Genomic DNA, 55,008 nt, shown 5'->3' on the forward strand with positions numbered 1-55,008 from the left:
GGGAGGGCGGCGAGATTTCACCTGCCCGCAACGTCTTCCGCCCGGCAGCCCCGCCGTGACGGATGCGGGGGATCCTCCGCCGGCTCCGGGAACCGGCGGGGGACGAGGCGGCGTGACCCGCGGCAGGGCCCGGGCGCCGGGCCGGGCGGCAGGGCCGGGCGGCGGTGCGGGAGTGCGGCGGGATCGGGGGTGGCCTCGGGGCTGTGGGAGCGCGCCGGGAGTACGGGGCCGTGGGGCCCCGGGAGCGGGTGCGCCGGAAGAGTGCGGGGTCGGTGCGCCCGGGTGGCCGCCGGGCGGGGTTCCGGTGGGTTCCGGCCACGGCGGTCGGGCTCGGCCGCCCGGTCGCGGAGTCCCGCGTTCCGTCCGCGGCCGGAGCGGGGCCCGCCCGTCCGCGGCGATTCGTCGCCGGAGCCCCAGGACGCACCGGGTAACGTCCCCGGAGTCGCTGACGCTGAGGGGTACAACGGCGCCGTCGCGGGAGAGCGGCCGAAACGCCCCTTGCGTATCGCGGGACCGGTCCCGTCCCGCCCGACGACCTGGCCCACGCGCCGGCTCGCATATCAGCCTACTTACCGCCTTGGTACGAGCTGTGAGGCTTTTCCGCAGATCAGCGCACCCGCCCGCGTCCACACGCATCAGCGGCAACTGACGGGTACGTGCAAATTATTTGGGATGCCCCGGAATCGGAACACAGGGGCACTCCGGCTCGTTGTCCTTACGTGAGCACGACACAGACACCACCTGTTCTCGCCGCTGAGCTGGCGCAGGCGTGGGCCGACATCCAGCGGTACCACCCCGAGCTGCCCGACCTCGCCGCGCCTGAGTCCCTGATCGGAGAGTCCTCGTCCGCCTGCGGCCACGAACTCTCCTTCGAGCGCCTGCTCCATGAGGCCGTCCACGGGATCGCCGCCTCGCGCGGCATCCGCGACACCTCGCGGGCCGGCCGCTACCACAACCGCAGATTCCTCGCGATCGCCGAGGAGCTGGGCCTGGACCATCCCGAGGAGCCGCATCCCAGCAGCGGCTTCTCGCTGGTCACGCTCAGTCCCGAGGCCAAGCGGCGCTATCGCGAGACCAACGAGCGACTGCAGCGCGCGCTGCGGGCCCACACCGCGGCCACCTCCTCGGAGGCCACCCAGGCCTTCCGCGGGCCGGCGGCCCGGCACGGATCCTCCGGCGGCGGCGTCCGGGTCAAGGCGGTCTGCGACTGCGGACGCAACGTCCGGGTCGTCCCGTCGGTCCTGGCACAGGCGCCGATCGTCTGCGGCGGCTGCGGGAAGCCGTTCCGGATCCCGGAGGTCGTGGGCGCGGCGAGCTGAGGCTCACCCGGCATCTCGTGGGTGCCGGGGTGCGCTCCGACGCGGGGGTCGCCTCACCGGTCCCGAAAGGGGCCGGTGAGGCACTCCCCCGTGCCCCCGGGTCGCGCACCCGGCGCGGTCCGCCCCGGCGCCGGGTGCCCCTTCGCCGTGCCCGGATACCGAAACCCTCCGGTCACGGCACAACAGAGCGTGTGGCAGAATGGGCAGCTGTACTCGACAGCCGCACAGGACCCCTCTCTCCTCCGGCTGACGCGTCCATCGGGCACTCGGGTACCGCAACCCCACGCGGCACAACCGCCGTGCCCCACCACGTCAAATCCAGGAGAGTCCACTCCCGTGGCAGTCAAGATCAAGCTGAAGCGTCTGGGCAAGATCCGTTCGCCTCACTACCGCATCGTCGTCGCCGACTCCCGGACCCGCCGTGACGGCCGGGCCATCGAGGAGATCGGCAAGTACCACCCGACGTACAACCCGTCGGTGATGGAGGTCGACAGCGAGCGCGTGGCGTACTGGCTCTCCGTCGGCGCCCAGCCGACCGAGCCCGTGCTGGCCATCCTCAAGAAGACCGGCGACTGGCAGAAGTTCAAGGGCGAGCCCGCCCCGGCTCCGCTGCTGCAGCCGGCCGAGAAGTCGGCGCGTCCGTCCTTCGAAGCCCTCGGCGGCGACGACGAGGGCAAGGGTGAGGCGATCACCCAGAAGAAGAAGGCCGAGAAGAGGGACGAGGCCGCGGCCGAGTCCTCCTCGGCTGAGTCGACCGAGGCCTGAGCATGCTCGAGGAGGCTCTCGAGCACCTCGTGAAGGGTATCGTCGACAACCCCGACGATGTGCAGGTCGCTTCGCGCAACCTGCGTCGCGGGCGCGTGCTGGAGGTCCGGGTCCACCCCGACGACCTCGGCAAGGTGATCGGCCGCAACGGCCGCACCGCGCGCGCCCTGCGCACCGTCGTGGGTGCCATCGGCGGTCGCGGCGTCCGCGTCGACCTCGTCGACGTGGACAACGTCCGCTGACGCCGAACACAGCACCGGCTCGGGCCGGGGAAGGCCGCTGGGCCGTCCCCGGCCCGTAGTCGTTGTCCGTGCCGGTCCTCCGGTACGGGGGCCCCGACCACAGGAGATCTTCGAAAAGTGCAGCTCGTAGTCGCCCGGATCGGCCGCGCCCACGGCATCAAGGGCGAAGTCACCGTGGAGGTCCGCACCGACGAGCCGGAACTCCGGCTCGCACCCGGCGCCGTCCTGCTCACGGACCCCGCCTCGGCGGGACCGCTCACCATCGCCACCGGCCGGGTCCACAGCGGCCGCCTCCTGCTCCGCTTCGAGGGCGTCACCGACCGCGGCGGTGCCGAGGCCCTGCGCAACACCCTCCTGATCGCCGAGGTCGACCCGGACGAACTGCCGGAGGAGGAGGACGAGTACTACGACCACCAGCTGATCGACCTGGACGTGGTCACCGAGGACGGCACCGAGATCGGCCGGATCGCCGAGATCTCCCACCTGCCCTCCCAGGACCTTTTCGTCGTCGCGCGCCCGGACGGCACCGAAGTGCTGGTCCCGTTCGTCGCGGAGATCGTCACCGACATCGACCTGGCCGAGCAGCGCGCCGTCATCGCCCCACCGCCGGGCCTGATCGACGACCGGGCCGAGATCGCCTCCTCCCGGGACGACAGCGCATGAGGCTCGACGTCGTCACGATCTTCCCCGAGTACCTGGAACCCCTGAACGTCTCCCTGGTCGGCAAGGCCCGCGCACGCGGGCAGCTCGACGTGCAGGTGCACGATCTGCGCGACTGGACGCACGACCGCCACCACACCGTCGACGACACCCCCTACGGCGGCGGCCCCGGCATGGTCATGAAGACCGAGCCCTGGGGCGAGGCCCTCGACGCGGTACTCGCCGACGGCTACGAGACCGGCTCGCACGAGCCCGCGCTGATCGTTCCCACCCCGAGCGGGCGCCCCTTCACCCAGGAACTCGCCGTGGAACTCTCCGCGCGGCCCTGGCTCCTGTTCACCCCGGCCCGCTACGAGGGCATCGACCGGCGCGTCGTGGACGAGTACGCGACGCGGATGCCGGTCCACGAGGTGTCCATCGGCGACTACGTCCTGGCCGGCGGCGAAGCGGCGGTCCTCGTCGTCACCGAGGCCGTCGCCCGACTGCTGCCCGGCGTCCTCGGCAACGCCGAGTCCCACCGCGACGACTCCTTCGCCCCCGGTGCCATGGCCAACCTGCTGGAAGGCCCCGTCTACACCAAGCCGCCGCAGTGGCGCGGCCGCTCCATCCCGGACGTGCTGCTCAGCGGCCACCACGGGAGGATCGGCCGCTGGCGGCGCGACGAGGCCCTGCGGCGCACCACCGCCCACCGGCCCGACCTCATCGAGCGCTGCGAGCCGGCGTCCTTCGACCGGAAGGACCGCGAGATGCTGTCCGTCCTCGGCTGGGAACCGGATCCGCAGGGGGAGCCGTACGGCCGATTTTGGCGCCGGGCCGACGCCGTGGAAGAATAGGCCGCTGCTGTCCGCCGTCCGGCGTGCGCCCCTGCCACAGGGGGACACGACGTGCGCTCCGACCGGCAGCGCCTCACCGAAACATCTAGTGCCGCTGATGACCTGTGGCATCAGCGAAGAAAGCAGACGACATGTCGCACCTGCTCGACTCCGTCGACGCCACGTCGCTCCGCAGCGACGTCCCGGCCTTCCGCCCGGGTGACACCGTCAACGTCCACGTCCGCGTCATCGAGGGCAACCGCTCCCGTGTGCAGCAGTTCAAGGGCGTGGTGATCCGTCGCCAGGGTTCCGGCGTGCGCGAGACCTTCACGGTCCGCAAGGTCTCCTTCTCCGTCGGCGTCGAGCGCACCTTCCCGGTGCACACCCCGATCGTGGAGAAGATCGAGCTCGTCACCAAGGGTGACGTGCGGCGCGCCAAGCTGTACTACCTGCGCGACCTGCGCGGCAAGGCGGCGAAGATCAAGGAGAAGCGCGAGAACTGAGCGCCTTTCCCGGTGCACAGCGGGGCCGGATAGCATCTGGCCCCGATGGACACCGAAGCACAGCCCACGGAGCGCGACCGCTCCTCCGGCCCGCGGACAGCGGGTCCGGGGGAACGGTCGCGTTTCGCGTTGGCGGGGCGGACCGCGCGCCGGACCGTGCGGTGGCTTCCGGGCGGGCGGATCACCGTGACCCTGCTGGTCTGCCTGGTCTCCGTGCCGCTCCTCAGCCTCTTCGCGGCCCAGCCGTTCCAGATTCCCTCCGGCTCGATGCGGCCGGGTTTGAGGATCGGGGACCGCGTGCTCGTAAACAAGGTGGCGTACCGTTTCGGTGCCGGGCCGCAGCGCGGGGACGTGATCGTGTTCGACGGCGCCGGGTATTTCGGGGCCGGCGACTACGTCAAGCGAGTGGTGGGTGTGGGGGGAGACCACGTGGTCTGCTGCGACGAGAAGGGGAGGATCCGGGTGAACGGCCGTGCCGTCGACGAGTCGGCTTTCCTGTACCCCGGGGACGTCCCGTCCGAGGTGCCGTTCGACGTGGCCGTGCCCGACGGCACCCTGTTCGTCCTCGGCGACCACCGCGGCGTCTCCAGCGACTCGCGCGACCACCTCGGCTCGCCCGGCGGCGGGATGATCCCGGTCGGCCGCGTCATCGGCCGGGCCGACTGGATCGTGTGGCCCCCCGGCCATGCCGCCCGCCTGCACCGGCCCGCCGCGTACGCGCGCGTGCCCGCCGTGCAGGCGGCTCCCGGGGCGGCGGGCGGCGCCCGTGGGTAGCCGCGGAAAGCCCCGCGGCGGGTCCGCCGGCCCCGCGGAGGACCTCCTGCCCACCGGCGTCCGGCGCGTCTCCCGCCCGTCGGGCGGCCGCTCCCGGGCGGAGCGTCGCAAGCTGCAGCGCAAGGTCAAGCGCAGGCGGCGGCGCGGCGCGGTCAGGGAGATACCCCTGCTGGCCGGGGTGGCGGTGCTGATCGCGCTGGTGTTGAAGACCTTCCTCGTCCAGGCGTTCGTGATCCCGTCCGGCTCCATGGAGCAGACGATCCGCATCGGCGACCGGGTCCTGGTCGACAAGTTCACCCCCTGGTTCGGCTCCGAGCCCGAACGGGGGGACGTCGTGGTGTTCAAGGACCCCGGCGGCTGGCTCCAGGACGAGCAGACCAACACGACGAAGAACGATCCCGTCGTCATCAAGCAGGTCAAGGAAGCGCTGGCCTTCATCGGCCTGCTGCCGTCCGACAACGAGAAGGACCTCATCAAGCGGGTCGTCGGGGTCGGCGGCGACCATGTCAAGTGCTGTGACCCGCAAGGGCGAATCACCGTCAACGGCGTTCCCCTGAACGAGGACTATCTCTACCCCGCCGATGTGCCCTCGCTGCAGCCGTTCGACGTCACCGTCCCGCCGGGGCGGATCTGGGTGATGGGCGACCACCGCTCGAACTCCGCCGACTCCCGCGCCCACCAGGACATGGACTACGGGGGTACCGTCTCCGAGGACGAGGTGGTCGGGCGGGCCATGGTGATCGCCTGGCCGTTCGGCCACTGGACCGCGCTGCACGAGCCGGGCACCTATGCCGCCGTCTCCGGCGCGGCGGCCGGGTCGGCCGCGGCGGCCCCGCCGTCGCATAGGGTTGCACCCGACGAACTGAACGGATCGGTCCAGCTCCCGAGCCCTGCGGAACTCCCGCTCGTTATGGGATTGGTGGGCCTTCGTCGTGCACGGGGCAGGCGGCGGCAGTACGAAGTGAGGAGTTGGCGTGGGGGATGTGGCGGTTGGCGCACGGTCCGGACACGACGGCGAGGAGCACCGCGGGCACTCCGCGGAGCCGGCCGCGTCGCCCGAGGACGGTCCGGTGAGCCCCCAGGACCCCGGAGCCCACGGGGACGGCTCCGCCGGAGCCGACGACGGCCCGACGGCTGACCACGCCCCGGACGCCCCGGACGGCGGCCCGGACGAGCCCGCCGTACCGGCCAGGCCCCGCTCCTTCTGGAAGGAGCTGCCGATCCTGATCGGGATCGCCCTGGTCCTGGCCCTGCTGATCAAGACGTTCCTGCTGCAGGCGTTCTCGATCCCCTCGGGGTCGATGGAGAACACCCTGCAGATCGGCGACCGCGTCCTGGTCGACAAGCTCACCCCCTGGTTCGGCTCCGAGCCCGAGCGTGGCGAGGTGGTCGTCTTCCACGATCCGGACAACTGGCTGGCCGGCGAGCCGACGCCGAAGCCGAACGCCCTGCAGACGGTCCTCAGCTGGGTGGGCCTGATGCCGTCCGCGAACGAGAAGGACCTGATCAAGCGCGTCATCGGCGTCGGCGGTGACACCATCTCGTGCCAGGGGACCGGGCCGATGAAGGTCAACGGCAAGGCCCTCGACGAGCCGTACGTCTACCCGGGCAACACCCCGTGCAGCACCGACGAGGAGGGGCAGTTCACGGTCCACGTCCCCCAGGGCTACATCTGGGTCATGGGCGACCACCGGCAGAACTCGCGTGACTCGCGGTACAACCAGAACGACAAGAACCACGGCTTCGTCCCGGTGGACGCGGTCGTCGGCCGCGCGGTCGTGCGGGCCTGGCCGATCAACCGCTGGGGCACCCTGCCGGTTCCGGACACCTACGACCAGCCCGGCATCGGCGACCACTCCGCAGCGTCGTCTGCGGCCCTGACGGTGGCGCCGAACAGCCTGGCCCTCGTCGGGACGGTGCCGGTGGCGCTGTGGTGGCGCCGCCGCAGCACGGTCCAGCGGACCCGCTGAGTTCCGCGGACCAGCGGACCCGCTGAGTACCGCGGACCAGCGGACCACTGAGTTCCGCGGACCAGCGGACCGGCCGGGTTCCGCGGACCAGCGCCGGGCCCCGCGGACCACCGCACTCCTGCGGCCTCCCCGAACCCCGAAGTCGCGCCGGGTCCTGCGGACCGCCTCGGGCTGGCCGGCGCCGTCCTCCGCGGGCCGCGCACATGTCCGCCGGCGCCGCGGTCCGGCCGCCGGCGGAGGGGCTGACCGGTCCGGGTACCGGCGGGTAGGGTGCGGACCCATGGGTGGCGAGAGCACGACACGTACGGCCCCGCGCGGCGGCACGGGCAGCGTCCCGGCGGGCGGAAGACTCGGACAGCGGGTGTCCGGCCTGGCCGTCGCGCTGGGCATGGTGCTGTTCCTGGGCGGATTCGTGTGGGGAGCGGTCGTCTACCGGCCCTACACCGTGCCCACCGGCTCGATGACACCGACGATCGGCGTCGGTGACCGGGTGCTGGCGCAGCGGATCGGCAGCGGTGACATCCACCGCGGCGACGTCGTCGTGTTCACCGACAAGAGCTGGGTGAGCAACGCCCCCGTGGTCAAGCGGGTCGTCGCCGTCGGCGGCGACACCGTGTCCTGCTGCACGGACGGGAAGCTCACCGTCAACGGCAAGGAGATCGACGAACCGTACCTTCCCCGGGGAGCGGCGGCCGAGGTCTCCGGCATCCCCACCGTCAAGGTCCCGAAGGGCCGGCTGTTCCTCCTCGGCGACGAGCGGCACGGGTCGCTCGACTCCACCGCCCACCTCACCGACGCGGCCCGCGGCACCGTCGCGGTCGGCGCCGTCACCGCCCGCGTCGACGCCGTGGTCTGGCCGATGGACGGAATGCTTCCCCGCCCCACCGGCTTCCGGGCCCTCGGCCCGCTGTCCGAGCCGGGTCCGCTGCGCACCATGGTCGCGCTGATCGCCGCCGGCGCGGTGCTCGTACTCGCAGGCGGGGCGTACGGCCCGGTCGCCAAGCGGGTGGGCGCTGTGCGCCGCCGGACCCGCCCGGGGGCCGACGGGACCCGGGCGGGGGCCGACGGTGCCTGCTGAGGCCTCCGACGTCCCGGAGGAGCCGCCGGGCGGCGCCTTGCGCAAGGTGGCCAGGGTGGTCCTGCTGGACCCGCAGGACCGCATTCTGCTGCTGCACGGCCACGAGCCGGACGATCCGGCCGACGACTGGTGGTTCACGCCGGGCGGTGGTCTGGAGGGCGACGAGACCCGCGCGGAGGCGGCACTGCGGGAACTCGCCGAGGAGACCGGCATCACGGACGTCGCCCTCGGCCCGGTGCTGTGGCGGCGCAGATGCTCCTTCCCGTTCGCGGGGCGCCGCTGGGACCAGGACGAGTGGTACTACCTGGCCCGCACCACCCAGACCGAGACCCGGGCCGTGGCCCTGACCGAACTGGAGCGGCGCAGCGTCGCCGGAGCGCGCTGGTGGACGTGCCGGGAACTGACCCGGGCCCGTGAGACGGTGTATCCGACCAGACTCGCCGAGCTGCTGCGCAGGCTGCTCGACGAGGGTCCCCCGCCCAGGCCCGAGGCCCTGGACACGGAAATCGCCTGACGGCGGACGTCCGGCGGTCCGGAAAGTGTCCGGGGGCACCCGGGACTGGCGCACAATGGTGGGATCGCACGGCTGAAGGGGAACATGCCATGAGCGCCGAGGACCTCGAGAAGTACGAGACCGAGATGGAGCTGAAGCTCTACCGGGAGTACCGCGATGTCGTCGGTCTGTTCAAATACGTGATCGAGACCGAGCGGCGCTTCTACCTGACCAACGACTACGAGATGCAGGTGCACTCGGTACAGGGCGAGGTGTTCTTCGAGGTGTCCATGGCGGATGCCTGGGTCTGGGACATGTACCGGCCGGCGCGCTTCGTGAAGCAGGTACGGGTACTCACGTTCAAGGACGTGAACATCGAGGAGCTGAACAAGAACGACCTGGAGCTGCCGAGCGGGTGACTCGCGCCGCCGCCGGTTGCCCTGCGGTACGCACGGTGCCGCCTTGGGCGGCGGCAGGGCGTGCGCGCGCCGCCGCCGTGCCGCTCCCGCCCGGTGCGGCCCGCTGGGTGCGCCTGCGGGGTGGCTGCGGCGTGCGTCGCCGACCCGCGCGCTGCCGCCGCACAGAGATGGCGGGCGTCGCGTCGCGTGGCGTGCGGCGCGGGGACGGTGTCCAGCGGACGTGGTGACGGCTTTCGGGTGACGGAGTTGTCCACAACCGGCTGGTGATCCACCAAGATCCACACGTGGGGCCGTGCTGCCCGACCGTGGGTGCCGGAGGTGGTGCCGACATGGACGCGCAACACGCACGCGGGGCACTCGGAAGGTACGGGGAGTCGCTGGCCGCACGGCGGCTGGCCGAGTCCGGCATGACGGTGCTGCAGCGCAACTGGCGCTGCGGCAGGGCCGGAGAGATCGACATCGTGGCCCGTGACGGCGACGCCGTGGTGGTGTGCGAGGTCAAGACCCGCAGCGGCGGCAGGTTCCAGCATCCGCTGGCCGCGGTGACCCCGGCCAAGGCCGACCGGCTCCGGCGACTGGCCGAGCGGTGGATCCAGCAGCACGGGGGAGCGCCACCGGGAGGCGTCCGCCTCGACGTCGTCGGCGTGCTGCTGCCCGCGCGCGGGGCCCCCGTGGTCGAGCACGTGCGGGGGGTGGCCTGACATGGGGTTCGCCCGCACGTGCTCCGTGGCCCTCGTCGGGGTCGAGGGCGTCGTCGTCGAGGTCCAGGCCGACCTGGAACCGGGCGTCGCCGCCTTCACGCTGGTCGGCCTCCCGGACAAGAGTCTGACCGAGAGCCGGGACCGGGTCCGGGCCGCGGTCGTGAACTCGGGCGGCGAATGGCCGCAGCGGAAACTGACCGTCGGCCTCAGCCCGGCGTCCGTTCCGAAGGCCGGAAGCGGTTTCGACATGGCCGTGGCCTGCGCCGTGCTCGGCGCGGCCGAACGCATCGACCCGCAGGTCCTCGCCGACATCGTGATGATCGGCGAACTGGCTCTCGACGGCGGCGTGCGGCCGGTGCGCGGCATCCTGCCGGCGGTCCTCGCAGCAGCCGAGGCCGGCTACGAGCAGGTCGTCGTGCCCGAGTGCGCCGCCGCCGAGGCCTCGCTGGTCCCCGGCGTCTCCGTGCTCGGCGTCCGCAGCCTGCGGCAACTGGTCGCGCTCCTCACCGACGAGCCCGTCCCGGACGAGGAGCCGGGCGGACCGCGGCACCCCGACCCGCTGCGAGGCGGGCTGCGCGTGCCCGGAGCGGGCGCCGCCGCCGGCATGCACGGCTCCGGCGCCGCCCGGCACGAGCAGGGCCTGGACCTCGCCGACGTGGTCGGGCAGACCTCCGCGCGCACCGCCGTGGAGGTCGCCGCCGCGGGCGGCCACCACCTCTTCCTCGAAGGACCGCCCGGAGCCGGCAAGACCATGCTCGCCGAGCGGCTGCCCGCCGTCCTGCCTCCACTCGGCGCCCAGGAGTCCCTGGAGGTCACGGCCGTGCACTCGGTGGCCGGTCTGCTGCCGCCGGACAAGCCCCTGGTGGACGCCGCGCCGTACTGCGCCCCGCACCACTCGGCCACCATGCAGGCCCTCGTCGGCGGCGGCCCGGGCGTCGCCCGGCCCGGCGCCGTCTCCCTCGCCCACCGCGGCATCCTTTTTCTGGACGAAGCCCCCGAGTTCGGTGCCCGGGCCCTCGACGCGCTCCGCCAGCCCTTGGAGTCCGGCCATGTGGTCATCGCACGCAGCGCGGGCGTGGTCCGCTTCCCGGCGCGCTTCCTGATGGTTCTGGCGGCGAACCCCTGCCCCTGCGGGCGGTTCTCCCGCCTCGACACGGTCTGCGAGTGCCCGCCCGCGGCGGTCCGCCGGTACCAGGCGCGGCTCTCCGGACCGCTGCTCGACCGGGTGGACCTCCGGGTCGAGGTCGATCCGGTCGGACGGGCCGAACTGGCGAGAAGTTCCCCCGGCGGCGACCCCACGGCCACCGTCGCGGAACGGGTGCGGGCCGCCCGGGACCGTGCCGCGGCGCGGTTCGCCGAGACCCCCTGGCGGACCAACGCCGACGTGCCGGGCCGCGAGCTGCGCGGCCGGTGGCCCGCGGCGAGGGGAGCCATGGACGAGGCCGAGCGCAGCCTGGAACGCGGGCTGCTCACCGTCCGCGGGCTCGACCGCGTCCTGCGGGTCGCCTGGACCGTGGCCGATCTCTCCGGCCACGACCGGCCCGGTGCCGAGGACGTCGCCCTGGCCCTGCAACTGCGCACCGGAGTGCCGCGCGGGACCCCGCTGGCACTCGGGGCACCGGCATGACCGGCGCCCCGAGTGGCACCGGAATGACCGGCGCCCCCGAGCCGGAGCCCGGTCCCCCCGAGCACGACCGCGTCTCCCGGGCCTTCCTCACCCGGGTCCTCGAGCCAGGCGACGAGACCGGCGGACGCTGGGTGCGCCTGCTCGGTGCCGGCGAGGTGGCACACCGGCTCCGCGGGCCGGGCAGAGCGCTGCCGGGCGTCAGCGACACCCGGTGGGCGGGGCTCAGGGCACGGGCCGAGCGGGCCGACGCCCTCCGGGACCTGGACGCCGCGCGCCGGGCCGGAGTGCGGTTCCTCGTACCCGGGGACACCGAGTGGCCCGGACAGCTCGACGACCTGGGCGACGCCCGCCCGCTCGGGCTGTGGGTACGCGGACGCCCCAGCCTGCGGATGTGGGCGCTGCGGTCGGTCGCGATGGTGGGCGCCAGGGCCTGCACCGAGTACGGCGTCCACATGGCGGCCACCCTCGCCGGCGACCTCGCCGAACTCGGCTGGGTCGTGGTGTCCGGCGGCGCCTACGGCATCGACGGCGCCGCGCACCGCGGCAGCCTCGGCGCGGCGGGCGCCACCGTGGCCGTACTGGCCTGCGGTCTCGACCGGCCCTACCCTCGCGGGCACGCCCGGCTGATCGCGCGGATCGCGGAGCAGGGCCTTCTGGTCGGGGAGTTCCCGCCGGGTGAGCATCCGACCCCGAGCAGGTTCGTGCTCCGGAACCGGGTGATCGCCGCGCTCACCCGGGGCACCGTCGTCGTGGAGGCGGCCCGCCGCAGCGGCTCGCTGGCCACCGCGCGGGCCGCGCAGCGCCTCGGCAGGCTGACCATGGGGGTGCCCGGACCGGCCACCAGCGGACTGTCGGCGGGCGTCCACGAACTCCTGCGCGGCGAAGCGGTGCTGGTCACCGACGCGGCGGAAGTCGTCGAGCTGGTCGGCGGCATCGGTGAGCTCGCGCCCGAGCGGAGCGGGCCCGTCCTTCCCCGGGACCTGCTGGAGCCGGCGGCGCGGCAGGTGCTGGCGGCACTGCCCGCCGGGCGGGCGGCCGCACCGGCGGAGATCGCCCTCGGGGCGCAGACCACACTGGACGACGCCCTCGCCAGGCTGTACGAGCTGCGTGCACTGGGTTACGTCGAACGACATGGCGAGGGCTGGAAGTTGACACGCCAGGCGATGACATCGGTCCGGGCGGAAGCAGGCCCGCGCTGACCATCCGGGTTCGGCCGTCCGGGGGAGGCCGTAACCCCTGGCGAATCACGGCAGTTGACGCCTTCCGGAGATCGGGCGCGACAGCCGCACGGTCCGCCGGTGCGGCCCGTGGCGCACCTCCGGGCGCGGCCCGCACCCCGCTCTTCGCTCACCGCGACAGTCCAGTCACGCTACGCTCACGAGGATCCGGTGCAGAACGGATTCCCGCACCCGAACCGACAGCAGTCCGGCGCCCCGCCCGGGCACCCCGATTCCCCGTACTTCATCGCAGAACGGCACAAGGCGACGAATGCCCCAGCAGCACACCTCCGGCTCCGACCGGGCGGCGGCCCCTCCAGCCGCCCGCGACGGCGGCAGCGTGCGGCCGCCCGCTCCCGCCACGCTCGACGAGCTCTGGCGGTCGTACAAGGCGACGGGAGACGAGCGGCTGCGGGAACAGCTCATCCTGCACTACTCGCCGCTCGTGAAGTACGTGGCGGGACGGGTCAGTGTGGGGCTGCCTCCGAATGTGGAGCAGGCCGACTTCGTCTCCTCCGGGGTGTTCGGGCTGATCGACGCGATCGAGAAGTTCGACGTCGACCGGGAGATCAAGTTCGAGACCTACGCGATCACCCGGATCCGCGGCGCGATGATCGACGAGCTGCGGGCGCTGGACTGGATCCCCCGGTCGGTGCGGCAGAAGGCGCGCAACGTGGAGCGGGCGTACGCGACGCTGGAGGCGCGGCTGCGGCGTACCCCGTCCGAGCAGGAGGTGGCCGCGGAACTGGCCATCGGTGTCGACGAACTCCACTCGGTTTTCAGCCAATTGTCGCTGGCGAACGTGGTGGCGCTGGAGGAGTTGCTGCACGTCGGCACCGAAGGCGGGGACGGTCTCACCTTCATGGACACGCTGGAGGACACCGCCGCGGACAACCCCGTGGAGGTCGCCGAGGACCGCGAGCTGAGGCGATTCCTGGCGCGGGCGATCAACAAGCTGCCCGAGCGGGAGAAGACCGTCGTCACCCTGTACTACTACGAGGGGCTGACGCTGGCCGAGATCGGCAACGTGCTCGGGGTCACCGAGAGCCGGGTCAGCCAGATCCACACCAAGTCGGTGCTCCAGCTGCGGGCGAAGCTGGCCTCCTTCGGTCGCTGACCGGTCCCTGGCCCGGGTGTCGGGACGTCACTCCCGCCGAGGGTGCTTCCTCCGTAGAGTGGTTGACGTGCCAAGGATTCGAGCGGCCTCCGTGGCCGAGCACCGGTCGATGCAGCGAGCCGCCCTGCTGGACGCGGCCCGGTCGTTGCTGTCCGAGGGCGGGACGGAGGCGCTGACCTTCCCCGCGCTCGCCGAGCGGACGGGGCTGGCGCGCTCCTCCGTGTACGAGTACTTCCGGTCCCGGGCCGCCGTCGTCGAGGAACTGTGCGAGGTCGACTTCCCGGTGTGGGCGGCCGAGGTCGCGGTGGCGATGGAGCGGGTCGGTGCCCCCGAGGACAAGGTCGAGGTGTACGTGCGCCGGCAGTTGGAGCTGGTCGGCGACCGGCGGCACCGGGCGGTGGTCGCCATCTCCGCGAGTGAACTCGACGCCGGTGCCCGGGAGAAGATCCGCGCGGCGCACGGCGGACTCGTCGCGATGATCGTGGACGCGCTCGCCGAACTGGGCCACGACCGGCCGCGGCTCGCGGCGATGCTGGTGCAGGGCTTGGTCGATGCGGCGGTGCGGCGATTGGAGCTGGGGGCGGCGGAGGAGCCGGACGTGATCGCGGACGCGGCCGTCGCCATGGTGCTGCGAGGCGTACCGGGCTGACACCCGCCGCCACGAAGGCTCTCCCGGACAGGCGTCCTCCCGCACCGGGCCCCGCGCGCGGCGGATCCACCGTGCGCAGGGCGCGGGCACCGGACGGTCAGGCCGCAGGAGCGGAGGGGTCGGACGGCCGTGCGAAGGCGGCCGTGACCCCGGGTACCGGCACACCGGCCACCGGCAGCAGCCTCGACGGTCCCGTGGCCAGCAGCCGCGGCGGCAGCAGGCGCAGCGGGTCCAGATAGGTCCGCCCGCTGAGGAGCCCCCAGTGGAGGCAGCCCGCGGAGCAGTGCGCGCCGGTCGGCTCCACCGTCGCGATCACCTGGCCGGCCGCCACTTCCTCGCCCCGGGTCACCGCCGCCCGCACCGGCTCGTACGTGGTCCGCAGCGGGGGCTCGCCGGTGCCCGTCAGTTCCACGGACAGAACGCCCCTGCCCGCCACCCGTCCCGCGAACGACACCCGGCCCGCCGCCACCGCCCGCACCGGCGCACCCGGCGCGGCGGCCAGGTCTACGCCCCGGTGGCCCGGGCCGTAGACCGTCGCCGGCGGCCGCCAGCCGCGGACCACCGAGGGGTGCGTCCCCACGGGCCACACCCTCGCCACGGCGGGAACCGAAGGCTCCCCCGCAACCGCCGCCGGAGCCGCGGCCGGGCGGGGAACCGAACCGGTACGAGCCCCCGGTGAGGTCGCCGCCGCCACCCGGACCGGCCCCGCCGGTGCGGAAGAACCCCTCGGCGCCACCGCACCCGTCAGCGCCAGCCACCCCATCAGCGCCACCGCCGATCCCTTCAGCACCACGACCCCCTTCACCCCTGAGCATCACGACTCCCTTCACCCCTGAGCATCACGGCCCCCTCGCGCCACAACCTCTTTCGGGCCAGTGCACGGCCCCTCCCAGTACCGCCGACGCCGTGGGCGCCATCCGAGGCGCCACCGCCCCCGTCACGCGCCGTGTCGTCCGCCTGTCGGACATGACCGAACCATCCCGCATCCCGCCCGATCATGGCCGCAGCCTGTGGAGTACTCGCCGGTTGTGGACATCGGCGTCACCTGGTGCGCCGTGGGTCCCGTACACTTCTTCTGGCGATCCGGGTCACCGGGTCGACTTCGCACGCCCCGACACGGCCACCGGAGACGGTCCGTGTCAGCGCCCCTCGGTCCCTTGTGGCACGGCGCGCAGCGGGCGTCAGGCGCGGGAGCCGTCCGGCAACCGCGGCACAACCGAGAAACCCAAGGAGAGTACGGCCATGGCCGTCGTCACGATGCGGGAGCTGCTGGAGAGCGGCGTCCACTTCGGTCACCAGACCCGCCGTTGGAACCCGAAGATGAAGCGCTTCATCTTCACCGAGCGCAACGGCATCTACATCATCGACCTGCTCCAGTCGCTGTCGTACATCGACCGCGCCTACGAGTTCGTCAAGGAGACCGTCGCCCACGGCGGCACGGTCATGTTCGTCGGCACGAAGAAGCAGGCGCAGGAGGCCATCGCCGAGCAGGCCACCCGCGTCGGCATGCCCTACGTGAACCAGCGCTGGCTGGGCGGCATGCTCACCAACTTCTCCACCGTCTACAAGCGCCTGCAGCGCCTGAAGGAACTGGAGCAGATCGACTTCGAGGACGTCGCGGCCTCGGGTCTGACCAAGAAGGAGCTCCTGGTCCTCTCCCGCGAGAAGGCCAAGCTGGAGAAGACCCTCGGCGGTATCCGCGAGATGCAGAAGGTGCCCAGCGCCGTCTGGATCGTGGACACCAAGAAGGAGCACATCGCCGTCGGCGAGGCCCGGAAGCTCAACATCCCGGTCGTCGCGATCCTCGACACCAACTGCGACCCCGACGAGGTCGACTACAAGATCCCGGGCAACGACGACGCGATCCGCTCCGTCACCCTGCTCACCCGCGTGATCGCCGACGCCGTCGCCGAGGGCCTCATCGCCCGCTCCGGTTCCGCCGAGAGCAAGGGCGAGAAGGCCGCGGGCGAGCCGCTCGCCGAGTGGGAGCGCGACCTGCTCGAGGGTGAGAAGAAGGCCGACGCCGAGGCCGAGAAGCCGGCCGCCGAGGCCGAGAAGCCGGCCGAGACGGAGCAGGCCGAGAAGCCGGCCGACGCCGAGGCCGCCGCCCCGGCCGCCGAGGGCGAGAAGCCGGCCGAGGGCGAGAAGGCCGCCGAGCAGGCCTGACCCGTCAGCCCAGCGTTGACGGCGGGAGCGGTGACATGACCCCTCACCCCCTCCGGGGCGTGGGAGGTCACCCCACCGCTCCCGCCGTTCACCCGTAGGTCAGCGAGCAGTCGCAGATCTCCACCTCAATGGAGATCGCAGACCGTGCGGATCTCCGATCCTCCAGACTTCGAGAAAGACTCACAGACTCATGGCGAACTACACCGCCGCCGACGTCAAGAAGCTCCGGGAGCTCACCGGCGCCGGCATGATGGACTGCAAGAAGGCGCTGGACGAGGCCGAGGGCAACGTCGAGAAGGCCGTCGAGGCGCTGCGCATCAAGGGCCAGAAGGGCGTCGCCAAGCGCGAGGGCCGCTCCGCCGAGAACGGCGCCGTGGTCTCGATCCTCGCCGACGACAACTCCTCCGGTGTCCTCGTCGAGCTGAAGTGCGAGACGGACTTCGTCGCCAAGGGCGACAAGTTCCAGGCCGTGGCCCGGACCATCGCCGAGCACGTGGCCAAGAGCGCCCCGGCCGACCTCGAGGCCCTGCTCGCCTCCGAGATCGAGTCCGGCAAGACCGTGCAGGCGTTCGTGGACGAGGCCAACGCCAACCTCGGCGAGAAGATCGTCCTGGACCGCTTCGCGCAGTTCGCGGACGGCTTCGTGACCGCGTACATGCACCGCACCATGCCCGACCTGCCCCCGCAGATCGGTGTCCTGGTCGAGCTCGACAAGCCGAACGCCGAGGTCGCCAAGGGCGTCGCCCAGCACATCGCCGCCTTCGCGCCGCAGTACCTCTCCAAGGAGGACGTGCCGGCCGACGTCGTCGAGAACGAGCGCCGCATCGCCGAGGAGACCACCCGCGCCGAGGGCAAGCCCGAGGCCGCCCTGCCGAAGATCGTCGAGGGTCGCCTCAACGGCTTCTTCAAGGACGCCACGCTGCTCGGCCAGCCGTACGCCCTGGACAACAAGAAGTCCGTCCAGAAGGTCCTGGACGAGGCCGGTGTCACCCTGAAGCGCTTCACGCGCATCAAGGTCGGCATCTGAGTCCGTACCGCGTACCACCCGCGACCCCGATAGGGTCGGGTGCAGCCGTCCGCTCCGCTCGCGTCCGCGGCATCGCAGGCGCGCGCGGTGGACGACCGCAGATCTGACGAGGAGGCCATTGCCGCACGGGAGCGAAACGCCACCCCACCGGCAATGGCCTTCTCGTATGTGCGACACGTAAAAGAGGCGAGATTCCCATGAGCACCAAGCCCGAGAAGAGCGACGACGGCAAAGTACGCGGCCGGTTTCTGCTGAAGCTGTCCGGAGAGGCCTTCTCAGGCGGCGGAGGGCTGGGTGTCGACCCCGACGTGGTGCACAAGATCGCCCGTGAGATCGCGGCCGTCGTACGGGGCGGCGCGCAGATCGCGGTCGTCATCGGCGGCGGGAACTTCTTCCGCGGCGCCGAACTCCAGCAGCGCGGCATGGACCGCGCCCGCTCGGACTACATGGGCATGCTCGGCACGGTCATGAACTGCCTCGCCCTCCAGGACTTCCTGGAGAAGGAAGGCATCGACTCCCGCGTCCAGACCGCCATCACCATGGGCCAGGTCGCCGAGCCGTACATCCCGCTGCGTGCCGTGCGCCACCTGGAGAAGGGCCGCGTGGTCATCTTCGGCGCCGGGATGGGCATGCCGTACTTCTCCACCGACACCACCGCCGCGCAGCGCGCCCTGGAGATCGACGCCGAGGCGCTGCTGATGGGCAAGAACGGCGTGGACGGGGTCTACGACTCCGACCCGAAGACCAACCCCGACGCGGTCAGGTTCGACGCGCTCGGCTACGGCGACGTCATCACCCGCGACCTCAAGGTCGCCGACGCCACCGCGGTCACCCTGTGCCGCGACAACCGGCTGCCGATCCTCGTCTTCGAGCTTCTCGCCGAGGGCAACATCGGCCGTGCCGTGAAGGGTGAGAAGATCGGCACGCTGGTGGGCGAACAGGCCAGTCGGAGCTGATCACCCCCGCCGGGGGATGGACAATGTTCTTCCGGTCGGGAACCGTGCAGGAAGAAGACGCGACGCAGCCGGCCGCCGCCCCCGCAAGGAACCGCAGCCGGGCCTACTCAAGACACGCAGGAGCAAGTGGTGATCGAAGAGACCCTCCTCGAGGCCGAGGAGAAGATGGAGAAGGCCGTCGTGGTCGCCAAGGAGGACTTCGCCGCGATCCGCACCGGCCGTGCGCACCCGGCGATGTTCAACAAGATCGTCGCCGACTACTACGGTGCGCCGACGCCGATCAACCAGCTGGCTTCGTTCTCCGTGCCGGAGCCGCGCATGGCGGTGGTGACCCCGTTCGACAAGAGCGCGCTGCGCAACATCGAGCAGGCGATCCGCGACTCCGACCTGGGCGTCAACCCGAGCAACGACGGCAATATCATCCGGGTGGTCTTCCCGGAGCTCACCGAGGAGCGCCGCCGCGAGTACATCAAGGTGGCCAAGCACAAGGGCGAGGACGCCAAGATCTCCATCCGCTCCGTGCGCCGCAAGGCCAAGGACGCCATCGACAAGATGGTCAAGGACGGCGAGATCGGCGAGGACGAGGGCCGCCGTGCGGAGAAGGAGCTCGACGACACCACCGCGAAGTACGTCGCCCAGGTGGACGAGCTCCTCAAGCACAAGGAAGCTGAGCTGCTCGAGGTCTGATGAACGACTCTTCCTGGGGGGCTCCGCCGTACGCCGGGCAGACCGGCGGCACCGGCTACCGGGACCCCGCCGGCCAGGGGCATGTCCCGGACGCCGTCCCGGCGGGTTCCGCGTACGATGCGCATGACGCACAGCAGACTCGCCCCATGCCTCTCGTACCCGACGAATCCGCACCCGACGGAGACCAGGACGGGGATCGAGGGGTCGCTCGGCTGAGCGGCCCCTTGTTCCGCGACGAGGCGTTCCACGACGGGACGCCCCGCCATGACACCCCGTCGGCGCAGCCCCCTGCCGCGACGCCGCAGAATCCGGAGCCCATGCCCGACGCCCCACAGCCGGCGCCCCGGCCGCAGAAGAAGAGCGCGGGGCGCGACCTGAGCGCTGCCATAGGGGTCGGTGTCGGACTCGGCGTGGTGATCATCGCGTCGCTGTTCATCGTCAAGGCCGTGTTCGTGGGGGTCGTCGCGGTCGCCGTCGTCGTCGGCCTGTGGGAGCTGACCTCGCGTCTGGAGGAGCGCAAGGAGATCCATGCGCCGCTCGTGCCGCTGGCGATCGGCGGCGCCGCGATGGTGGTCGCCGGGTACGCCGGGGGTGCCGAGGCCGCCCTCGTCGCCATGGCGCTGACCACGCTGGCCGTGCTGGTCTGGCGCATGACGCAACCGCCGGACGGCTACCTCAAGGACGTCACGGCCGGGGTGTTCGCGGCGTTCTACGTCCCCTTCCTGGCGACCTTCGTGGCGATGATGCTCACCGCCAACGACGGCCCGTGGCGCGTGCTGACCTTCCTGCTCCTCACGGTGGTCAGCGACACCGGCGCGTACGCCGTCGGCTGGCGTTTCGGAAAGCACAAGCTGGCCCCGCGCATCAGCCCGGGGAAGACCCGCGAGGGCCTGTTCGGCGCGGTCGCCTTCGCCATGTTCGCCGGCGCGCTGTGCCTGCAGTTCCTCATCGACGACGGCGCCTGGTGGCAGGGGCTGCTGCTGGGCCTCGCGGTCGCCGCCAGCGCCACCCTCGGCGACCTCGGCGAGTCGATGATCAAGCGGGACCTGGGCATCAAGGACATGGGCACGCTGCTGCCCGGCCACGGCGGCATCATGGACCGGCTGGACTCGCTGCTGCCGACGGCGCCGATCGTCTGGCTGCTGCTGGTGCTGTTCGTCGGCGCCGGCTGACCGCCACCGACGCCCGCACGCCGGAAGCCCCTGCCCGAACCGGGCAGGGGCTCCGGCGTCCGTCACCCCTGGCGTGCTCGGGCTCCCGGCGCCGGCGGAGGCGGCGACGCCGTTGGCAGGCGCACGGCCGGAGGAGGTCAGATGCCCGCCCGGTCCAGGGCGCTCTGCAGGGACTGCCGGTAGCCCGTGCTGGTGTACGTGGCGCCGGACACCGTGTCGATGTTCGCGCTCTGTGCCGCGAGCGTCTCCCGGTTGAGCTGGGGGACGGCGGTGGAGGAGATGCTCCGGCTGTGGGCCGTCTCGTCCGGGGACTGCACGGCGTCCGCTTGGGTGATCGTGCTGCCGGAGACGGTGATCCGCACCTGGACCGGCCCGTACTTCGTGGACACGGTGGCTCCGGTGACGGTCCGGGTGGCGGGTGCGGGCGCGGCGGACGTCGTCTTCGGGGCGGGCGGGGCGGTCGTCGTGCGGGCCGGGGCCGCGGAGGCGGAGCGTGCTGCCGTGGATCCGGGGGCGGCCGACGGGCGCTCGGCGGCCGCCGAGCGCTTCGACGCGGCGGCAGACACGGACGGCACGGCCGAGGAGGAAGTCGGGGGCGGGGGCGGGGACGCCGAGACCGTTGCCGTGGGCGGGGTTCCGGCGCTGCCGCCGGCCTGCACCACGGTCGCCGGGTCGGTTCGCGGCTTGAGCGCGAGCAGCAGCACGATGACGGACGCGGTGGTGGCGCCGAGCAGCAGGGTACGGCGCACTTGGTGTTTCTTCCTCACCTACGGCACAGCGCAGGCGTCTCCGGGACTGTCACTCGTGGTGCGTCCGTACGGCCTTCTCGGCCCCAGCCGGTCGGCGGTCCGTCGACTGCGGCGGGGTACCGGAGGTGTCCGGGCTCGGCGTCAGAACTCGAACGACTCGTGGTGGATGCGCCGGTCCGGCACTCCCGCTTCGCGCAGTGCGGAGTAGGACTCCTCGGCGAGTCCGGGCGGGCCGCACAGGTACACGTCATGCCGGGCGATGTCGGGCAGTATCCGGCGCAACATCTTGGCGGTGATCGTCGGGCGTCGGCCGTCCGGGCTGTTCACCGCGTACAGCAGCTGTGCTCCGCGCTCGTCCGCGATCGCCTCCAGTTCGTCCCGCAGCGCCAGTTCCTCCGCTGTGCGCGCCCGGTAGAGCAGGGTCAGATCTCCTGGCCTGCCCGGCAACGTCTCGAACAGGGCCCGCAGCGGTGTGATGCCGGCGCCGCCGGCGAGCAGCAGCACCTTGCCGCGGCTGCGGCGAGCGCCGGTCAGCGCCCCGTACGGCCCCTCCGCCCACACCCGTGTGCCGGGCCGCAGCCCGGCGAGCGCGGCGCTGTGCCCACCGGCCGCCTTGACCGTGATGCGCAGCAGGTCGGGCCGGGGCGGGGCGGAGAGGGAGTACGGGTTCGCGGTCCACCACAGGCCCCGGGCGAGGAACCGCCAGCGGAAGAACTGCCCGGACTCGGCGCCCAGCCGGTGCAGCCGCCGTCCGCGTACCAGGACCGAGACCACGCCCGGGACCTCCTCCACGACGGACTCGACGCGCATCCGGTGCCGCAGGTTGAGACGTATCGGGGTGAGGAGCCGGTACCACACGACGAGCGCCGCGACGGTGACGTAGAGGGCGGACCAGGCGGCGCGGGCCGCCGCGTTGCCGACGAACTCGCTGCCCGCGGTCAGCTGATGCCAGAAGGCGAGGTACACGGAGACATAGGTGAGCAGGTGCAGGTAGTACCAGACCTCGTAGTGCATCCGGCGCCGTACCGCGCCGCCCGACACCAGGCCGACGAACAGCAGCACGGACGTTCCCACGGCGGCCTTGCCCATGTCGGGGTACTCGGTGACGACCTGCACCGTCTGCGAGACGATCCCGGTGTGCGTCTGCATCGCGTACCCGTACAGAACCAGTGCGACGTGGACCGCGGTCAGGTACAGCGCGTAGCGGCCGGTGGCGGCGTGCCAGCGTGAGACCCGGTCGGATCCCACCCGGCGCTCGAGCGAGGGCACCCGTGCCATCTGGACGATGGTCAGGGCGATCACGTAGCCGGCGAGCAGGCCCGCCATCCGACCGGCGTTCACGAGCTGGTCGGCGGCCCCGGACACCGCCGGCGTGTCCCGCCACCACAGCCACAGGACAGCCGCGGCCCCGCCCCAGGCCAGCACGAGCAGGGGCACCGCGGGAGAACGCCGGGGCCGGATCCGCTTCCTCGCCTGACGCCTTCCTGCCCGGCTGTGCTGGACCATCGTCAAGGCGGACTCCCTGTCGCTCGCTCGGTGCCCGGCACCCTATCCCAGGCGGAAATCTCTCCCCCGGAGCCCGCCGCTCGTCACCGCCCGGCTCCGCACGGGCCGTTCCAGGGCGATCGGCGACGACCGCTGACGGCAGTCGCACGGACCGACAGGCGCAGGCCCTCCCCGTGGATCTGCGACACTGGTACCGCCATGCCTAAGCCCGGAGAACTGGCAGCCGTCAAACGCGAACAGGTCCCTCACCTGCGCGTTTGGCGTTGGTAGGGGGCCTGTTCCGTGGTCCTGGGCCGTCTCTGGGCCGTGGCGATCAGAAGGGGGGCTCTTCGGTGACGCTCACGACGTCTCCAGATGGCGCCTCCTGCGATGCCTCCTCAGAGGCTGAGCCCTCGCCTTCCTTCAGCCGTCGCTCGCGCTCAAGTCGCTGTGCCCTGCGGTGCCTCACCCTCGCTGGGGACTGAAACACTTCGTCAAGGATCTCGTCCATGAGACCGAGGATCTCGGTCGCAGTGACGTTGTCCATCGGTTCGGCAACGAGGTCACCGTGAGCGACTTCGTTCCCTCCGAACCGGACCTCATGGGCAGCATCCTTGACGTACTCCCGAATGAGGTGCTGCTCGAACAGCTTGTCGATCTTCTTTTCGAGAGTGCCAGTCTTGATCCCGCGATCCTTGGCAGTGGCCTCTACTACGGCGCGGGCCAGCGCCACAGCGGCCCTGTTGGCCTCAATAGAGAGGCACTGGTGTGCCTCAATGGCCATGCTCGCAATGGCTTCTGGGACGTCGTCGTAGACCCGCTTGCCGAGTTGGCGCGGGAACCATGCGCTCGGGCCGTCCACCACCAGGCGGGTTCCGTTGGACTCCCATGGGCTGGGCTCGCGTCGACCAGTTGCCACACTGAGGTGGCCGCAGCCGTCGCACTGGAAAGTCATGGCGACTGACTGCCGCTCGCCCCATCCAGCCACGCCAATATCAACGGTGTGAACCCTCTGCATGTTGCAGCGTACGTTGCACCAGCCACACGTTCTAACCACTGCCATACATGCAGGTTAGGGATTCAGCCGTCAAAAGGTCATTGCTTTTTCGGTGTTGACCTCAGCGCACTGTCGACGGCCCTGCGGGTTCGCTCTTGACTCGATGGCATGAGGTGCGCGTACACCCGCAGCGTCAGCGCCGGGTCGGTGTGCCCAAGGTACTGGCTGACGGCCTTGATGCTCTCCCCGGCGTCCAGCAGCACTGAGGCGTAGAAGTGCCTCAGCGCGTGCATGCCGTGCTCGCGCGCCGACTCGTACTTGCCGTCGGCGTCGGCGTCCGGGATGAGGCCGGCGACCGCGAGCGCGGGCTTCCACTCCTGGATGTTGAAGTTGCTCCGCCACACAACCCCGCTCGCGGTGTTCGTGAACAGCAGGCGGGCCGTCACCTTCGGGCCATCCGGCTTCCGCCACGGCAGCGTGATCTCAACGGGCTTGAAGGCGTCCATGTGGACACGCAGGGCCTCAGCCACTGACGACGGCAGCGGTACGTCCCGTTCCTTGTTGCACTTCGGCGGGGCGAACACGGCCTTCCCACGGATGAGCTTCACCTGCCGGACCACGCGAAGGATGCCGCTCTCGAAGTCCAGCGCATCCTCAGCGAGCCCTACGACCTCGCCCTGTCGGAGTCCGCACCCCGCTCCCGTGTCCACCATGGTCCGGTACCGCTCAGGGAGCGCCGCGCGAACGGCGTGCACCTGAGTGGGCAGCCACGGCACGACGCGGCGCCGCTCGCCTGCCGGTGGGCGGACGGACTTCGCAGAGCACGGGTTTCGGGGCAACAGGCCGTCGTCGACGGCCGCGCTCAGCACGGCTCGAACGTCGCCGTAGATGTTGCGCGCGTACGCGCCGCTCACGGCCGGGTTCGCCTCCAACGCGCTCGTGAGGTCGCGGATGTGCTCGGGTCGGAATGAGTCCAGCGGTCGCGTGCCGACCACAGGGAACGCATGCAGACGCAGCCGCTGCTCGGTGACGATCTGGCTGGACACGTCGGCGGTGTGGGCCTTGAGCCACTTCTCGGCGTACGCCTTGAAGGTGATCCGAGCCGCGCGAGGGTCGATGTAGGAGCCGCGCGACATGTCCGACGCGATGTTGGTCAGCCAGTCTTCCGCGCGTCGCTTCTGCCGGTCGGGAAAGCTCTTGGACTTCTCTGTGCCGTCCGGGCCGATGTAGCGGGCGCGGTAGCGGAGGCCCAGCCCGTGACGGTCGCTCTTGACCTTGCGAGGCTTGCCGTCCGGGCCGGGCTCGGTCCTGAACCAGCGGTCTTGGATGTGGCCGGCCATCAGGCAGCCTCCCCGAGCTGGGAGTCGACCCATATGCGCACGTCCGTCGGGTCGAAGCGGAGGTGGCGGCCGACGCGGAAGCCGCGGGGGCCGGTGCGCTTGCGACGCCACTGGTAGACCGTCTCGATGCTGGGCAGCTCGAACATCTCGACCAGGTCCTCAGGGGTCAGGAAACGGTTCGGCAGCTCTGAGGCCATGGTCAGTACTCCCCCTCGTCGGCGAGTTGGTCGCGTAGGGCTTCGCGGGCGGTTTCGCGGTTGAGCTGGAGGTCGCGGGCGATGGTCGCGGCGAGGACGGACTCGCCCGGGGTGTGGCCGTGCCCGGCGTACTGCCAGTCGGCGAGGACCAGGACGGTGTCCGGCTCCTGGTCGTCGAGGCCGAGGGCGTTGTGCTCCTGGGCGGCGCGATAGTCGGCGCGTGCCTGGCGGAGGGCGCCGAGGGTGGTGGAGTAGCGGCGGGACTTGGAGGAGAAGTGGCCGCGGAAGCCGAGCATGTGTGCCCAGGCCCACAGGCGGCGATCCGGGTAGAGCGGGTCGAGGTCGCGGCATGCGGTGATCAGGCGGCGGGTGTGGTCGGGGACGCCGTGGCGGTCGAGTTCGGAGAGTTCGCCGATGCGGCGGTCGAGGGTGCCGGTGGTTTCGGCGGCTTTGGTGGCGTACTTGGCGACGTAGGCGGCGACGGCCTGTTCGGTGAGGGCGGAGCCGTCGCCGAAGGCCTTGACCGGGCGGACGTCGAGCTGGGTGCCCCAGCGGAAGGTCCGGGCCGCTTGGTCGGCGACGGCCGGGACGGAGACCGAGGTGTAGGAGTGCGCGGCGGCGGCGCGGATCGCGTCGGCGAGCAGGCCGATGGTCGCCCAGGATGGTGGAGGAGTGTCCGGGCCGTCCGGTCCGTCGAGGCGGATCACGGCATGGAAGTGCAGTGCGCCCCGCTTCTGGAACTCCGCGACCTTGCCGTACGACAGCCGGGCTCGCTCTTTCAGCTCCCGTTGCGTGAGGCCGGCGCGGGCGGCGATCTCGCGGCGGAGCCGGTTGGTGAAGCGCTGCCAGAGCTGCCCGGCGTGGTTGTTGAACAGCACCGCGCCCGCGTAGTCGTACGTCTCCGGGTCAAGGGCGGTGCCCAGCTCCGGAGCGTCCGGGGCGTGATGGGTGCCGCAGCGGCAGATGCCCCGGTCAGGCCGGTTGTGGACCGCGCCGAACGAGGGGGCGGTGAGAGTGGTGAAGACGCGCGGATGATCGCGGACGGTGGCGGGGATGTCGCGGCGGTCGTCACCGGCGAGCCCGGCGCGGATGAGGTGGTAGGTGTCGCCCGCGTAGGTCCAGGCGCAGGAGGGGCAGCGCGAGGCCCGGCGGTTGCCGCAGGCGAGGCGGAGCCGCCCGCCGGGTTCGCCCTCCGTGGAGTAGTGGTGCAGGGTCTCGCCGGTGGTCTTGTCCTTGTGCAGGACCCAGCCGGTCAGGTGGATGGGGTCGGCGCAGCCGCCGGTGCGGCGGATCTGCTCGTGCCAGCGGTGGTAGTCGGAGGCCGAAGCCACCCTCAGCAGGTCGCCGAGGGTGGTCGGGTCGAGCAGCTGCTCAGGCACGGGCGCCCTCCCGCATGCGGCGAGTGGGGGTGGTGCCGAGGCCGTTGCAGGCCGGGCAGTGCACGGTGATGGTGCGCAGGTGGCCGCGGTGGACGCGGCCGCCGAGCGTGACGGCGACGGAGGGGAAGCCGTCGCAGGCCGGGCAGATCCTCGGCAGCGGCGGGGTGAGGTGGGCCATGATGGTGGTTCCTTTCGATTGCGGTTGGAAGGAACGGCTCCGGGTGGCGGCGTGCTTGGCGGCTTGTGCGCCACCCGGTGGCCGGTCAGTGAGAGAGGCGCGATCCCCGGCGGCTGCGACCCTTGGCCGCGTACATGGCCGTATCGGCGGCGGCGAGGGCATCGGTCAGGAGCGGCACCGGCAGCTCGGCGAGACGGCAGACACCCACCGAGGCGGCCAAGGGGAGCGCGGTCCCGTCGTAGTCCAGCGGCCGGTGAAGCCGGGCAGTCAGCTCATGCAGATCGGCTGCGGTCAGCTCGCGGACGACGGCCACGAACTCGTCTCCCCCCAAGCGCCCGGCGGTGCCGTGGGGTCCGCACCAGGTTCGGAGCCGGGCGGCGGTGGCGGTGAGGGCGGCGTCCCCGGCGGCGTGGCCGTGGGTGTCGTTGAGGGTCTTGAAGTGGTCGAGGTCGACCAGGAGCACGGCGGCGTGCGGGTGCCGGCGGATGCAGTGTTCGGCGCGGGCGGTCCATCCGGCGCGGGTGTGCAGGCCGGTGAGCGGGTCGCGGCGGGCGGAGGCGAGCCGGTGGGCCAGGATGCTCCCGTGCACGGCCCAGCCCAGTAACGGCACCAGGGCGGCGGCTGCGGTCAGGTCCATGACGTACTCCCTTGGCGATGGCGGTTGGCGGAGCAGGGGTCCCGAAGGCGGCGGCGTGCTTGGCGGCTTGTGCGTCGCTTTCGGGACCGTTCAGCGACGCTTGGCGTCGGAGGCCAGCAACGAGCGCAGGACGACCGCGCACACGGCGACCGAGGCGGCGGTGACGGCGACCGCCAGGAGCATGGAGACCAGGACGGCGCCGACGACCAGGACCACGGCCGTGCCGCCGCCGACGAGGGCGAGCGCGGTGCCGGGGGTGAGCTGGATCGTGGGCCGGGACGGCAGCGGCGGCGGGGCGGTGTGTGCCGGCGGTGTGGCCGGAGTGCCGGGGGTGATGGTGGTCGGCTCGACGACGGTGGGCGGGGTGGTTGTGCCGGTGGGCTGGGGCATGGCCGGGGGCTTGGGCCGGATCACGAGCGGGTCTCCTTACTTGACGGCGGTGTCGATGACCGGGGCGAGGAGGCTGTCGGCGAGGAGGTAGCCGCCGAGCAGCAGGACCAGGACCAGCCAGAGCGGCGGGCGGATGAGCTTGACGCCGAGGGCTCCGACGCAGAGCAGGGCGAACCAGAGCGGGACATCCACGAGGGCCTCCTAGCGGACCTTGCAGCGGTGGGTGCGGGCGGCGAGCTGGGCGGCGGACCGGGTGGAGTAGTCGGCGGACCAGCCGCAGCCGTCGTTGCTGCACACGGCGGCGTGCTTGGTCGTGCCGTTGCGGTCGCGGTGGGTGCCGATCTGCACCGGCCCGATCCGCATCACGGAGTGGAAGAAGTCGCGGGCGGGCATGTCAGTCGGTCTCCTGCCGGGTCAGGGTCGGGTCGAGGAAGGAGGCGCGGATACCGGCGGCGGTGGCCGGGTCCGCGGTACGGCGGGCGGCTTCCTCGGCGAGCAGGTGGGCGAGGAATGGCCGGTTGGCGGCGGTCATCTCGCGGGCGGCGTCGAGGTAGTCGGCGGTGGTCAGGTCGTCCGGGTCAGCGACCACGACGTGTCTCCCTTCGAGTCAGGTGAGTTGGGCGGCGATGGCGTCGGCCAGGTGTGGCGGGACGCCGAGGCGGGCGCGCAGGGTGTCGGTGTCGATCCGGGAGCCGGTGCGGGCACGGTGGTCGTCGGCGACTTTGCGGGCGTGGTCGACCAGCGCGGCCGGGACCGGCACGGCCGGTGTCGCCGGTGCGGGAACTGCGGCCGGGAGGGCTGGGGTGCCGTCGACGGCAGCCACCTGTTCCGGTTCCGGTGCCGGGTCCGGCTCTGCGGCGGGCGGGTCGGACTCCACCTCGGGGGCGGGGTTCGGGTCCGGAGAGTGGCTCGCGGGTGAGTGGGCGAGGAGCGTGCCGCCCATGAAGGCCAGGGCGGGCCAGGCCGCGACGAGGATGCGCAGCCAGCTCGGGACGCTGCCGAGGTCGAGGAGGCCGGCGGTGGCGATGTTGGCACCGAGTGAGGCGACAAGGGCGGTCAGGAACCAGCACCAGGCCAGCCGGGACGGCCCGTCCGAACGCAGCCGACGCCAGGCGGCGACCAGGAGCAGGTCCACGGAGACCGGATACGCCCAGGCCTTCCAGTCGTCCTGTCCGGCAGCGGCGGCGAGGTCGTGCAGGTGGGCGAAGGACAGGGCTCCGGCGATGACCGCCTGGACCAGGACGGCATCCACGCGCAGTGACGAACGGGGCATGACGATCCTCCGGGAAGGTCAGGCGGCGGCCGGGGCGGACTCGACGGCCGGGACCGGGGCGAGGGTGCCGAGGGCGGGCCGGAACGGTGCGAGGGCGGGCAGGTCCGGGGTCAGGTCGGCGTACCGGTTGCAGGTGTTCACCGCCTGGCGCAGCGAGGTGTGCGGGGCGCGGATACGAGCCCATCCGCCGGTCGAGTCGCCGGTGATGGCGACGCCGGGGGTGTCGGTGGGGATCTGGATCGCGGCCAGCACGGCGTCCGGGGCGATGTCGCCGAGGGCCATGTTCGCGCTGGATTCGTCGTTGACGCGGTGGGCGGTGCGGCCGGTGAGCTGGGCGCGGAGCATCGTGATGCCCTTGCCGAGTTCGGAGCCGAAGCGCTGTCCGCAGATCTCCAGGTAGATGCCGGCAGCGCGGCCGAGCTGGGCGAGGCGGGCCAGGGCGGTGATGATCCGGTCCCGCCGCCTTTCCTCTTCCTTGGTGGCGAAGAGGGCGAGTTCGGCGACCTCGTCGACCAGGACCACGATCGGTACCGGACGCAGGTCTTCGGGCAGGTCCCAGATGTCGGCGGCGATCTCGGCATCGGGCACGTCGGCGGTGATCCGTTGTTCGGCCCGGATGAGCTGATACACGTCCTGCATGTGGGACACGAGGGCGTCGAGGAGTTCGACGGCGGTGTCGGGGGTGTCGGCGATCGCGGAGAACCGGCGGGCCAGCGGGAACAGCTCAACCCCCTGCTTGCAGTCGATGCCGACCAGGGCGACCCGTTGCGGCGCGAGCGCGGCCACGAGGTTGCGCTGATAGACCGACTTGCCGGACTCCGTGGCACCGAGGGTGAGGGCGTGCGGCACGGTGCGGTAGTCGCGATAGTGCACGGCCCCGTCTTCGCGCAGGGCGACCGGGACCCGCATCGGGCGGGTGTCGACCAGGGCGGGCATCTGCACCCGCTTGAGCACGTCGTAGCCGGTCATGCGCAGCTCGACGACGCCCGAGCGCACCTCACGGGAGGTGACGCCGTACATGGCGAAGGAGTGCCGCAGGCGGTCACACGAGGCGGCCACGTCGAAGGCGTCCTGACCGGGGCGGAGCTTGAGGCGGAGGGCCAGCCCGGTACGGGTGACCCGCACTCGCAGGATGCGCGGGGCGCGCGGACCGGGAGCGGGCCGGTTGGTCATCCGGGCCAGGGCCAGGCGCCAACGGGGGGCCGGGACGGTGAGGCCGCAGGCGTCCATGACCGAGCCGTAGCGGACCAGGACCCGCAGGGCGGCGAGGGTGACGCCGAAGGTCAGCCAGTACCAGGCGGGGCGCCGCCACCGCAGGAGACCCGCAGCGGCGACGACCAGCACCAGGGCAACGGTCAGCCACGTCATGGATCAGGCCGCCTTCGAGGCCGAGTCCGCAGCGGTCAGCGAGGTCACCGCGACCGCACGGAAGGCGATCCCGTGCCGCTTCTGGCCGTTGAACTCGTTCTCCCACGGCGAGGCGACCAGGCCGGTCAGGACCACGGGAGTGCCCATGGCCAGGTCCTCGGAGACGCCGGACTGCGGGACGGTGAGCTTGAGGATCTCGACTTCGTCGGGCGTGGAGAACATGACCTCCACGACCATGAGCGTCGCACCGTCCTTGTCGGTGGCGATCTCACCGGTACGGCGGTCCTTCACCTTGGGCTGGGGGGTCTTGGCGACCATCACGGTGGCGTTGGCGGTGTCCACGGGGATCTGACGCATCGTCTTGTCTCCTGTTGAGGTGAGGTGTTGGCCGACGTCTCGTCGGTGAGATCAGGAGACCGTGAGAGGGGGTGGACGCATCACCGTCCGTATGGACGTTTAGGGACGTCTGAGCTATCGTCAAAACGTCCCTGCTGGTCCCGGTGAAGGGCACGACATGGCGAACGAGCGTCTGCGCGCGGCGATTTCAGCGAACGGCGAGACGATCCAGTCCGTTGCCGACCACGTGGGCGTGGACCCCAAGAGCGTCGAGCGGTGGATCACCACGAGCCGCACCCCGCACCGGGGCCACCGCTGGAAGGCGGCCAGCTTCCTCGGAGTCGACGAGGTCTATCTCTGGCCATCGGTGGAGAAGCAGGCGGAGAAGGCCAGCACGTCAGAGCTGATCACGTACTACCCGCACCGTGGCGCGGTTCCCGCCCCGCTCTGGGCATCCCTGATCGAGAAGGCGACAGACCAGGTCGACGTCCTCGTGTACGCCGGGCTGTTCCTCTTCGACAGCCACCCGGACCTGCCCGAACAACTGGCCGAGAAGGCGAAGGCCGGCGCCCAGGTGCGCATCCTGCTCGGCGACCCCGACTCCGAGGCGGTCCACCAGCGCGGCGAGGAGGAAGGCATCGGAGGCGACCTGGCCGCACGCGCCCGGATCACCCGCCGCTACCTTGAGCCCGCCATGTCGACGCCCGGCGTCGATGTCCGGCTGCACGACACGATCCTTTACAACTCGATCTACCGGTTCGACGAGGACCTTCTCGTGAACCCCCACGTCCTCGGAGCCCCCGCAGGCCAGAACCCGGTGATGCACTTCCGGTACCTTCCGGGAGCCCGGACCTTCCGGCACTACATGCGGAGTTTCGACTACGCGTGGGAGCGGGGCCGGGAGGCGTAACGGGCTCCGGACGTGCAACGCTGAACGCATGGCCCGTGTCGACTACTTCAACGATCCCCACGCCCCGAAGGCGAACAGCCTCGTTCCCTCCGTGACCGCCGTAGCCCGCAACGACGCCGGAGAGGTCCTGCTGATCCACAAGACCGACAACGACCTCTGGGCCCTGCCCGGCGGCGGCGTCGACCTGGGCGAGTCAGCCCCGGACGCAGCCGTACGCGAGACCAGGGAAGAGACCGGCTTCGAGGTGGAGGTGACCGGCCTCGTCGGCATCTACACCAACCCAGGGCACGTCATGGCGTACGACGACGGCGAGGTCCGCCAGCAGTTCTCCGTCTGCTTCCATGCCCGCATCACCGGTGGCCGGCTGCGGACGAGCAGCGAGAGCAAGGAAGTCGCCTTCGTCGACCCGAGCAAGCTGGACGAGCTGAAGATCCACCCGTCGATGCGCATGCGGATCGAGCACGGCCTGGCCGACCGGGCAGATCCCTACCTCGGCTGATGCGACAAGCGGTCGCGAGTCCGCTCCACCGCGCCCTGAAGGTAGGGCCGTGCCTTGCTGATCGCGTTGTGGACCTCGCTGCCCGGCTCGTAGCGGACGAAGATCTCGTCGATCCGGGTGTCGAAGTCGAAGGACTGCCCGGCGGGCCCGGTCGTCATGTCAGCGAAGATCAGGGCGTCCAGGACCGGCGAGTCCTCCCGCTCGTAGACGGCCAGCTCTGTCGAGAGCCCGCGCTGCTCTGCCTCGTACACGGCCCCGGAATGATGAGCGACGAGCCGCACCAGACGTGCCGGCGCACCCAGCGATTCGAGGTGCCTGGCACCGTCGAGAGGATGAAATCCGGTGTCACGCAGCTCGGGCGCGTAGCCGATGTCATGCAGCCACGCGGCAGCGACGAGGAGATCCCGGTCCGCCTCGGACACAGCCGCGGAAGCTTCGCGGGCCCGAGCAGCCACGGCCTGAGTGTGCAGCCAGCGGTTCCCGAGCTGGGGGAGCAGGGACTCAGCGAGTTCGGCCGCTCCCTGGGGCGTGTCCAGTGCAGAAGGCATGCATGGAACGGTAGCCGAGTCGAGCCGAGAGCCGACAGGCCGTGATCGGAGCAACTGCCGATCAAGGGTGCGGTACGACTTTCCCTACATCCATCAAGAGCCCGCGCACGGCGCGGGCGCGCGCCGCCTCTGCGGCGCGGCCTGCCTCCTGTCTCCGCCCCGGCTGGCCGCGCCCGGCGGCGCGCTACGTGCAGCGGGCAGAGGCAGGAAAACCCTCTGTGGCTGGGGCGGTCGGCTCCACGGCTTTAGGCAGCCACTTTGGGGCGAGCCTCTAAGATCATGGCCCCAACGTCGTGCTTTACCGGGCAGGTCCACAGACTGCCCGACACGCCGGAAGCTTACGGGGCCATGATCACTCGCCCCAAAGCAGCTCCAGCCCAAAGCCGCTCCGCCGACCTAACCGGAAGCCTGCGACCAGAGCCGACTGGCAGGAAAAACACTGCCTCGCCCCTGACGCTGTACGCTAAGTTATTCTCGATGCGCAGGGTCACCGCGCACATTGCATCGGTATCGCAAGTCAGGGGGGCTAATGAGTTTTGGACTTGATGCAAAGAAGGCCGCGGATATCTGTCAGACGGAAATGTATGGAGATTGGTACCGGGACCCCTGGGGGTGGCCCGAACTATCTTGGGTGATGAAGAGCCCGCGGGAATTTCCGTGGTCGGAGATTGTGCACCGAGACGGCAATATCACGCTGCGGCGGGAGCCTAGATTCGAACCCACCGTTGTGCCGAAAAGCCGCCTAGGGGTACGTCCGGCCGTAGTGATGTCGCTAGACGTAAGGATGGCCTATGCGGCAGCTATCGCGCAGGTAACCTCAAAGCTTCACGCCAATTTGCCCGAATGGGTCTACGGCTGGCGATTGCGCAATGAGAAGAGGCTGGCCAACAACGGTGACGAGTGGAAGAATTATTCTTCATTCTTTCATGACCCTGCATTGATGGAAGGGTATGCACTTCAGACGGATATCACCTCCTTCTTTGCTTCCATTGATGTCAATAAGGCAGTGGATGTTGTCTATTCCGAGGCGGGCGATTCTGCTGGTGCGCGCCTAATTGAAAAGATTGTTCGATCTCATCACGAGCTTGCATCCAGGAATGGTCTTCCTCAGCGAAGTTGGCCATCCGCCATCCTGGCGAACCGGTACATGGCTCCACTCGACAACCTGATTTCGCAGAGGTTGTCTTCAGGTCAACTGACAGGGGCAGTCAGGTGGATGGATGATATTTACGTAACCGGAGAAGAGGCGACGCTCTACAAGTTCTTCCTCGACTTCCAGTCTCGCGTTCGAGAGCTGGGTCTTGAGGCCAACGCCTCTAAGAGTCGCCTGGGTCGCCTCAAAGAGATCCGGCAGGATGTGCTTCTGGAGGGCCTTCAAGAAGTGCCGATCCCCGTAAAGAAGAGGATTCAAATACTGGAGAATGGGTCCGATGTCGTTGAAGCCGCAGTCGAGGAGATGGACATCGAATGGCTGAGGAAGCTAGAGGGTGCAGCACTGGAAAGGCCGTTCAGTCAATCTTCTGCCACGATCAAAGTGATCCTGAAGACTCTCAGGAAGCATAAGGAGTATGGGAATTTTGATCGATGGCTTGCCTTTGCGGAGAAACTCTCCCACGTTGCAGACGCGCTGGGCAGGTACTTCCGCGATGCTGTAAAAGAAGATCCGCGCAGAATGGGTGCCTACTGCGATTGGTATAGCGGCTACCGTGCAACCGAGTGGGCGGCAATCCACTGGTCGTCTGCTCAGTTCGCCTTGGCTATCCCCAGTTCTAATCGGCTGCCAGCATATCGGGAAGTGATGGCGGAATGGCTGGAAAAGGGTTCTGACCTGCATCAAATCTCAGTGGCGGCCCAACGCTTGGCTCAGATTGACCCCACCGCGACTAAGGACATCATTCGTAGACGTCTGGATGATGAGGCGCGACCTATTTTTCAGAGAATCTATGCTTTGGCTCTAATGAATGCGCGAGATGAGAGGTTGCTGATTTCGCGTACCATCAAGCAGGATGCCAGCAACGTAGTGACTCGGGAATGGTTGGAAGCCAACAACTATTCGACTCCCAAAGTCTCTGCGGACTATGACTCGGTTGCCTCCGAATAGCGGGCAAATTCGACGCCCCTGGATCAGCCGACGCACGTTACGTGGGCTGGGTGAACGGAAGGCTGCTGGTGATGCCATAAGCGATTGGGGTGGCGGTGATCACGGCGCACTCGGATCAGGGCTGGGCCGTCCCTGGGCCGTCCGAGGCCGACCAAGGCTGACAGTCGGCACCCACGGGTGACCACCCCCACCCCGCTCTGGCCTGGGCTCCCCGAGTTGATCTGCGACACTAGGAGGGTTATGCCGAAGCCCGGAGAACTCACTTTCGTCGCCCCCCGCGGAGCCAAGAAGCCGCCGCGGCATCTCGCCGACCTCACGCCCGCCGAGCGCAAGGAGGCGGTCGCCGCGATCGGTGAGAAGCCGTTCCGCGCCAAGCAGCTCTCGCAGCACTACTTCGCGCGCTACGCGCACGACCCCGAGCAGTGGACCGACATCCCCGCCGGGGCGCGCGGGAAGCTGCGGGAGGCGCTGCTGCCGGAGCTGATGACGGTGGTCCGGCATCTGTCCACCGACCAGGGCGCGACCCGCAAGACGCTGTGGCGGCTGTTCGACGGCACTCTCGTGGAGTCGGTGCTGATGCGGTACCCGGACCGGGTGACCATGTGCATCAGTTCCCAGGCCGGCTGCGGTATGAACTGCCCCTTCTGCGCCACCGGGCAGGCCGGCCTGGACCGGAACCTGTCCACCGCCGAGATCGTGCACCAGATCGTCGACGGGATGCGGGCCCTGCGGGACGGGGAGGTGCCCGGAGGTCCGGCCCGGCTGTCCAACATCGTCTTCATGGGGATGGGCGAGCCGCTGGCCAACTACAAGCGGGTGGTGGGCGCCGTGCGGGCGCTCACCGACCCGGCGCCCGACGGCCTCGGGCTGTCCCAGCGCGGTATCACCGTGTCGACCGTCGGACTCGTTCCGGCCGTCCACCGGCTGGCCGACGAGGGCCTGAAGTGCCGGCTCGCCATCTCCCTGCACGCGCCGGACGACGAGCTGCGCGACACGCTCGTCCCGGTGAACACGCGGTGGAAGGTGCGCGAGGTGCTGGACGCCGGATTCGAGTACGTCCAGAAGTCCGGCCGCCGGCTGTCCATCGAGTACGCCCTGATCAGGGACATCAACGACCAGGCCTGGCGCGGTGACCGGCTCGGCCGGCTCCTGAAGGGCAAACCGGTGCACGTCAACCTCATCCCGCTCAACCCGACGCCGGGTTCGAAGTGGACCGCTTCCCGACCGGAGGACGAGAAGGCGTTCGTCGACGCCGTCGCCGCGCACGGGGTGCCGGTGACCGTCCGGGACACCCGGGGTCAGGAGATCGACGGGGCCTGCGGCCAGCTCGCGGCCACCGAGCGGTAGCCTGAGCACGGACGACTTCACACCGACACAGCACCACGTCACAGCACCACCGATATCCGCACCACCGATATCAGCATCATCCACACCTGCATATTCCGACAGGGGAGCGCCACAGCGCTGAGAGTGCGGCACCGGCCGCAGACCCTCCGAACCTGGCCCAGGTCATTCTGGGTAGGGAGATCGGTCACCACTCGAGCTGTTGCGCCCTGCCCGGCCCCGGCGGACGGATGCCCGCCGGTTCCGGGCGGGGCCGCGTCTTCTCCTGGTCACCCCAGGAGGAATCAAGTGAGCATCACCAAGAAGGCCACCGCCCTCGCCCTCGGGCTGGGACTGGTCACCGTGCCCGCGCTGACCGCGTGCGGCGCGTCCGACGAGGGGAGCACCCGGGGCGGCGGCTCCCGCACCGTGACTCTCGTCAGCCACGACTCGTGGGCGGCCTCGAAGGACGTCATCGCCGCGTTCGAGAAGCAGTCCGGCTACCAGGTCAAGGTCCTCAAGAGCGGGGACGCCGGGCAGGCCGTCAACAAGGCCCTCCTGACCAAGGACCACCCGCAGGGCGACGTCTTCTTCGGCGTCGACAACACCCTGCTGTCCCGCGCGCTCGACAACGGCCTGTTCCAGCCGTACCGCGCCCAGGGTCTGGACCGGGTGGGCGCGCAGTACCAGCTGGACGCCGACCGGCACCGGGTCACGCCGGTCGACTACGGCGACATCTGCGTCAACTACGACAAGAAGTACTTCGCCGACCACGAGCTGGCCCCGCCCGCCACCTTCGACGACCTGATCAAGCCGGCCTACAAGGATCTCCTGGTCACGGAGAACGCCGCCACCTCCTCACCGGGCCTCGGCTTCCTCCTCGGCACCGCGGCCCGCTACGGCGACGGCAGGTGGCAGGACTACTGGAAGAAGCTGAAGGCCAACGGAGTGCAGGTGGTCGACGGCTGGGAGCAGGCCTACAACGAGGACTTCTCCGGCTCGGCCGGCGGCAAGCAGGCGAAGGCCGACCGGCCGCTCGTGGTGTCCTACGCGTCCTCGCCTCCCGCAGAGGTGATCTACGGCGATCCCAAGCCGTCGACCGCACCCACCGGGGTGGCGAAGGGCACCTGCTTCCGCCAGATCGAGTTCGCCGGCCTGCTGAGCAATGCCGGGAATCCCGAGGGCGGCAAGGCGTTCATCGACTTCCTGCTCACCAAGCGGTTCCAGCAGGACATGCCGCTGAACATGTTCGTCTACCCGGTGGTGGACGGTGTGCAGGTCCCGGCCGAGTTCACGAAGTACGGGCCCCCGGCCGAGGACCCGGAGACGATGACGCCGGCCAGGATCGCCGACCACCGTGACGCGTGGGTCAAGTCGTGGACGTCTCTCGTACTGAAGTGAGGCAAGCGGCCGCGGGCGCCGCACCGCGCCGCGGGAGCGCGGTGCGGCTCGGCCTGACGGTCGTGCCCGTCGCGTTCTTCGCGGTGTTCTTCGCCTACCCCGTCACCGCGATCGTCGTGCGCGGCCTGCGGGTCGACGGGGCCTGGCGGATCGAGCGGCTGTGGCAGGTCGCGGCCGGGTCCGACGTGCGGCACGTGCTGTGGTTCACCACCTGGCAGGCGGCCGCCTCCACCGCGCTCACCCTGCTGGTGGCGCTGCCCGGGGCCTACGTCTTCGCCCGCTTCGCCTTCCCGGGCAAGCAGGTGCTGCGGGCCGTCGTGACGGTGCCGTTCGTGCTGCCGACCGTCGTCGTCGGTTCGGCGTTCCTGGCCCTGGTCGGTCGCGGCGGGCTCCTCGACGACCTCTGGGGCGTCCGCCTGGACACGACGGTGTGGGCGATCCTGCTGGCGCACGTCTTCTTCAACTACGCCGTGGTCGTGCGCACCGTCGGAGGGCTGTGGGCGCAGTTGGACCCGGGGCAGGAGGAGGCGGCGCGGATGCTCGGCGCCTCGCGGTTCGCGGCCTGGCGGACGGTCACCCTTCCGGCGCTGGCGCCCGCCGTGGCCGCCGCCGCCCTGATGGTCTTCCTGTTCACCTTCACCTCGTTCGGGGTCGTGCAGATCCTGGGCGGCCCGACCTTCTCCACGCTGGAGGTGGAGATCTACCGGCAGACCTCCCAGCTCTTCGACCTGTCCGCGGCCGCCGTGCTCACCCTCCTGCAGTTCGCCGCCGTCGGCGCGATACTCGCCGTGCACGCCAGGACCGTCCGGCGGCGCGAGGGCGCGCTGCGCCTGGTCGACGCCGCGGGCACGGCCCGCCGCCCGCGCGGGGCCGGGCAGTGGGCGCTGCTGGGCGGTGTGCTGGCCACCGTGGGGGTGTTGCTGGTGCTGCCGCTGGCCGTGCTGGTGCAGAGGTCGCTGGCGGTGCCCGGCCTGGGTTCCTACCGGGCGCTCGGCTCGGACGCCGGCGGGGTGTTCCTGGTGCCGCCGATCGACGCGATCGGCAACTCGCTGGAGTACGCGGCGGCCGCGACGGCCATCGCGGTGCTGGTCGGAGGTCTGGCCGCCACGGCGCTGACCCGCAGGGACGCCGGACGGCTGCTGCGCACCTTCGACGCGCTGCTGATGCTGCCGCTCGGGGTGTCCGCGGTGACCGTCGGCTTCGGATTCCTGATCGCCCTGGACGAGCCGCCGCTGGACCTGCGCACCTCCTGGATCCTGGTGCCGCTCGCGCAGGCGCTGGTGGGGGTGCCGTTCGTGGTGCGGATCATGCTGCCGGTGCTGCGGGCGGTGGACGTACGGCTGCGGGAGGCGGCGGCGGTGCTGGGGGCGTCGCCGTGGCGGGTGTGGCGTGAGGTGGATCTGCCGCTGGTGCGGCGGGCGCTGCTGATCGCGGCCGGGTTCGCCTTCGCGGTGTCGCTGGGCGAGTTCGGGGCGACCGTGTTCCTGGCACGGCCGGACAATCCGACGCTGCCGGTGGCGGTCGCCCGGTTGCTGGGACGGCCCGGTGCCGTCAACTACGGTCAGGCGATGGCCCTGTCGACGATTCTGATGCTGGTGTGCGCGGCGGCCCTGCTGGTGCTGGAGCGGCTGCGCGGCGGGGAAGGGACGGGGGAGTTCTAGATGCTGCTGAGCCTGCGGGCCGCGACCGTGCGCTTCGGCGAGCGGGACGTGCTCGACGCCGTCGACCTGGACGTCGCCGAGCACGAGGTGGTGTGCGTGCTCGGGCCGAGCGGCAGCGGCAAGTCGACGCTGCTTCGCTCGGTGGCCGGGCTCCAGCCGCTGCACTCCGGTCGGGTGCTGCTGGACGGGCGGGACCAGGCGGCGGTGCCCGCGCACCGGCGTGGCGTCGGGTTGATGTTCCAGGACCACCAGCTCTTCCCGCAGCGGGACGTGGCCGGGAACGTGGCGTTCGGGCTGCGGATGCGCGGGGCGTCGAAGGCGGAGCAGTTCGCCCAGGTGAGCGAGCTGCTGGACCTGGTGGGCCTGCCGGACGCCGGTTCCCGGCCGGTGGCGGCGCTGTCGGGTGGGGAGCAGCAGCGGGTGGCGCTGGCCCGTGCGCTCGCCCCGCGGCCCCGGCTGCTGATGCTGGACGAGCCGCTGGGGCAGCTCGACCGGTCGCTGAGGGAGCGTCTGGTGGTGGAACTGCGGGAGCTCTTCCACCGGTTGGGGACCACGGTGCTCGCCGTCACCCACGACCAGGGTGAGGCGTTCGCGCTCGCGGACCGGGTCGTGGTGATGAGGGACGGGCGGATCGCGCAGTCGGGTTCGCCGCTGGAGGTGTGGCAGCGGCCGGCGGACCCGTTCGTGGCCCGCTTCCTCGGTTTCGACAACGTGGTGACGGCCACGGTCGTCGGCCTGGCCGCGGTCACTCCGTGGGGCAAGCTCCCGGTCCCCGAGGGTGCGCCGCAGGGGCGGCGCGGTCTGCTGGTGCGGCCGGCCGGGGTGCGGTTGGTCCCGGCGCCCGGTGGGCTGCCCTGCACGGTCACGGCCCGGACCTTCAAGGGAACCCATGTGACCGTGCGGCTCCAGCCCGAGGACGCGCCGCCGCTGGAGGCGGCCTGCGCGCTGCGGGATGCGCCGGAGGTCGGGGACGTGGTGGGTGTGGACTTCGACGTCGCAGACGTCGTGGTACTCGGCTGACCGTCGCCCTCGCGGCCCTTGCTGTCCCGCCGCGCTCCGTCTCGGTCTGCTGCGCGGTACGCCTCTTGGCCGGATCGCCGTTCGCGGGTGCTTCACGAGCCTTCTAGGCTGAGCGGCATGACCCTTCTCAGTCATGACCGCTACTGCGACGAAATCGCCCGTCAGACGGACCAGTTGAGGAAAGTGGTGACCTCCGGTGCTGATCTGGCCGCCACGGTGCCGACCTGCCCGGACTGGTCGTTGGAGCAGCTGGTGCGCCATGTCGGCGGTGCCCTGCGCTGGGTGGAGCTGCTGGTGCGCACCCGGTCCCGGGAGAACGTCCGCGACGAGGACGTGACGGGATCCGCCGGCCCGGACGCCACGGGTGACGCCCCCGCGCTGGACGCCTGGCTCGCCGGTGCCGGTGAGGCGGTGGTCTCCGCGCTGCGGGAGGCCGGTCCGGACGCCGCCGTGTGGTCCTGGACCGGGGACGCCACCGCCGGTTTCTGGGCCCGCCGGATGACTCACGAGATCACCGTGCACCGCGCCGACGCGACGCTCGCCGCCGGGCTGCCCTACGAGGTCGCACCCGAGGTGGCCGCCGACGCGATCGACGAGTGGCTGGACATCGTCCGGTTCGTGCAGCGGGTCGGGGCCAGCGAGAAGGCGCGCGAACTGCGCGGCGACGGGCGCGGCATCCACCTGCACGCCACCGATGCGCCCCCGGAGCTGGACGCCGAATGGCTGGTCGAGCTCGCGGAGGATGGAGTGCGGTGGCGGCGCGGGCACGAGAAGGCGGCCGTGGCCCTGCGCGGGCCGCTCACCGAGGTGCTGCTCGCCTTCTACCGGCGGCTGCCGCTGGACACCCCCGGGCTTGAGGTCCTGGGAGAGCGGGAGTTGCTGGAGTTCTGGCTCGAGCGGTCGACCTTCGGCTGAACACCGGCACCTTCGGCTGAACACCGGCACCTTCGGCTGAACACCGGCACCGCCGCGGCCCGCCTCCCGGAGGGGGCCGCGGCGGTGCGCTGCGGGACGTCAGCGTTCGCTGCTCGCCCCGCGGCGGCGCAGGCCCAGGAAGACCGCGCCGCCGCCGACGGCGACCAGCGCGATAGCGATGCCGGCGATCAGCCCGGTGTTGGAGCTCGCGCCGGTCTCGGCCAGGTGGGACTCGCCGACCGCCGGTGACGGGGCGTTGTCCGAGGGCGCGGCGGGTGCGGGCGTGGTCGGGCTCGCCGACGTCGTGGCGGAGGGCGTCCCGGTGCCGGCCGGCGGTGTCGAGGCCGGAGTGCTCGGCGTGGCGGGGGTGCTCGGGGTCTCGGTCTGGCAGGCGGTCGACGGGGCCGTCAGGTCGGGTTTGATGTCCTCGTCGACGATGTTCCCGGCCATGACGTGCACGCGGTACTCGGCGTTCGGCTTCCAGTCCTCGTCGAAGGTGATCACGACGCCCTCCCCGGAGCCCTTGACCTCCTTCTGGCCGACCTTCTGCTCGACCCCGTCGTTCTTGCGGAACACCGACACCACGGCCGGGGTGCCGGACGCGTCCTTGTCCGTGACGGTGATGAGGCCGTGCGGCCCGTCGCACTTGGCTTCGGCCGAGAACTCGGAGATGTCGCAGGCGAGTGCCTGCCCGGCGGCGCTGAGCGCCAGTGCCGCCGAGGCGGTGGCGACCCCGAGGGCGCGCAGGGCACGAACGGTCATACGGCGGTTCATGGACACGTTTGTCCTTTACGGGATGCAGGTGAGGGGGGTTGGGCGGGACGCGGCACCCCCGCGGCGCGCGGTGAACCGGCGGCCCGTCAGACTCACTGGTCTATAAGCGTTTCATAAGCAGTGTCAATCCGTAGGCGGAGCACCGCCGTTCACTTTGCCCGCTCATTAACCGCCCAGATGTTTCAACGCCTCCGGGACCTCCTCGATCCGGTCCACCAGCGCGATCCGCCGCTCCATCGCACGGCCCCGGGCGAGTTCGGTCAGCAGCGGCCACGCCGGGAACCGCTCGGTCCAGTGCGCGCGGTCCACCAGCACCATCGGCGTCGGCTCGCCGCGGGACTCGTAGTAGTTCGGCGTTGCGTTGTCGAAGATCTCCTGTACGGTCCCGGCGGCGCCCGGCAGGAAGACCACGCCGGCGGTGGAGCGGGCCAGCAGTCCGTCCTCGCGCAACGGGTTGGCGAAGTACTTGGCGATGTGCGCGGCGAAGGGGTTCGGCGGCTCGTGCCCGTAGAACCAGGTCGGTATGCCGACCGAGGTCCCGCCGCGGGGCCACCGGGCCCGCACCTCGAAGGCGGCCTTCGCCCACTCGGTCACGGACGGGGCGAACGCCGGCGTCCTGGCGAGCAGCGGCAGCGCCTCGTCGAGCATGCCGTCGCGGAACGGTGCGGCGTACGCACCCAGGTTGGCCGCCTCCATGGCCCCGGGGCCGCCGCCCGTGGCCACCGTGAGCCCGGCCCGGGCCAGGGCGCGTCCGAGCCGGGCGGCACCCGCGTACTCCTCGGTCCCGCGCTCCGTCGCGTGGCCGCCCATCACCCCGACGACCGCGGCTCCGGTGAGGAGTTCGTCGAGGGCGTCGGAGACGGCGTCGTCGTGCAGGGAGCGCAGCATGGAGCAGAAGACGTCCCCGTCGGCCCTGTTCTGCCGGAACCAGGTGTGGGCGCGGGCGTCGGGGGTCGCCTCGTAGCCGTCGTCGAGCGAGGCGAACAGTTCGTCGGGGGAGTACAGGAAGGCGCGGTAGGGGTCGAAGGGGAGGCCCGGTACGGGCGGGAAGACGAGTGCCCCCGAGGCCCGCACGCGGGCGGCGGCCGCCTCGGACATCGGGCAGCCGAGGAACACGGCCCCCGCGGTGTCCACGGACAGCAGCACGTCCGTACGGTCCGTCAGGTCCACCGCCTGGACGCGGTAGTGGACCAGTGTCCCCCGGGCGGCGACCACCTCGTCGAACTCGGCGCGGGTCTCTATCTCGCGGCCACGGGAGCCGTCGAACGGCTGTACGGGAGTCGGATGCACGCGCACATGCTAGTGCCGCGGCAGGGGGCTCCGGCCCTGCCGCGGCAGCGGGCGGCCCCGCGACGTCAGCCCTGCACGGCGGCCGGATCCATCCAGACGACCTCCCAGGTGTGGCCGTCGAGGTCGTCGAAGGCCCGCCCGTACATGAAGCCGAGATCCTGGGTGCGGCCGCTCGTGGTCCCGCCGAGCGAGAGCGCGCGGTCGACCAGCGCGTCGACCTGATCGCGGCTCTCCGCGCTCAGCGCGACCAGCACCTCGCTGGTCCTGGTGGCGTCGGCGATCTCCTTGTCGGTGAAGGTGGCGTAGAACGGCCGGGTCAGGAGCATGGCCACGATGGTGTCGCTGATCACCACGGAGGCCGCGTTCTCGTCGCTGAACCGAGGGTTGATGGTGTAGCCCAGGTCCGTGAAGAACTTCTTCGAGGCGTCGAGGTCGTTCACGGGCAGGTTCACGAAGATCATCTGCTGGTACATGCGGTCTCTCTCCCCACAGGTTCGGTGTTCGAGAGGTAGACCGGCCGGTGCGCCGGAAGTCATCGGGGCCGGAGGATCCACTCCGACGGCGGCTGACCCCGACGGCGGCTCGCCCCGACGGCGGCTCAGCCGCCGGTGAGCGGCAGCGCCGCCAGTTCGGCCACGACCACCGTGAGCGGGCCGAACAGGGCCAGCAGGGCGGCGGCGCGCAGCGCGGCGGCGCTGCGCAGCATCGTCGCCGGCGCGCCGAGCCGCAGCAGCGCGGCGGTGCTGTCCTCGCGTGCCTGCCGGGCCTCCACGGCCGCGGTCAGCAGGGTCGCCACCGCCGCGCCCGCCACCAGCAGCACGCCGAGCGTGGTCAGCGGGCCGGCGGACGGCCCGTCTCCGGCGTAGAGGGCCGCCATCGCGTACGCGCCGGACGCCACCGCGCAGACCACGCCGAGCGGGCGGCCGATGCGGGTGGCCTCCGCCATCAGGACCCGCCCCGCCAGCAGCCGCAGCGCACCGGGGCGGACGGACTGCAGCAGCCGGCCGGACAGGTGGGTCAGACCGGGGCCGGCGAGGGCGAGCCCGACGGCGGTCAGGACCCAGCCCAGCAGTACCGAGGCCGGTCCTGCCGCCAGCCCGCCGGGCATGGTGAGGGCGGTGTGCGGCGCGGTGCCGCGGGTCGCGTACGTCTCCACGGTCAGCCCGGCGGCGAGGACGGCGATGCCCCAGGGCAGCCCCGCGGGCGCCGCGAGGTGGTCCGGCGGCCGCGCCGCGCCGCCGGTTCCGGCGACGCCGCGGGGCACCCCGCCCGGGGCCCGGACGCCGCCGTCGGCCGGGGCGGCGTCCGCCCCGGCGTCCCCGCCGTCGTCGGGCCGGGCCTGCGCGGGCCCGCTCCCGGCGCCCGCACCGTCACCGCGCCACCGCGCACCGAAGCGCCCGTAGGCGCCGAAGGTCTCCAGGGGCGACCGGCGCCCGTACGCGCCGAACCGGCCGAAGCCGTGCACCCGCCCGGGATGCTGCGTCGCGGCCGGGCGCAGTGCCAGCGCGACCGCCGCGGAGGCCGTCACCGGCAGCACCGCGAGCAGGGTGAGGGCGGCCGGCAGCGGCAGCGGCCGGTCCGCGGCGAGGAAGTCCGCGGCGGCGCCGTCGAACGGCATCCCGGTGAGGTCGCCGCGCAGGTTCAGGAAGACCAGAAGGGCCAGCGCCGAGCCGAGCGCGGTGGACAGCGCGGTGGTGAGTGCGGAGACGGCCATCAGGCGCGCCGGGCCCAGCCCGAGCGCGGACAGTCCCGCCCGGGGCCGGGTGGCGGGGTCGGTGCGGGCCACCGCCAGCGCGAGGTACACCGTTGCGGCCAGCGGCACCGCGCACCAGCCCAGGCGCAGCAGCAGGGAGCCGACCGGGGCGCCCGGATGGTCGAGGGCGTAGCCGAGGGAACCCAGCAGCAGGAAGCCGGTGCCCGCCGAGGCCGCCGCGACCAGCAGGCGGCGCAGCTGGACGGAGGGGCGGGCGCCGCGCGTCAGACGGAGAGCGAGCACGCGGCCCGGCCTTCCGACGCGGCGACCGGCGGCAGGTGCACGGTGTGCACGCGGCGGCCGTCCAGCAGGGACACGGTGCGGTCGGCCAGGGCGGCGGTGTCGGCGTCGTGGGTGGCGAGCACCACGGTGATGCCGTGACTGCGGGCCGCGGTGGTCAGGGTGCGCAGCACGTGCCCCCGGTCCGCGCGGTGCAGCGGTGCGGTCGGTTCGTCGGCGAAGAGCAGTGACGGTGCGGGCGCCAGGGCGCGGGCGATGCAGGCGCGCTGCCGCTCGGCCTGCCGCAGCTCGTGCGGCCGCCGACGGGCCTTGTCGCCGATGTCGAGGCGTTCCAGCCACTCCAGCGCGGCCGCTTTCGCGCGTCGCCGGCCCGTGCCGCGCAGCATCAGCGGCAGCGCCGCGTTCTCCCAGACGTTCAGTTCGGGGACGAGCAGCGGTGCCGGGTCGATCCAGCCGAAGCGGTCGCGGCGCAGTCGCTCGCGGGCCATCGGGCCCATGGTGTGCACCGGCACGCTGTTGAACCAGACCTCGCCCCGCTGCGCGGGGACCAGGCCCGACAGGCAGCGCAGCAGTGTGGTCTTGCCGCTGCCGCGCGGGCCGCCCACGGCGAGGATCTCGCCCTCCCGCACGCCCAGCGAGACGCCTTGCAGGGCGGGCGAGCCGTCGCGGTGCGTGAAGTGCAGGGACCGTGCCCAGAGCACGTCGTTGTCCGGCGGGGCCTCCATGGGCGTACACCTCGGTTCAGATCCGTAGTTCCCGTGTTCATTCCCCCGAGCGGGGGAACGAAGGCGGGGCCGATCGGTCACTGGGCACGCTAGGCAGGAGGGGCGGACGGGCCGGGCAGCACGCGGCCCCGGGCCGCCGTTTCTCACTCGAACGGGCGGCGCCGGAGCCGGTGTTGATCATCCTGAACGACGAACGGGCGGCACGGCCCCGGCACGCGGGAGGCCGCGGGCGCGGAGCCCGCCGTCCGGGTCGGGACTCAGAGCCTGGACCAGGCCTCCGTGAGGGTCGCGCGCAGGATCTGCTCGATCTCGTCGAAGGTCTCCTGGTTGGAGATCAGCGGCGGGGCGAGCTGGACGACCGGGTCGCCCCGGTCGTCGGCGCGGCAGTACAGCCCGTTCTCGTACAGCTTCTTGGAGAGGAAGCCGTACAGGACGCGCTCGGTCTCCTCCTCGTCGAAGGACTGCTTGCTGGCCTTGTCCTTCACCAGCTCGATGCCGTAGAAGAAGCCGTTGCCGCGGACGTCGCCGACGATCGGCAGGTCGTGCAGCTTCTCCAGGGTGGCCCGGAAGGCGGACTCGTTGTCGAGGACGTGCTGGTTGATGCCCTCGCGCTCGAAGAGGTCCAGGTTGGCCAGGCCGACCGCGGCCGACACGGGGTGGCCGCCGAAGGTGTAGCCGTGCAGGAAGGTGTTCTCGCCCCGGTAGAACGGCTCGGCGAGGCGGTCGGAGACGAGGCAGGCGCCGATGGGGGAGTAGCCGGACGTCATGCCCTTGGCGCAGGTGATCATGTCCGGGACGTAGCCGAACTTGTCGCAGGCGAACATGGTGCCCAGCCGCCCGAAGGCGCAGATGACCTCGTCGGAGACGAGCAGCACGTCGTGCCGGTCGCAGATCTCGCGCACCCGCTGGAAGTACCCGGGGGGCGGCGGGAAGCAGCCGCCGGCGTTCTGCACCGGCTCCAGGAAGACCGCGGCGACGGTGTCCGGGCCCTCGAAGAGGATCTGCTGCTCGATCTGGTCGGCGGCCCAGCGGCCGAACGCCTCCGGGTCGTCGCCGTGGATCGGCGCCCGGTAGATGTTGGTGTTGGGGACCTTGTGCGCGCCGGGGACCAGCGGCTCGAAGGGGGCCTTCAGGGCCGGCAGGCCGGTGATCGACAGGGCGCCCTGCGGGGTGCCGTGGTAGGCGACCGCGCGGGAGATCACCTTGTGCTTGGTGGGCTTGCCGACCAGCTTGAAGTACTGCTTGGCGAGCTTCCAGGCGGTCTCCACCGCCTCACCGCCGCCGGTGGTGAAGAAGACCTTGTTCAGGTCGCCCGGGGCATGGTGGGCGAGGCGCTCCGCCAGCTCCACCGCCTTGGGGTGGGCGTAGGACCAGACCGGGAAGAACGCCAGTTCCTGGGCCTGCTTGTAGGCCGTCTCGGCGAGTTCCATGCGGCCGTGGCCGGCCTGGACCACGAACAGACCCGCGAGACCGTCGAGGTACCGCTTGCCCTTGTCGTCGTAGATGTAGGTGCCCTCACCGCGGACGATGGTCGGGACGGGGGAGTTCTCGTACGAGGACATGCGGGTGAAGTGCATCCACAGGTGGTCGTACGCGGATCGGCTGAGGTCCTTGGTGCTGCTCACGGTTATCGGGTCCTCACGGTTATCGGGTTCCCCACATGTAGGTCTGCTTCTTGAGCTTGAGGTAGACGAAGCTCTCGGTGGAGCGCACCCCGGGCAGCGCCCGGATGCGTTTGTTGATGACGTCCAGCAGGTGGTCGTCGTCCTCGCAGACGATCTCGGCGAGCACGTCGAAGGAGCCCGCGGTCATCACCACGTACTCGACCTCCGGCATGGCGCTCAGCGCGTCGGCGATCCGCTCGGTGTCGCCCTCGGCGTTGACGCCGACCATCGCCTGGCGCCGGAAACCCACGGTGAGCGGGTCGGTGACGGCGACGATCTGCATCACGCCCTGGTCGAGCAGTTTCTGCACGCGCTGGCGCACCGCCGCCTCGGACAGGCCGACGGCCTTCCCGATGGCGGCGTACGGTCGTCGTCCGTCCTCCTGGAGCTGTTCGATGATGCCGAGGGAGACGGCGTCCAGCTGCGGCGTGCCGCCGTTCCTGGACTCGTTCCTTGACTCGCGGGGCTCGCGGGAGTCCCTCTGGTCTGCGCTTCGACTGGCCACGGCCTCACTGTGCACGACGTCTCGACAGTTTCGCAAGGGCCGAGCGATGAAATTCGTTGTTTACGAGGTTGAGACCTGCGGATTTCGCAGCCGTGATGTGATCAGGGGTGTTGAAAACGTCGGGTTCGCGGCTAGGCTGTGTGTCTCAGTAGCTGGACAACAGCACTGGTGACACGCACCCCGAGAACCTTGGAGGGCCGGCAGTGAGCAGCGAGCTGCGTCGTCTGCGCAACTACATCGACGGTGAGTTCCGGGACGCCGCCGACGGACGGACCACCGAGGTGGTCAACCCCGCGACGGGCGAGGCCTACGCGACCGCGCCGCTGTCCGGTCAGGCGGACGTGGACGCGGCGATGGCCGCCGCCGCCGCGGCCTTTCCGGCCTGGCGCGACACCACCCCCGCGGAGCGGCAGAAGGCCCTGCTGAAGATCGCGGACGCGTTCGAGGAGCGCGCCGAGGAGCTGATCGCGGCGGAGGTGGAGAACACGGGCAAGCCCACCGGGCTGACCCGCTCCGAGGAGATCCCGCCCATGGTCGACCAGATCCGCTTCTTCGCGGGCGCCGCGCGGATGCTGGAGGGCAAGTCGGCCGGCGAGTACATGGAGGGCCTCAGCTCCTTCGTCCGCCGCGAGCCGGTCGGCGTCTGCGCGCAGGTCGCGCCGTGGAACTACCCGATGATGATGGCCGTGTGGAAGTTCGCCCCGGCCATCGCGGCGGGCAACACGGTCGTCCTGAAGCCCTCGGACACCACCCCCGGGTCCACCGTCCTGATGGCCGAGATCCTCGGGTCGATCCTGCCCAAGGGCGTCTTCAACGTCATCTGCGGCGACCGCGAGACCGGCCGCATGATGGTCGAGCACCCGACCCCGGCGATGGCCTCCATCACCGGCTCGGTACGCGCCGGCATGCAGGTCGCCGAGTCCGCCTCCAAGGACGTCAAGCGGGTCCACCTGGAGCTCGGCGGCAAGGCCCCGGTCGTCGTCTTCGAGGACACCGACATCGCCAAGGCCGTCGAGGACATCTCGGTGGCGGGCTTCTTCAACGCCGGCCAGGACTGCACGGCCGCGACCCGCGTACTGGTCCACGAGTCGATCCACGACGAGTTCGTCGCCGCCCTCGCCAAGGCCGCCGCCGACACCAGGACGGGGCAGCCCGACGACGAGGACGTCCTCTACGGCCCGCTGAACAACCCGAACCAGCTCAAGCAGGTCGCGGGCTTCATCGAGCGGCTGCCCGCGCACGCGCGGGTCGAGACCGGCGGCAAGCGGGTCGGCGAGAAGGGCTACTTCTTCGCCCCGACCGTCGTCTCCGGCCTCCGGCAGGACGACGAGATCGTCCAGAACGAGGTCTTCGGCCCGGTGATCACCGTCCAGTCCTTCGCGGACGAGGACCAGGCCGTGGAGTGGGCGAACGGCGTCGAGTACGCCCTCGCCTCCTCGGTGTGGACCAAGGACCACGGTCGCGCCATGCGGATGTCCAAGAAGCTCGACTTCGGCTGCGTGTGGATCAACACCCACATTCCGCTGGTCGCCGAGATGCCGCACGGCGGCTTCAAGAAGTCCGGCTACGGCAAGGACCTGTCGGCGTACGGCTTCGACGACTACACGCGCATCAAGCACGTCATGACCTCGCTCGACGCCTGAGTCGGCGGGACCCGCGGCCCCGGACGGAGGACGGACCGTCCGGGGCCGCGGTGTGTCCGGGGCCGGGGGGTCGAAGGCCCGGGACCGGCAGCCGGGCCGGTCCCGCCCGGAGTGCGGTGGCCCGGGGGTGGGTTTTTGAACGTGTTCAACTCCTGGGGTAGTCTCCCGCCATGAGTCGAGCGAGTGAGAGAGCCGCCCTGCTGAGGAGCATCCGCGCCTGGCTGGTCCTGTTCGTCGTCTGCCTGGTGCTCAGCGGCGCCACCGCCTTCCCCCTGGTCCACGAACTGCGCTGGACCGAGCAGGCGCTGCGGGCCCTGTCCGTGCCCGCGCACCTGCCCGGCCTCACCGACTGGATCGCTCGCGTCCGGCAGGGCCTCGACGCCACCGACGCCCGCTACCCGTTCGTCCTCTACGGCACCGACTGGCTCGCCTTCGCCCACCTCGTCATCGCGGTCGCCTTCTGGGGCCCCTACCGCGACCCCGTCCGCAACGTCTGGGTCGTCGAGTTCGGCATGATCGCCTGCGCCGGGATCATCCCACTCGCCCTGATCTGCGGGCCGATCCGCGGAATCCCCCTGTGGTGGTCGCTGATCGACATGTCGTTCGGCGTGTTCGGGGCGATCCCGCTGTACGCCGTCCGCCGCAGGATCAAGCGGCTGGAGGCGCTGGGCCCGCAGCCGACCGGTGCGCCCGCCGTCTGACGACGGCCGCCCCGCGCTCCGACGCCGTCCGCCGCCGCTCCCCGGGTCAGTCTCCCCGGACCGCGAGCAGGACGTCGACGCGGTTCGTGGTGATCGAGTCGACGCCCAGGTCCAGCAGGCGGCGCAGGGCGCGGCGGGTGTCCGGCGTCCACACCGACAGCAGGTAGCCGTCGTGGTGGACGCGCCGGGCCAGCTCCCGGTCGACCAGGGAGAAGCGGTAGTTGAGCCAGCGCGGCCGCACCGCGTCCAGCAGCGCGGGGCGCGGCGGGGCCAGGCTGGTCCAGGTCAGGGCGATCTCCGCGGACGGGTCGGCGGCCCGTACGGCGAGCATCGCCCGGGCGTCCGCGCAGTAGTACACCCGCTCCTGCGCCCCGGCCTCCCGTACGGCGTCCACCACCCGCCGGGCCGCCCGCACGTCGGGGGTGCCGGGCAGGTCCAGCATCACCCGGCCGCCGCCGGTCGCGGCGAGCGCCTCCGCGAGCGTCGGGACCCCGCCCCGCGTCAGCTCCCGCACCTCGGCCAGCGACAGCGAGGCCAGCGGTCGGTCCTGCTGCCACAGCCGCTTCAGCGTCTCGTCGTGCAGCAGTACGGGCACGCCGTCCCGGGTCGGGCGTACGTCGACCTCCACCGCGTCCGCACCCCAACGGAGCGCGGAACGCAGCGAGTCGACGGTGTTCTCGCGGACGCGGTAGGGGTCCCCGCGGTGGGCCACGGCAGTCACGGTGCGCATGGGGCCATTGTGGGGGAGAGGCGCGGGCCCGACCTCAGCGCGTCGGCCACCGGTCGGTGAAGTCGTCGATCTCGGCGGTCAGGCGGCTCCTGCCGGCCTCGTCCAGGAAGGACGCCTCGACCGCGTTCTTCGCCAGCTCCGCCAGGCCCCGCTCGTCGAGGTCGAGCAGCCGGGCGGCCACCGCGTACTCGGTGTTCAGGTCGGTGCCGAACATCGGCGGGTCGTCGGAGTTGACGGTGACGTGGACCCCGGCCCGTACGAACTCCGCGAGCGGATGCTCGTCCAGGCTGCGGACCGCTCGGGTGGCGATGTTGGAGGTGGGGCACACCTCCAGCGGGATGCGCCGCTCGGCGAGGTGCGCCAGCAGCCGCGGGTCCAGGACGGAACTGGTGCCGTGCCCGATCCGCTCGGCCCCCAGGTGGGTCAGCGCGTCCCACACCGTCTCCGGCCCGGTCGTCTCGCCGGCGTGCGGCACCGACCGCAGCCCGGCCGCTATCGCCCGGTCGAAGTACGGCTTGAACTGCGGCCGCGGTACGCCGACCTCGGGGCCGCCGAGCCCGAAGGAGACCAGTCCCTCGGGGCGCAGCCGGTCGTCGGTGGCGAGCCGGGCCGTCTCCTCGGCGGCCTCCAACCCGGCCTCACCGGGGATGTCGAAGCACCAGCGCAGCACGGTGCCGAACTCGGCCTCGGCCGCCTTGCGGGCGTCCTCGATCGCGTCCATGAAGGCCCGCTCGTCGATCCCGCGCCGGGTGGAGGAGAACGGCGTGATGGTCAGCTCCGCGTAACGCACCTGCTGCCGCGCCAGTTCGCGGCCCACCTCGTAGGTCAGCAGCCGCACGTCCTCGGGTGTGCGGACCAGGTCGACGACGGACAGGTACACCTCGATGAAGTGGGCGAAGTCCGTGAAGGTGAAGTAGTCGGCCAGCGCCTCGGGGTCGGTGGGGACCCTGGAGTCGGGATGGCGGGCGGCCAGTTCCGACACGATGCGCGGGGAGGCGGACCCGACGTGGTGCACGTGCAGTTCCGCCTTGGGCAGCCCGGCGATGAACGCCGCCAGTTCGGGCCGGACCGGCGCGGCGGCGGGCGCGTGGTCGAGGTGGTCGGTCAAGGGGGCCTCCCCGGGCAGGGGCGCCGGGCGTCCGGTGGTCCGGTGCGGCGCCGGTGATCGGCTGATCGTGTGGCAGGGCCATCGTAGGCCGCGCGCCCCGCGCGCCCCGTGCCCCCGGCGGGTGCGCGGAACCGGTGGAGCGGGGTGTCCGCTGCGGCGGGGCGCCGTGGCGGGGCGCCGTGGCGGGGCGCCGTGGTGGGGCGGGGTGCGGGGTGGCCGGATCGCCCCGCGAGCAAGGACGTAGCATGGCGGCGAAGGTCGACACCGGGGGGACAGCTCATGACCGACGCCACGCAGCCGGGCGAGGACAGCGCAGGCGGTTACGACCCCTGGGCGGCGCCCGACAGCAGGCCGTCGCTGGAGAAGAAGCCGGCACCGGACGCGGCGCGGCCGCCGGCCGGTGCCGAGGCACCCGGCAGCCGTCCCGTGCAGGAGCCGCAGCCCGGTCCGCAACCGGCACCCGTGCACGACCAGCCCACCATGGCCGCCCCGCCGCCCGAGGGTTTCGCCCCGCCCGCCTACCCCGCGCCGCCCCACGGCGCGCCGCCCGGCGGTGCCCCCGCACCCGGGGAGTTCCCGGTCCCGCCTCCACCGGTCGCCCCGCACGGCCCCGCGGGCTACGGCGCCACCGGCTACGGCGCCCCCGAGAACCCGGCCGGCTACGGCTACCCCGAAGGCCCCGCCGCCGAGTACCCGGGTGTCCCCGCATACCCCGGCGCTCCCGAATACCCGGGCTATCCCGGCCCGACGGCCTACCCCGCCTCGCCCGGCTACGGCTGGCCGGCCGTGCCGATGGCGCCGCAGAACGGCATGGGCACCGCCGCCATGGTGCTGGGCATCCTGTCCTGCTGCCTGTTCTGCCTGTACGGCGTGGTGTCACTGATCCTGGGCGTACTGGCGGTGATCTTCGGTGTCCAGGGGCGGCGCCGGGCGGCCCGCGGCGAGGCCACCAACCACGGTCAGGCGCTGGCCGGGCTGATCACGGGCGCGATCGGCATCGTCCTCGGCGTCGCCGTGGTCGTTCTGCTGATCATCGGCATCTCCCTGGCCGCGAACGAGGGCGACGACTACCACGACGGCGCCGCGGCCCCGGTGTCCGCACCGGCCTTCCGCTGAACCGCCCGCGCGGCCTGCCGACGAGCAGTCCGCGCCCGTCCATCGGGGCAACCCGGGCTCACCCGCCGGGGTCGCCACGCACCCTTGCACTGCCGGTCCACCACGCCTCCACCCCGGTGAGCAGGGCGATCACGATGCCCACCGTCAACGAGGGGAGACCCAGTCCATGTCCGACTTCCATCCCGGATCCGGCGGTTTCGGACCGCCCACCCAGCCGCCGCCCCGGCCTCAGGAGGGCGTTCCCGGACACGGGTACCCGCAGGCCGGCACCCAGCCCGGGCCCGGCTACGGATACCCCGCCGCATCACCCGGCCCCGGGCCCGCCCAGCCGGCGGCACCCGCGGGATACCCGGCCGCGTCCGCGGGACACCCGGTGGCACCCGCCGGATACCCGGCAGGGCACCCGGGGCATCCGGCAGGTCCCGCGGGCTACCCGGTAGGTCCCGCGGGCTACCCGCAGGCGCCCGGCTACGGGGTACCGGTGCAGCCGAGCAACGGCCTCGGCACCACGGGACTGGTCCTGGGCATCATCGGCGTGGTGTGCAGTCTGACCCTGATCTTCTGGTTCTTCGGGGTCGTCCTGGGCATCCTCGGGATCATCTTCGGCGCCATCGGCCGGGGCAAGGCAAACCGCGGCGAGGCCACCAACAAGGGCGCGGCGACCGCCGGGCTGGTCTGCGGAATCATCGCCACCGTGATCCTTCCGCTGCTGGGCCTGCTGCTCTTCGCGAGCGTGATGGGATCGGCCTGACGCGCTGAGGCCGGGACGGCGGACCCGCCGTCCCGCCCCGGTCGCCGCTCCGGCAGTCCCCGCCCGTGCGGGCTCCCCGGCGGCCCCCCGGACCCGGCGGCCCCCCCGGACCCGGCGGCCTCCGGACCCGGCGGCCCCCGCCGTCCGCGGACACCGCGCCCGACCGCCGGTCCTCGACCACCCGCGCTCCCGCCCGGCACCCGGGCTTCACCTCTCCGCGCCCGCTACCGGGAAGCCATTCCGCCGCCGGGCGCCCTCGCGGCCCGCACCCGGAAGGCAGCGCGCCCCGCTTCACCGCCCCGTCCGGCGGTTCACCGCCCCGCCCGCAGCTCCTCGCGGGCCGCCATGAGGGCGAAGCCCAGCAGGTTCGGGCCCCGCCAGCGCGCCGGATCGCTCGCGGCCTCGTCGTCCGCGGCCAGCCCGATGCCCCAGATCCGGTCCACCGGGCTCGCCTCCACCAGCACCCGCTCTCCCGTGGCCAGCAGGAACTCCCGCAGATCGGGGTGGGCGGTGAACTTGTGGACGCTTCCCTCGACCACGATCCGGAAGCGCTCCCGCGCCCACCGCGACTCGTCGAAGCCGCGCACCAGTCGTCCCGCGTTCTTGGCCTCGGCCGGGTGCCGCGCGGCCAGGATCCGCTGCTCCGCCGCCCCGTCCCCGAACAGCCGCGCCTTGCCGGCCATCATCCAGTGCTCCGCGGTGGCGTACCGGACGCCCTCCACGGTGAACGGCGACGGCCACCACTGGCTCAGGCAGCCCGGACCCACCCGGCCGTCCGTGCGCGGCCGGTGCCCCCAGAAGAACAGGTACTTGATCCTCGCCCCCGCGCTGACCTGCTCGACGAGCGCCTGCCGGGAGCCGATCCGGCCCCCGGGCCCCCTGCCTGCCGTGCTCCGGCGCACGCCGCCCTCCGAACGCTCCCCCACCTGCTCGCTCATGCAGCCGAG

61 protein-coding genes, 1 pseudogene and 1 riboswitch are annotated in these 55,008 nt (G+C 71.6%); of the genes and pseudogenes, 34 read left to right on the forward strand and 28 right to left on the reverse strand.

The features are described from left to right. Positions 1–719 precede the first annotated feature (719 nt). The 17 genes and pseudogenes from ACL02U_RS07845 to ACL02U_RS07925 all read left to right on the forward strand — a co-directional run bounded on the left by ACL02U_RS07845 (position 720) and on the right by ACL02U_RS07925 (position 14,346). Positions 720–1,319, forward strand: a complete 600-nt coding sequence (locus tag ACL02U_RS07845) for a hypothetical protein (protein ID WP_412789932.1) — start codon at positions 720–722, stop codon at positions 1,317–1,319. Positions 1,320–1,655: 336 nt separating this feature from the next. Beyond that, positions 1,656–2,084, forward strand: coding sequence for a 30S ribosomal protein S16 (rpsP, locus tag ACL02U_RS07850; RefSeq protein WP_412789933.1), 429 nt, complete (start codon positions 1,656–1,658; stop codon positions 2,082–2,084). A 2-nt stretch (positions 2,085–2,086) separates the two neighbouring features. Continuing rightward, a complete protein-coding gene (locus tag ACL02U_RS07855; RefSeq protein WP_029385578.1) occupies positions 2,087–2,326 on the forward strand; it encodes an RNA-binding protein in 240 nt (79 codons plus the stop codon). A 117-nt stretch (positions 2,327–2,443) separates the two neighbouring features. Next, positions 2,444–2,989, forward strand: a complete 546-nt coding sequence (gene rimM / locus ACL02U_RS07860) for a ribosome maturation factor RimM (RefSeq protein ID WP_412789934.1) — start codon at positions 2,444–2,446, stop codon at positions 2,987–2,989. Then, positions 2,986–3,819: a tRNA (guanosine(37)-N1)-methyltransferase TrmD gene (trmD, locus tag ACL02U_RS07865; RefSeq protein ID WP_412789935.1), complete on the forward strand. Its 834-nt coding sequence runs from the start codon at positions 2,986–2,988 to the stop codon at positions 3,817–3,819. The genes rimM and trmD overlap by 4 nt, the downstream gene beginning before the upstream one ends. Positions 3,820–3,950: 131 nt before the next feature. Further along, positions 3,951–4,301 carry a 50S ribosomal protein L19 gene (rplS, locus tag ACL02U_RS07870; protein ID WP_412789936.1) on the forward strand — a complete coding sequence of 117 codons (351 nt, stop codon included), beginning with the start codon at positions 3,951–3,953 and terminating at the stop codon, positions 4,299–4,301. Between the two features lie 45 nt (positions 4,302–4,346). Then, positions 4,347–5,075, forward strand: coding sequence for a signal peptidase I (lepB, locus tag ACL02U_RS07875; protein ID WP_412789937.1), 729 nt, complete (start codon positions 4,347–4,349; stop codon positions 5,073–5,075). Further along, positions 5,068–6,138: pseudogene (gene lepB, locus ACL02U_RS07880) on the forward strand (signal peptidase I); the annotation flags it as partial. The gene lepB (ACL02U_RS07875) and the pseudogene lepB (ACL02U_RS07880), both read left to right, overlap by 8 nt. Continuing rightward, a complete protein-coding gene (gene lepB, locus ACL02U_RS07885) occupies positions 6,050–7,045 on the forward strand; it encodes a signal peptidase I (protein ID WP_412789938.1) in 996 nt (331 codons plus the stop codon). The pseudogene lepB (ACL02U_RS07880) and the gene lepB (ACL02U_RS07885), both read left to right, overlap by 89 nt. A 280-nt stretch (positions 7,046–7,325) precedes the next feature. Then, positions 7,326–8,123, forward strand: a complete 798-nt coding sequence (lepB, locus tag ACL02U_RS07890) for a signal peptidase I (RefSeq protein ID WP_412789939.1) — start codon at positions 7,326–7,328, stop codon at positions 8,121–8,123. Beyond that, complete coding sequence (locus ACL02U_RS07895; protein WP_412789940.1) at positions 8,113–8,637, forward strand: NUDIX hydrolase; 525 nt, start codon at positions 8,113–8,115, stop codon at positions 8,635–8,637. The genes lepB (ACL02U_RS07890) and ACL02U_RS07895 overlap by 11 nt, the downstream gene beginning before the upstream one ends. 89 nt (positions 8,638–8,726) lie before the next feature. Then, positions 8,727–9,035, forward strand: coding sequence for a DUF2469 domain-containing protein (locus ACL02U_RS07900; RefSeq protein WP_194040121.1), 309 nt, complete (start codon positions 8,727–8,729; stop codon positions 9,033–9,035). Positions 9,036–9,364: 329 nt separating this feature from the next. Then, positions 9,365–9,736, forward strand: a complete 372-nt coding sequence (locus ACL02U_RS07905; protein ID WP_412789941.1) for a YraN family protein — start codon at positions 9,365–9,367, stop codon at positions 9,734–9,736. 1 nt (position 9,737) lies between these two features. Continuing rightward, entirely contained in the window at positions 9,738–11,363 is a 1,626-nt protein-coding gene (locus ACL02U_RS07910; protein ID WP_412789942.1) for a YifB family Mg chelatase-like AAA ATPase, read from the forward strand. 23 nt (positions 11,364–11,386) lie between these two features. Further along, the gene (gene dprA / locus ACL02U_RS07915; RefSeq protein WP_412789943.1) at positions 11,387–12,562 is read left to right on the forward strand and encodes a DNA-processing protein DprA; all 1,176 of its coding nucleotides are present in this window, start codon (positions 11,387–11,389) and stop codon (positions 12,560–12,562) included. 289 nt (positions 12,563–12,851) lie between these two features. After that, complete coding sequence (whiG, locus tag ACL02U_RS07920; protein WP_412789944.1) at positions 12,852–13,697, forward strand: RNA polymerase sigma factor WhiG; 846 nt, start codon at positions 12,852–12,854, stop codon at positions 13,695–13,697. A gap of 91 nt (positions 13,698–13,788) precedes the next feature. Further along, positions 13,789–14,346, forward strand: a complete 558-nt coding sequence (locus tag ACL02U_RS07925; protein WP_412790009.1) for a TetR/AcrR family transcriptional regulator — start codon at positions 13,789–13,791, stop codon at positions 14,344–14,346. 97 nt (positions 14,347–14,443) lie between these two features. Here ACL02U_RS07925 and ACL02U_RS07930 read toward each other — a convergent pair whose 3' ends face one another. Continuing rightward, positions 14,444–15,109: a peptidoglycan DD-metalloendopeptidase family protein gene (locus ACL02U_RS07930; protein WP_412790010.1), complete on the reverse strand. Its 666-nt coding sequence runs from the start codon at positions 15,107–15,109 to the stop codon at positions 14,444–14,446. A gap of 479 nt (positions 15,110–15,588) precedes the next feature. Between ACL02U_RS07930 and rpsB the strand changes: the two genes are divergently transcribed. From rpsB to ACL02U_RS07955, 5 genes are all read left to right on the forward strand, one after another. Next, the gene (gene rpsB / locus ACL02U_RS07935; protein WP_412789945.1) at positions 15,589–16,512 is read left to right on the forward strand and encodes a 30S ribosomal protein S2; all 924 of its coding nucleotides are present in this window, start codon (positions 15,589–15,591) and stop codon (positions 16,510–16,512) included. Between the two features lie 190 nt (positions 16,513–16,702). Beyond that, positions 16,703–17,539: a translation elongation factor Ts gene (tsf, locus tag ACL02U_RS07940; protein WP_412789946.1), complete on the forward strand. Its 837-nt coding sequence runs from the start codon at positions 16,703–16,705 to the stop codon at positions 17,537–17,539. A 197-nt stretch (positions 17,540–17,736) separates the two neighbouring features. Continuing rightward, the gene (gene pyrH / locus ACL02U_RS07945; protein ID WP_412789947.1) at positions 17,737–18,495 is read left to right on the forward strand and encodes a UMP kinase; all 759 of its coding nucleotides are present in this window, start codon (positions 17,737–17,739) and stop codon (positions 18,493–18,495) included. 129 nt (positions 18,496–18,624) lie between these two features. Further along, a complete protein-coding gene (gene frr / locus ACL02U_RS07950; RefSeq protein ID WP_412789948.1) occupies positions 18,625–19,182 on the forward strand; it encodes a ribosome recycling factor in 558 nt (185 codons plus the stop codon). Continuing rightward, positions 19,182–20,354: a phosphatidate cytidylyltransferase gene (locus ACL02U_RS07955; protein ID WP_412789949.1), complete on the forward strand. Its 1,173-nt coding sequence runs from the start codon at positions 19,182–19,184 to the stop codon at positions 20,352–20,354. The genes frr and ACL02U_RS07955 overlap by 1 nt, the downstream gene beginning before the upstream one ends. 137 nt (positions 20,355–20,491) lie before the next feature. Here the strand turns inward: ACL02U_RS07955 and ACL02U_RS07960 are convergent, their stop codons facing one another. The 15 genes from ACL02U_RS07960 to ACL02U_RS08030 form a co-directional block, all read right to left on the reverse strand. Beyond that, positions 20,492–21,103 (reverse strand): FMN-binding protein, encoded by a 612-nt coding sequence (locus ACL02U_RS07960; protein WP_412789950.1) that lies wholly within the window; start codon positions 21,101–21,103, stop codon positions 20,492–20,494. 141 nt (positions 21,104–21,244) lie between these two features. Then, on the reverse strand, positions 21,245–22,609 hold the full coding sequence (locus tag ACL02U_RS07965) for a ferric reductase-like transmembrane domain-containing protein (protein ID WP_412790011.1): 1,365 nt from the start codon (positions 22,607–22,609) through the stop codon (positions 21,245–21,247). A 313-nt stretch (positions 22,610–22,922) separates the two neighbouring features. Continuing rightward, a complete protein-coding gene (locus tag ACL02U_RS07970) occupies positions 22,923–23,651 on the reverse strand; it encodes a DUF4145 domain-containing protein (protein ID WP_412789951.1) in 729 nt (242 codons plus the stop codon). Between the two features lie 32 nt (positions 23,652–23,683). After that, on the reverse strand, positions 23,684–24,925 hold the full coding sequence (locus ACL02U_RS07975; RefSeq protein WP_412789952.1) for a tyrosine-type recombinase/integrase: 1,242 nt from the start codon (positions 24,923–24,925) through the stop codon (positions 23,684–23,686). Further along, positions 24,925–25,122, reverse strand: coding sequence for a helix-turn-helix transcriptional regulator (locus tag ACL02U_RS07980; RefSeq protein WP_412789953.1), 198 nt, complete (start codon positions 25,120–25,122; stop codon positions 24,925–24,927). Before ACL02U_RS07980 ends, ACL02U_RS07975 begins: the two co-directional genes overlap by 1 nt. A 2-nt stretch (positions 25,123–25,124) precedes the next feature. After that, on the reverse strand, positions 25,125–26,501 hold the full coding sequence (gene repSA / locus ACL02U_RS07985) for a replication initiator protein RepSA (RefSeq protein WP_412789954.1): 1,377 nt from the start codon (positions 26,499–26,501) through the stop codon (positions 25,125–25,127). Then, on the reverse strand, positions 26,494–26,679 hold the full coding sequence (locus ACL02U_RS07990) for a hypothetical protein (protein WP_412789955.1): 186 nt from the start codon (positions 26,677–26,679) through the stop codon (positions 26,494–26,496). The genes repSA and ACL02U_RS07990 overlap by 8 nt, the downstream gene beginning before the upstream one ends. An 85-nt stretch (positions 26,680–26,764) precedes the next feature. Then, positions 26,765–27,316 (reverse strand): GGDEF domain-containing protein, encoded by a 552-nt coding sequence (locus tag ACL02U_RS07995; protein WP_412789956.1) that lies wholly within the window; start codon positions 27,314–27,316, stop codon positions 26,765–26,767. Positions 27,317–27,406: 90 nt separating this feature from the next. Next, complete coding sequence (locus tag ACL02U_RS08000) at positions 27,407–27,730, reverse strand: SpdD-like protein (RefSeq protein ID WP_412789957.1); 324 nt, start codon at positions 27,728–27,730, stop codon at positions 27,407–27,409. A 12-nt stretch (positions 27,731–27,742) separates the two neighbouring features. Beyond that, positions 27,743–27,898: a hypothetical protein gene (locus ACL02U_RS08005; protein WP_412789958.1), complete on the reverse strand. Its 156-nt coding sequence runs from the start codon at positions 27,896–27,898 to the stop codon at positions 27,743–27,745. Between the two features lie 9 nt (positions 27,899–27,907). After that, complete coding sequence (locus ACL02U_RS08010) at positions 27,908–28,099, reverse strand: mobile element transfer protein (RefSeq protein WP_412789959.1); 192 nt, start codon at positions 28,097–28,099, stop codon at positions 27,908–27,910. 1 nt (position 28,100) lies between these two features. Further along, a complete protein-coding gene (locus tag ACL02U_RS08015) occupies positions 28,101–28,295 on the reverse strand; it encodes a hypothetical protein (protein WP_412789960.1) in 195 nt (64 codons plus the stop codon). 18 nt (positions 28,296–28,313) lie between these two features. Then, on the reverse strand, positions 28,314–28,979 hold the full coding sequence (locus ACL02U_RS08020; protein ID WP_412789961.1) for a DUF2637 domain-containing protein: 666 nt from the start codon (positions 28,977–28,979) through the stop codon (positions 28,314–28,316). Between the two features lie 18 nt (positions 28,980–28,997). After that, the gene (locus tag ACL02U_RS08025) at positions 28,998–30,347 is read right to left on the reverse strand and encodes an FtsK/SpoIIIE domain-containing protein (RefSeq protein ID WP_412789962.1); all 1,350 of its coding nucleotides are present in this window, start codon (positions 30,345–30,347) and stop codon (positions 28,998–29,000) included. A gap of 3 nt (positions 30,348–30,350) precedes the next feature. Then, positions 30,351–30,704: a hypothetical protein gene (locus tag ACL02U_RS08030; RefSeq protein WP_412789963.1), complete on the reverse strand. Its 354-nt coding sequence runs from the start codon at positions 30,702–30,704 to the stop codon at positions 30,351–30,353. 157 nt (positions 30,705–30,861) lie between these two features. Between ACL02U_RS08030 and ACL02U_RS08035 the strand changes: the two genes are divergently transcribed. After that, complete coding sequence (locus ACL02U_RS08035) at positions 30,862–31,593, forward strand: XRE family transcriptional regulator (protein ID WP_412789964.1); 732 nt, start codon at positions 30,862–30,864, stop codon at positions 31,591–31,593. A 28-nt stretch (positions 31,594–31,621) separates the two neighbouring features. Then, a complete protein-coding gene (locus ACL02U_RS08040; protein WP_412789965.1) occupies positions 31,622–32,092 on the forward strand; it encodes an NUDIX hydrolase in 471 nt (156 codons plus the stop codon). Here the strand turns inward: ACL02U_RS08040 and ACL02U_RS08045 are convergent. Beyond that, positions 32,080–32,640: an HDIG domain-containing metalloprotein gene (locus ACL02U_RS08045; protein WP_412789966.1), complete on the reverse strand. Its 561-nt coding sequence runs from the start codon at positions 32,638–32,640 to the stop codon at positions 32,080–32,082. The two genes, ACL02U_RS08040 and ACL02U_RS08045, sit on opposite strands and share 13 nt — an antisense overlap. Positions 32,641–33,274: 634 nt before the next feature. On the opposite strand from ACL02U_RS08045, the gene ACL02U_RS08050 reads away from it, so the two are divergent. The 6 genes from ACL02U_RS08050 to ACL02U_RS08075 all read left to right on the forward strand — a co-directional run bounded on the left by ACL02U_RS08050 (position 33,275) and on the right by ACL02U_RS08075 (position 41,061). Further along, positions 33,275–34,741, forward strand: a complete 1,467-nt coding sequence (locus tag ACL02U_RS08050) for a reverse transcriptase domain-containing protein (RefSeq protein ID WP_412789967.1) — start codon at positions 33,275–33,277, stop codon at positions 34,739–34,741. 240 nt (positions 34,742–34,981) lie between these two features. Continuing rightward, on the forward strand, positions 34,982–36,088 hold the full coding sequence (gene rlmN / locus ACL02U_RS08055) for a 23S rRNA (adenine(2503)-C(2))-methyltransferase RlmN (RefSeq protein WP_412789968.1): 1,107 nt from the start codon (positions 34,982–34,984) through the stop codon (positions 36,086–36,088). Between the two features lie 90 nt (positions 36,089–36,178). Next, a riboswitch (TPP riboswitch) is annotated at positions 36,179–36,284 on the forward strand. A gap of 89 nt (positions 36,285–36,373) precedes the next feature. After that, positions 36,374–37,465, forward strand: a complete 1,092-nt coding sequence (locus tag ACL02U_RS08060; protein WP_412789969.1) for a thiamine ABC transporter substrate binding subunit — start codon at positions 36,374–36,376, stop codon at positions 37,463–37,465. After that, positions 37,441–39,126 carry an ABC transporter permease gene (locus ACL02U_RS08065; protein WP_412789970.1) on the forward strand — a complete coding sequence of 562 codons (1,686 nt, stop codon included), beginning with the start codon at positions 37,441–37,443 and terminating at the stop codon, positions 39,124–39,126. The genes ACL02U_RS08060 and ACL02U_RS08065 overlap by 25 nt, the downstream gene beginning before the upstream one ends. Next, a complete protein-coding gene (locus ACL02U_RS08070; protein ID WP_412789971.1) occupies positions 39,127–40,146 on the forward strand; it encodes an ABC transporter ATP-binding protein in 1,020 nt (339 codons plus the stop codon). 117 nt (positions 40,147–40,263) lie between these two features. Next, positions 40,264–41,061, forward strand: coding sequence for a maleylpyruvate isomerase family mycothiol-dependent enzyme (locus ACL02U_RS08075; protein WP_412789972.1), 798 nt, complete (start codon positions 40,264–40,266; stop codon positions 41,059–41,061). 99 nt (positions 41,062–41,160) lie between these two features. Here ACL02U_RS08075 and ACL02U_RS08080 read toward each other — a convergent pair whose 3' ends face one another. The 7 genes from ACL02U_RS08080 to ACL02U_RS08110 form a co-directional block, all read right to left on the reverse strand. Further along, positions 41,161–41,835: an LAETG motif-containing sortase-dependent surface protein gene (locus tag ACL02U_RS08080; protein WP_412789973.1), complete on the reverse strand. Its 675-nt coding sequence runs from the start codon at positions 41,833–41,835 to the stop codon at positions 41,161–41,163. Between the two features lie 165 nt (positions 41,836–42,000). After that, positions 42,001–43,125, reverse strand: coding sequence for an LOG family protein (locus ACL02U_RS08085; protein WP_412789974.1), 1,125 nt, complete (start codon positions 43,123–43,125; stop codon positions 42,001–42,003). 65 nt (positions 43,126–43,190) lie between these two features. Then, positions 43,191–43,598 (reverse strand): VOC family protein, encoded by a 408-nt coding sequence (locus ACL02U_RS08090; protein WP_412789975.1) that lies wholly within the window; start codon positions 43,596–43,598, stop codon positions 43,191–43,193. Between the two features lie 125 nt (positions 43,599–43,723). Next, a complete protein-coding gene (locus tag ACL02U_RS08095; RefSeq protein WP_412789976.1) occupies positions 43,724–45,121 on the reverse strand; it encodes a hypothetical protein in 1,398 nt (465 codons plus the stop codon). Next, the gene (locus ACL02U_RS08100) at positions 45,103–45,843 is read right to left on the reverse strand and encodes an ABC transporter ATP-binding protein (protein ID WP_412789977.1); all 741 of its coding nucleotides are present in this window, start codon (positions 45,841–45,843) and stop codon (positions 45,103–45,105) included. The genes ACL02U_RS08095 and ACL02U_RS08100 overlap by 19 nt, the downstream gene beginning before the upstream one ends. Before the next feature lie 257 nt (positions 45,844–46,100). Further along, the gene (locus ACL02U_RS08105; RefSeq protein ID WP_412789978.1) at positions 46,101–47,468 is read right to left on the reverse strand and encodes an aspartate aminotransferase family protein; all 1,368 of its coding nucleotides are present in this window, start codon (positions 47,466–47,468) and stop codon (positions 46,101–46,103) included. A 19-nt stretch (positions 47,469–47,487) separates the two neighbouring features. Next, positions 47,488–48,027, reverse strand: coding sequence for an Lrp/AsnC family transcriptional regulator (locus ACL02U_RS08110; protein WP_412789979.1), 540 nt, complete (start codon positions 48,025–48,027; stop codon positions 47,488–47,490). 188 nt (positions 48,028–48,215) lie between these two features. Between ACL02U_RS08110 and ACL02U_RS08115 the strand changes: the two genes are divergently transcribed. Then, positions 48,216–49,655: a gamma-aminobutyraldehyde dehydrogenase gene (locus ACL02U_RS08115; protein ID WP_412789980.1), complete on the forward strand. Its 1,440-nt coding sequence runs from the start codon at positions 48,216–48,218 to the stop codon at positions 49,653–49,655. A gap of 170 nt (positions 49,656–49,825) precedes the next feature. Further along, on the forward strand, positions 49,826–50,356 hold the full coding sequence (locus ACL02U_RS08120) for a hypothetical protein (RefSeq protein ID WP_412789981.1): 531 nt from the start codon (positions 49,826–49,828) through the stop codon (positions 50,354–50,356). A 46-nt stretch (positions 50,357–50,402) separates the two neighbouring features. Here the strand turns inward: ACL02U_RS08120 and ACL02U_RS08125 are convergent, their stop codons facing one another. Together ACL02U_RS08125 and ACL02U_RS08130 are read right to left on the reverse strand one after the other, a co-directional pair. After that, positions 50,403–51,086: a glycerophosphodiester phosphodiesterase gene (locus ACL02U_RS08125; protein WP_412789982.1), complete on the reverse strand. Its 684-nt coding sequence runs from the start codon at positions 51,084–51,086 to the stop codon at positions 50,403–50,405. A 34-nt stretch (positions 51,087–51,120) separates the two neighbouring features. Further along, positions 51,121–52,194: an adenosine deaminase gene (locus ACL02U_RS08130; RefSeq protein WP_412789983.1), complete on the reverse strand. Its 1,074-nt coding sequence runs from the start codon at positions 52,192–52,194 to the stop codon at positions 51,121–51,123. Between the two features lie 279 nt (positions 52,195–52,473). On the opposite strand from ACL02U_RS08130, the gene ACL02U_RS08135 reads away from it, so the two are divergent. Next, entirely contained in the window at positions 52,474–53,310 is an 837-nt protein-coding gene (locus ACL02U_RS08135) for a DUF4190 domain-containing protein (protein WP_412789984.1), read from the forward strand. A 58-nt stretch (positions 53,311–53,368) separates the two neighbouring features. On the opposite strand, the gene ACL02U_RS08140 is transcribed toward ACL02U_RS08135, so the two are convergent. After that, positions 53,369–53,491 carry a hypothetical protein gene (locus tag ACL02U_RS08140; RefSeq protein WP_412790012.1) on the reverse strand — a complete coding sequence of 41 codons (123 nt, stop codon included), beginning with the start codon at positions 53,489–53,491 and terminating at the stop codon, positions 53,369–53,371. Between ACL02U_RS08140 and ACL02U_RS08145 the strand changes: the two genes are divergently transcribed. Then, complete coding sequence (locus ACL02U_RS08145) at positions 53,477–54,061, forward strand: DUF4190 domain-containing protein (protein ID WP_412789985.1); 585 nt, start codon at positions 53,477–53,479, stop codon at positions 54,059–54,061. The genes ACL02U_RS08140 and ACL02U_RS08145 overlap by 15 nt on opposite strands. 311 nt (positions 54,062–54,372) lie before the next feature. Here ACL02U_RS08145 and ACL02U_RS08150 read toward each other — a convergent pair whose 3' ends face one another. Beyond that, positions 54,373–54,999: an NADAR family protein gene (locus ACL02U_RS08150; RefSeq protein WP_412789986.1), complete on the reverse strand. Its 627-nt coding sequence runs from the start codon at positions 54,997–54,999 to the stop codon at positions 54,373–54,375. Positions 55,000–55,008 lie beyond the last annotated feature (9 nt).

The organism is Streptomyces sp. MS06, assembly GCF_047200655.1.
GTDB lineage: Bacteria > Actinomycetota > Actinomycetes > Streptomycetales > Streptomycetaceae > Streptomyces.

Coding starts and splice junctions, on each gene's coding strand:
- ACL02U_RS08025 (WP_412789962.1), bottom strand. CDS start 30,347: ATGACGTGGCTGACCGTTGCCCTGGTGCTGGTCGTCGCCGCTGCGGGT.
- ACL02U_RS07995 (WP_412789956.1), bottom strand. CDS start 27,316: ATGGACCTGACCGCAGCCGCCGCCCTGGTGCCGTTACTGGGCTGGGCC.
- ACL02U_RS07980 (WP_412789953.1), bottom strand. CDS start 25,122: ATGGCCTCAGAGCTGCCGAACCGTTTCCTGACCCCTGAGGACCTGGTC.
- ACL02U_RS07855 (WP_029385578.1), top strand. CDS start 2,087: ATGCTCGAGGAGGCTCTCGAGCACCTCGTGAAGGGTATCGTCGACAAC.
- ACL02U_RS08090 (WP_412789975.1), bottom strand. CDS start 43,598: ATGTACCAGCAGATGATCTTCGTGAACCTGCCCGTGAACGACCTCGAC.
- lepB (WP_412789939.1), top strand. CDS start 7,326: ATGGGTGGCGAGAGCACGACACGTACGGCCCCGCGCGGCGGCACGGGC.
- ACL02U_RS08020 (WP_412789961.1), bottom strand. CDS start 28,979: ATGCCCCGTTCGTCACTGCGCGTGGATGCCGTCCTGGTCCAGGCGGTC.
- ACL02U_RS07965 (WP_412790011.1), bottom strand. CDS start 22,609: ATGGTCCAGCACAGCCGGGCAGGAAGGCGTCAGGCGAGGAAGCGGATC.
- ACL02U_RS08140 (WP_412790012.1), bottom strand. CDS start 53,491: ATGGAAGTCGGACATGGACTGGGTCTCCCCTCGTTGACGGTGGGCATC.
- ACL02U_RS08125 (WP_412789982.1), bottom strand. CDS start 51,086: ATGCGCACCGTGACTGCCGTGGCCCACCGCGGGGACCCCTACCGCGTC.
- ACL02U_RS07990 (WP_412789955.1), bottom strand. CDS start 26,679: ATGGCCCACCTCACCCCGCCGCTGCCGAGGATCTGCCCGGCCTGCGAC.
- ACL02U_RS08010 (WP_412789959.1), bottom strand. CDS start 28,099: ATGCCCGCCCGCGACTTCTTCCACTCCGTGATGCGGATCGGGCCGGTG.
- ACL02U_RS08100 (WP_412789977.1), bottom strand. CDS start 45,843: ATGGAGGCCCCGCCGGACAACGACGTGCTCTGGGCACGGTCCCTGCAC.
- dprA (WP_412789943.1), top strand. CDS start 11,387: ATGACCGGCGCCCCCGAGCCGGAGCCCGGTCCCCCCGAGCACGACCGC.
- ACL02U_RS08050 (WP_412789967.1), top strand. CDS start 33,275: ATGAAGAGCCCGCGGGAATTTCCGTGGTCGGAGATTGTGCACCGAGAC.
- ACL02U_RS08070 (WP_412789971.1), top strand. CDS start 39,127: ATGCTGCTGAGCCTGCGGGCCGCGACCGTGCGCTTCGGCGAGCGGGAC.
- ACL02U_RS08145 (WP_412789985.1), top strand. CDS start 53,477: ATGTCCGACTTCCATCCCGGATCCGGCGGTTTCGGACCGCCCACCCAG.
- ACL02U_RS08040 (WP_412789965.1), top strand. CDS start 31,622: ATGGCCCGTGTCGACTACTTCAACGATCCCCACGCCCCGAAGGCGAAC.
- trmD (WP_412789935.1), top strand. CDS start 2,986: ATGAGGCTCGACGTCGTCACGATCTTCCCCGAGTACCTGGAACCCCTG.
- rpsB (WP_412789945.1), top strand. CDS start 15,589: ATGGCCGTCGTCACGATGCGGGAGCTGCTGGAGAGCGGCGTCCACTTC.
- ACL02U_RS08045 (WP_412789966.1), bottom strand. CDS start 32,640: ATGCCTTCTGCACTGGACACGCCCCAGGGAGCGGCCGAACTCGCTGAG.
- ACL02U_RS08080 (WP_412789973.1), bottom strand. CDS start 41,835: ATGAACCGCCGTATGACCGTTCGTGCCCTGCGCGCCCTCGGGGTCGCC.
- ACL02U_RS07930 (WP_412790010.1), bottom strand. CDS start 15,109: ATGGGGTGGCTGGCGCTGACGGGTGCGGTGGCGCCGAGGGGTTCTTCC.
- ACL02U_RS08150 (WP_412789986.1), bottom strand. CDS start 54,999: ATGAGCGAGCAGGTGGGGGAGCGTTCGGAGGGCGGCGTGCGCCGGAGC.
- ACL02U_RS08035 (WP_412789964.1), top strand. CDS start 30,862: ATGGCGAACGAGCGTCTGCGCGCGGCGATTTCAGCGAACGGCGAGACG.
- ACL02U_RS08120 (WP_412789981.1), top strand. CDS start 49,826: ATGAGTCGAGCGAGTGAGAGAGCCGCCCTGCTGAGGAGCATCCGCGCC.
- ACL02U_RS07975 (WP_412789952.1), bottom strand. CDS start 24,925: ATGGCCGGCCACATCCAAGACCGCTGGTTCAGGACCGAGCCCGGCCCG.
- pyrH (WP_412789947.1), top strand. CDS start 17,737: ATGAGCACCAAGCCCGAGAAGAGCGACGACGGCAAAGTACGCGGCCGG.
- lepB (WP_412789937.1), top strand. CDS start 4,347: ATGGACACCGAAGCACAGCCCACGGAGCGCGACCGCTCCTCCGGCCCG.
- ACL02U_RS08075 (WP_412789972.1), top strand. CDS start 40,264: ATGACCCTTCTCAGTCATGACCGCTACTGCGACGAAATCGCCCGTCAG.
- tsf (WP_412789946.1), top strand. CDS start 16,703: ATGGCGAACTACACCGCCGCCGACGTCAAGAAGCTCCGGGAGCTCACC.
- ACL02U_RS07955 (WP_412789949.1), top strand. CDS start 19,182: ATGAACGACTCTTCCTGGGGGGCTCCGCCGTACGCCGGGCAGACCGGC.
- ACL02U_RS08030 (WP_412789963.1), bottom strand. CDS start 30,704: ATGCGTCAGATCCCCGTGGACACCGCCAACGCCACCGTGATGGTCGCC.
- ACL02U_RS07970 (WP_412789951.1), bottom strand. CDS start 23,651: ATGGCAGTGGTTAGAACGTGTGGCTGGTGCAACGTACGCTGCAACATG.
- ACL02U_RS08135 (WP_412789984.1), top strand. CDS start 52,474: ATGACCGACGCCACGCAGCCGGGCGAGGACAGCGCAGGCGGTTACGAC.
- rlmN (WP_412789968.1), top strand. CDS start 34,982: ATGCCGAAGCCCGGAGAACTCACTTTCGTCGCCCCCCGCGGAGCCAAG.
- ACL02U_RS07900 (WP_194040121.1), top strand. CDS start 8,727: ATGAGCGCCGAGGACCTCGAGAAGTACGAGACCGAGATGGAGCTGAAG.
- whiG (WP_412789944.1), top strand. CDS start 12,852: ATGCCCCAGCAGCACACCTCCGGCTCCGACCGGGCGGCGGCCCCTCCA.
- ACL02U_RS07905 (WP_412789941.1), top strand. CDS start 9,365: ATGGACGCGCAACACGCACGCGGGGCACTCGGAAGGTACGGGGAGTCG.
- rplS (WP_412789936.1), top strand. CDS start 3,951: ATGTCGCACCTGCTCGACTCCGTCGACGCCACGTCGCTCCGCAGCGAC.
- ACL02U_RS07910 (WP_412789942.1), top strand. CDS start 9,738: ATGGGGTTCGCCCGCACGTGCTCCGTGGCCCTCGTCGGGGTCGAGGGC.